47 protein-coding genes and 1 pseudogene (2 of these 48 running past the window's edge) are annotated in these 57,671 nt (G+C 68.3%); 28 read left to right on the top strand and 20 right to left on the bottom strand.

Annotated features, from left to right (window positions below; translation table 11 throughout):
* Positions 1 to 442: the final stretch of a right-handed parallel beta-helix repeat-containing protein gene (locus ACWPN5_RS26090; RefSeq protein ID WP_492298258.1), read on the top strand. The gene continues 1,262 nt to the left of window position 1, outside the view; the window shows 442 of its 1,704 coding nt (coding positions 1,263-1,704); its start codon lies beyond the left edge, outside the window; it ends in the stop codon at positions 440 to 442.
* Positions 443 to 528: 86 nt separating this feature from the next.
* Here the strand turns inward: ACWPN5_RS26090 and ACWPN5_RS26085 are convergent, their stop codons facing one another.
* The 13 genes from ACWPN5_RS26085 to ACWPN5_RS26025 all read right to left on the bottom strand — a co-directional run bounded on the left by ACWPN5_RS26085 (position 529) and on the right by ACWPN5_RS26025 (position 17,769).
* Positions 529 to 999 (bottom strand): hypothetical protein, encoded by a 471-nt coding sequence (locus tag ACWPN5_RS26085; protein ID WP_200477325.1) that lies wholly within the window; start codon positions 997 to 999, stop codon positions 529 to 531.
* A gap of 263 nt (positions 1,000 to 1,262) precedes the next feature.
* On the bottom strand, positions 1,263 to 2,033 hold the full coding sequence (locus ACWPN5_RS26080) for a hypothetical protein (protein WP_200477326.1): 771 nt from the start codon (positions 2,031 to 2,033) through the stop codon (positions 1,263 to 1,265).
* Between the two features lie 181 nt (positions 2,034 to 2,214).
* Positions 2,215 to 3,402, bottom strand: coding sequence for a polysaccharide pyruvyl transferase family protein (locus ACWPN5_RS26075; RefSeq protein ID WP_114860886.1), 1,188 nt, complete (start codon positions 3,400 to 3,402; stop codon positions 2,215 to 2,217).
* 63 nt (positions 3,403 to 3,465) lie between these two features.
* A complete protein-coding gene (locus ACWPN5_RS26070; protein ID WP_492298255.1) occupies positions 3,466 to 4,623 on the bottom strand; it encodes a hypothetical protein in 1,158 nt (385 codons plus the stop codon).
* A 137-nt stretch (positions 4,624 to 4,760) separates the two neighbouring features.
* Positions 4,761 to 6,074 (bottom strand): glycosyltransferase family 4 protein, encoded by a 1,314-nt coding sequence (locus tag ACWPN5_RS26065; RefSeq protein WP_145687528.1) that lies wholly within the window; start codon positions 6,072 to 6,074, stop codon positions 4,761 to 4,763.
* Between the two features lie 29 nt (positions 6,075 to 6,103).
* On the bottom strand, positions 6,104 to 8,266 hold the full coding sequence (locus tag ACWPN5_RS26060) for a hypothetical protein (protein ID WP_492298253.1): 2,163 nt from the start codon (positions 8,264 to 8,266) through the stop codon (positions 6,104 to 6,106).
* Complete coding sequence (locus ACWPN5_RS26055; protein ID WP_492298251.1) at positions 8,263 to 9,576, bottom strand: glycosyltransferase family 4 protein; 1,314 nt, start codon at positions 9,574 to 9,576, stop codon at positions 8,263 to 8,265. Before ACWPN5_RS26055 ends, ACWPN5_RS26060 begins: the two co-directional genes overlap by 4 nt.
* Positions 9,573 to 10,400: a class I SAM-dependent methyltransferase gene (locus ACWPN5_RS26050; RefSeq protein WP_492298249.1), complete on the bottom strand. Its 828-nt coding sequence runs from the start codon at positions 10,398 to 10,400 to the stop codon at positions 9,573 to 9,575. Before ACWPN5_RS26050 ends, ACWPN5_RS26055 begins: the two co-directional genes overlap by 4 nt.
* A 4-nt stretch (positions 10,401 to 10,404) precedes the next feature.
* Positions 10,405 to 12,756 (bottom strand): glycosyltransferase family 2 protein, encoded by a 2,352-nt coding sequence (locus tag ACWPN5_RS26045; protein WP_492298248.1) that lies wholly within the window; start codon positions 12,754 to 12,756, stop codon positions 10,405 to 10,407.
* Between the two features lie 74 nt (positions 12,757 to 12,830).
* On the bottom strand, positions 12,831 to 13,652 hold the full coding sequence (locus ACWPN5_RS26040) for a calcium-binding protein (RefSeq protein WP_145687538.1): 822 nt from the start codon (positions 13,650 to 13,652) through the stop codon (positions 12,831 to 12,833).
* A 735-nt stretch (positions 13,653 to 14,387) separates the two neighbouring features.
* Positions 14,388 to 14,603 (bottom strand): hypothetical protein, encoded by a 216-nt coding sequence (locus tag ACWPN5_RS26035; RefSeq protein WP_145687546.1) that lies wholly within the window; start codon positions 14,601 to 14,603, stop codon positions 14,388 to 14,390.
* A 74-nt stretch (positions 14,604 to 14,677) separates the two neighbouring features.
* The gene (locus tag ACWPN5_RS26030) at positions 14,678 to 16,051 is read right to left on the bottom strand and encodes an HlyD family type I secretion periplasmic adaptor subunit (protein ID WP_145687554.1); all 1,374 of its coding nucleotides are present in this window, start codon (positions 16,049 to 16,051) and stop codon (positions 14,678 to 14,680) included.
* The gene (locus ACWPN5_RS26025) at positions 16,048 to 17,769 is read right to left on the bottom strand and encodes a type I secretion system permease/ATPase (RefSeq protein ID WP_145687562.1); all 1,722 of its coding nucleotides are present in this window, start codon (positions 17,767 to 17,769) and stop codon (positions 16,048 to 16,050) included. The genes ACWPN5_RS26030 and ACWPN5_RS26025 overlap by 4 nt, the downstream gene beginning before the upstream one ends.
* Positions 17,770 to 18,269: 500 nt before the next feature.
* On the opposite strand from ACWPN5_RS26025, the gene galE reads away from it, so the two are divergent.
* Genes galE through ACWPN5_RS26010 form a run of 3 tightly spaced genes read left to right on the top strand, consistent with a single transcriptional unit; the run spans position 18,270 to position 21,069 of the window.
* Positions 18,270 to 19,289 carry a UDP-glucose 4-epimerase GalE gene (gene galE / locus ACWPN5_RS26020; RefSeq protein WP_492298246.1) on the top strand — a complete coding sequence of 340 codons (1,020 nt, stop codon included), beginning with the start codon at positions 18,270 to 18,272 and terminating at the stop codon, positions 19,287 to 19,289.
* Between the two features lie 14 nt (positions 19,290 to 19,303).
* Positions 19,304 to 19,840, top strand: a complete 537-nt coding sequence (locus ACWPN5_RS26015; RefSeq protein ID WP_145687586.1) for a MarR family winged helix-turn-helix transcriptional regulator — start codon at positions 19,304 to 19,306, stop codon at positions 19,838 to 19,840.
* Between the two features lie 50 nt (positions 19,841 to 19,890).
* Positions 19,891 to 21,069 (top strand): DUF2336 domain-containing protein, encoded by a 1,179-nt coding sequence (locus ACWPN5_RS26010; protein WP_492298245.1) that lies wholly within the window; start codon positions 19,891 to 19,893, stop codon positions 21,067 to 21,069.
* Between the two features lie 137 nt (positions 21,070 to 21,206).
* On the opposite strand, the gene ACWPN5_RS26005 is transcribed toward ACWPN5_RS26010, so the two are convergent.
* From ACWPN5_RS26005 to ACWPN5_RS25995, 3 genes are all read right to left on the bottom strand, one after another.
* Positions 21,207 to 21,770: a TetR/AcrR family transcriptional regulator gene (locus tag ACWPN5_RS26005; protein WP_492298244.1), complete on the bottom strand. Its 564-nt coding sequence runs from the start codon at positions 21,768 to 21,770 to the stop codon at positions 21,207 to 21,209.
* Positions 21,771 to 21,894: 124 nt separating this feature from the next.
* Positions 21,895 to 23,451 (bottom strand): malonate--CoA ligase, encoded by a 1,557-nt coding sequence (locus ACWPN5_RS26000; protein ID WP_492298243.1) that lies wholly within the window; start codon positions 23,449 to 23,451, stop codon positions 21,895 to 21,897.
* A gap of 91 nt (positions 23,452 to 23,542) precedes the next feature.
* Positions 23,543 to 24,238: a GntR family transcriptional regulator gene (locus ACWPN5_RS25995; RefSeq protein WP_145687609.1), complete on the bottom strand. Its 696-nt coding sequence runs from the start codon at positions 24,236 to 24,238 to the stop codon at positions 23,543 to 23,545.
* 161 nt (positions 24,239 to 24,399) lie between these two features.
* Here ACWPN5_RS25995 and ACWPN5_RS25990 point away from each other — a divergent pair, with 161 nt between their 5' ends.
* Together ACWPN5_RS25990 and mmsB are read left to right on the top strand one after the other, a co-directional pair.
* Entirely contained in the window at positions 24,400 to 25,539 is a 1,140-nt protein-coding gene (locus tag ACWPN5_RS25990) for an isobutyryl-CoA dehydrogenase (RefSeq protein ID WP_492298242.1), read from the top strand.
* Positions 25,540 to 25,566: 27 nt separating this feature from the next.
* Positions 25,567 to 26,475, top strand: a pseudogene (gene mmsB / locus ACWPN5_RS25985) (3-hydroxyisobutyrate dehydrogenase); the annotation flags it as partial.
* 137 nt (positions 26,476 to 26,612) lie between these two features.
* Here mmsB and ACWPN5_RS25980 read toward each other — a convergent pair.
* Positions 26,613 to 28,271 (bottom strand): acetate--CoA ligase, encoded by a 1,659-nt coding sequence (locus ACWPN5_RS25980; protein ID WP_492298241.1) that lies wholly within the window; start codon positions 28,269 to 28,271, stop codon positions 26,613 to 26,615.
* Positions 28,272 to 28,472: 201 nt separating this feature from the next.
* Between ACWPN5_RS25980 and ACWPN5_RS25975 the strand changes: the two genes are divergently transcribed.
* The 18 genes from ACWPN5_RS25975 to ACWPN5_RS25890 all read left to right on the top strand — a co-directional run bounded on the left by ACWPN5_RS25975 (position 28,473) and on the right by ACWPN5_RS25890 (position 51,237).
* Positions 28,473 to 29,360: an ABC transporter ATP-binding protein gene (locus ACWPN5_RS25975; RefSeq protein ID WP_014241713.1), complete on the top strand. Its 888-nt coding sequence runs from the start codon at positions 28,473 to 28,475 to the stop codon at positions 29,358 to 29,360.
* Positions 29,360 to 31,291 carry a long-chain fatty acid--CoA ligase gene (locus ACWPN5_RS25970; protein WP_492298239.1) on the top strand — a complete coding sequence of 644 codons (1,932 nt, stop codon included), beginning with the start codon at positions 29,360 to 29,362 and terminating at the stop codon, positions 31,289 to 31,291. The genes ACWPN5_RS25975 and ACWPN5_RS25970 overlap by 1 nt, the downstream gene beginning before the upstream one ends.
* A 189-nt stretch (positions 31,292 to 31,480) precedes the next feature.
* Positions 31,481 to 32,368: a branched-chain amino acid ABC transporter permease gene (locus tag ACWPN5_RS25965; RefSeq protein WP_376999089.1), complete on the top strand. Its 888-nt coding sequence runs from the start codon at positions 31,481 to 31,483 to the stop codon at positions 32,366 to 32,368.
* A gap of 15 nt (positions 32,369 to 32,383) precedes the next feature.
* The gene (locus tag ACWPN5_RS25960; protein WP_114861637.1) at positions 32,384 to 33,457 is read left to right on the top strand and encodes a branched-chain amino acid ABC transporter permease; all 1,074 of its coding nucleotides are present in this window, start codon (positions 32,384 to 32,386) and stop codon (positions 33,455 to 33,457) included.
* Between the two features lie 55 nt (positions 33,458 to 33,512).
* Positions 33,513 to 34,796, top strand: coding sequence for an ABC transporter substrate-binding protein (locus tag ACWPN5_RS25955; protein WP_114861636.1), 1,284 nt, complete (start codon positions 33,513 to 33,515; stop codon positions 34,794 to 34,796).
* Between the two features lie 79 nt (positions 34,797 to 34,875).
* Entirely contained in the window at positions 34,876 to 35,736 is an 861-nt protein-coding gene (locus ACWPN5_RS25950) for an ABC transporter ATP-binding protein (RefSeq protein WP_145673376.1), read from the top strand.
* A gap of 151 nt (positions 35,737 to 35,887) precedes the next feature.
* Positions 35,888 to 37,117: a phenylacetate--CoA ligase family protein gene (locus ACWPN5_RS25945; protein ID WP_145687645.1), complete on the top strand. Its 1,230-nt coding sequence runs from the start codon at positions 35,888 to 35,890 to the stop codon at positions 37,115 to 37,117.
* 60 nt (positions 37,118 to 37,177) lie between these two features.
* Positions 37,178 to 38,671: an aldehyde dehydrogenase family protein gene (locus ACWPN5_RS25940; protein ID WP_492298237.1), complete on the top strand. Its 1,494-nt coding sequence runs from the start codon at positions 37,178 to 37,180 to the stop codon at positions 38,669 to 38,671.
* Between the two features lie 140 nt (positions 38,672 to 38,811).
* Positions 38,812 to 39,984: an isovaleryl-CoA dehydrogenase gene (locus ACWPN5_RS25935; RefSeq protein WP_035679329.1), complete on the top strand. Its 1,173-nt coding sequence runs from the start codon at positions 38,812 to 38,814 to the stop codon at positions 39,982 to 39,984.
* Between the two features lie 36 nt (positions 39,985 to 40,020).
* Complete coding sequence (locus tag ACWPN5_RS25930) at positions 40,021 to 41,202, top strand: acetyl-CoA C-acyltransferase (RefSeq protein ID WP_035679327.1); 1,182 nt, start codon at positions 40,021 to 40,023, stop codon at positions 41,200 to 41,202.
* Positions 41,203 to 41,346: 144 nt separating this feature from the next.
* On the top strand, positions 41,347 to 42,480 hold the full coding sequence (locus ACWPN5_RS25925) for an acyl-CoA dehydrogenase (protein ID WP_492298235.1): 1,134 nt from the start codon (positions 41,347 to 41,349) through the stop codon (positions 42,478 to 42,480).
* Between the two features lie 28 nt (positions 42,481 to 42,508).
* The gene (locus ACWPN5_RS25920) at positions 42,509 to 44,116 is read left to right on the top strand and encodes a carboxyl transferase domain-containing protein (protein WP_492298234.1); all 1,608 of its coding nucleotides are present in this window, start codon (positions 42,509 to 42,511) and stop codon (positions 44,114 to 44,116) included.
* A gap of 17 nt (positions 44,117 to 44,133) precedes the next feature.
* A complete protein-coding gene (locus ACWPN5_RS25915) occupies positions 44,134 to 44,916 on the top strand; it encodes an enoyl-CoA hydratase/isomerase family protein (protein ID WP_492298232.1) in 783 nt (260 codons plus the stop codon).
* 20 nt (positions 44,917 to 44,936) lie between these two features.
* Entirely contained in the window at positions 44,937 to 46,940 is a 2,004-nt protein-coding gene (locus ACWPN5_RS25910) for an acetyl/propionyl/methylcrotonyl-CoA carboxylase subunit alpha (protein ID WP_492298230.1), read from the top strand.
* A gap of 2 nt (positions 46,941 to 46,942) precedes the next feature.
* Positions 46,943 to 47,842, top strand: a complete 900-nt coding sequence (locus ACWPN5_RS25905; protein ID WP_492298228.1) for a hydroxymethylglutaryl-CoA lyase — start codon at positions 46,943 to 46,945, stop codon at positions 47,840 to 47,842.
* A gap of 31 nt (positions 47,843 to 47,873) precedes the next feature.
* On the top strand, positions 47,874 to 48,701 hold the full coding sequence (locus ACWPN5_RS25900; RefSeq protein WP_200477222.1) for a universal stress protein: 828 nt from the start codon (positions 47,874 to 47,876) through the stop codon (positions 48,699 to 48,701).
* Positions 48,702 to 48,750: 49 nt separating this feature from the next.
* Entirely contained in the window at positions 48,751 to 50,412 is a 1,662-nt protein-coding gene (locus tag ACWPN5_RS25895; RefSeq protein ID WP_145688471.1) for an electron transfer flavoprotein-ubiquinone oxidoreductase, read from the top strand.
* A gap of 63 nt (positions 50,413 to 50,475) precedes the next feature.
* Positions 50,476 to 51,237 (top strand): SDR family NAD(P)-dependent oxidoreductase, encoded by a 762-nt coding sequence (locus ACWPN5_RS25890; RefSeq protein WP_014242576.1) that lies wholly within the window; start codon positions 50,476 to 50,478, stop codon positions 51,235 to 51,237.
* Positions 51,238 to 51,328: 91 nt separating this feature from the next.
* On the opposite strand, the gene ACWPN5_RS25885 is transcribed toward ACWPN5_RS25890, so the two are convergent.
* Entirely contained in the window at positions 51,329 to 51,724 is a 396-nt protein-coding gene (locus tag ACWPN5_RS25885; RefSeq protein ID WP_492298225.1) for a PRC-barrel domain-containing protein, read from the bottom strand.
* A 122-nt stretch (positions 51,725 to 51,846) separates the two neighbouring features.
* Here ACWPN5_RS25885 and ACWPN5_RS25880 point away from each other — a divergent pair, with 122 nt between their 5' ends.
* The 3 genes from ACWPN5_RS25880 (at position 51,847) to ACWPN5_RS25870 (ending at position 55,004) form a co-directional block, all read left to right on the top strand.
* Entirely contained in the window at positions 51,847 to 52,749 is a 903-nt protein-coding gene (locus ACWPN5_RS25880) for an alpha/beta hydrolase (protein WP_247888394.1), read from the top strand.
* Positions 52,750 to 52,870: 121 nt separating this feature from the next.
* Entirely contained in the window at positions 52,871 to 53,527 is a 657-nt protein-coding gene (locus ACWPN5_RS25875; protein ID WP_492298716.1) for a class I SAM-dependent methyltransferase, read from the top strand.
* Positions 53,528 to 53,894: 367 nt separating this feature from the next.
* Entirely contained in the window at positions 53,895 to 55,004 is a 1,110-nt protein-coding gene (locus ACWPN5_RS25870) for a polysaccharide deacetylase family protein (RefSeq protein ID WP_247889048.1), read from the top strand.
* A gap of 85 nt (positions 55,005 to 55,089) precedes the next feature.
* On the opposite strand, the gene ACWPN5_RS25865 is transcribed toward ACWPN5_RS25870, so the two are convergent.
* The gene (locus ACWPN5_RS25865; RefSeq protein ID WP_145673347.1) at positions 55,090 to 55,557 is read right to left on the bottom strand and encodes a Ros/MucR family transcriptional regulator; all 468 of its coding nucleotides are present in this window, start codon (positions 55,555 to 55,557) and stop codon (positions 55,090 to 55,092) included.
* Between the two features lie 178 nt (positions 55,558 to 55,735).
* Entirely contained in the window at positions 55,736 to 57,061 is a 1,326-nt protein-coding gene (locus ACWPN5_RS25860) for a GH1 family beta-glucosidase (RefSeq protein ID WP_492298224.1), read from the bottom strand.
* A gap of 134 nt (positions 57,062 to 57,195) precedes the next feature.
* Here ACWPN5_RS25860 and ACWPN5_RS25855 point away from each other — a divergent pair, with 134 nt between their 5' ends.
* Positions 57,196 to 57,671 carry the start of a GH1 family beta-glucosidase gene (locus tag ACWPN5_RS25855; protein WP_492298222.1) on the top strand. The gene runs 910 nt beyond the window's last position, so only the first 476 of its 1,386 coding nucleotides appear in the window; it begins with the start codon at positions 57,196 to 57,198; its stop codon lies off the right edge, out of view.

Here is a 57,671-nt window from a genome sequence, read left to right as displayed (position 1 = left end):
CGGCAACACGATCTTCAACAACGGCGCCGGCGGCGGCGACGGCCGGTCGCACGGCCTGTACCACGACCACAGCCAGGCCAACAGCACGCTGAAGATCCACGACAACACGATCTACGACAACCCGCGCGGCGCCGGCATCCTCGCCAAGTCGAGCACCGAGATCTACGACAACACGATCTACGGCAACGCCAACGTCGGCATCTCGGTCGGCCAGAACCAGGGCACCAGCGTGACCTACAAGATCTACGGCAACGAGATCTTCAACAACAACGGCGGCATCATGGAGCACCTGAAGGGCGCCGGGTCGATCTCGCTCGACGTGCACGACAACATCTTCAACAACAACAACGGCCGCTCGGCGGTGTCCATCGCCGACAGCATCAGCCAGAACGTCGCAAACAACACCATCTCCTCGGCCTCCAAGGCCAGCCCGACCGCGTAAGGACGGGTTCTCTCTCCATCGTTTCGGCGACGACCGCGCCCGGCCATTCCTTGGCCGGGCGTCGGTGCGTCCGGACGTTGCTGGTCTCACCAATGCAGGAAGACGCCGACGTCGCCCGGCATGCCGCCGGGATAGCTCAGAATCTGGGCGCGCAGCTTGTAGCCGGCGGGACGCAGATAGCGGTCGTAGTTGTCGTAGACCTCCCGCGCGAAGCCGGTGAGGCTGTCCGGCCAGTCGGGTTCGAAATTGTTGATCGCCCGGCCGCCATCGCTGCAGTAGCTGCTGGGAAAGCGCACGATCTCGATTTCGGTCTCCCCGCGTTCCGCCGCCGTGCGCACGGCGCGGGTGAAGCGCTCCTTGGCGTCGGGGCGGATGTGCTGGTGCATGAAGGCGTCGTGGATCGCGGTCTGCTCCTCCTGCCTTTTCTTCTCAAGCTCTTGCGCCTCCTTCCGCCGCGCCATCTCCTGCGCTTCGGTGATCGCGTGGAGATCCTTGGGCGTGATGAGGGCGCCGCCAAGCGGGGAGGTCTGAGGGGTGGACGGATCGTCTGCGGGCATGTCGCATGTCTCCCGGTAAAGGCCGTCGGCCTTGTCGGTTCGGAGTGCGGTTCGTTCAGGGACGTCCCGGACGCCGCACCGCGGCCCGCAAGATCCCGGCGGGACGCGTGTCATGCAGGGTGGCACGCGGACCGGCGCCCCGTCCATCACCGGCACACCCACCACCCGCGCACGGCAAAGCCGCCGCCGGGCTCGGCGGCGGCTGAAGCGCCTGGGAATGATGAAACGGAGTCTTGGTGCAGGAGCCAGGCGGCGGACTGCCGTTATCCGAAAATCGCCAGCCCGATCACCGTCGCGGCGAAGGCGCCCACGGCCGAAGCCAGGGCGGCAATGATGGTGGGGGCGTGCGACTTGGCCGACTTGACCTTCAGCGCGTCGTCGAAGCCGCGCAGCGTCGTGTCCATGCGGACGAGGAAGACCTCCAGCCCGGCCACCCGCTCCTGCAGGCTGTGCAGCGCGTCCGACAGGGCAGCCTGCTGCGCCGCGGCGGCTCCGGCTCCGGCCTGGCCGGCGCCGATGCGCTCCTGCGTCTCGCGCAGCAGCCGGGCGATGCCCTGCTGGCCGGCGGCGATCTGCTGGTGGTCGCGGCGGGCGGCGTCCAGCCCGGCGCCGATGCGCACCAGATGCGGGGCGAGCGTGCGCTCCAGCAGCTTTTCCTCGGCGCTCGGCTGGGCGAAGGTGGCGATGGTGCCGGTGCTGGGCGCAGCGGCCACGGCGACGACGCGCGTTGGGTCGAGCCCGGCCGGAATCTCAAGATCGGCTTCGAAGGCGTGATGCCCGTCGCCGAAGTTGCCGCCCACCAGATCCTCGCGCGGGCGGTCGGCCAGCGCGCGCCCCAGGACGACGCTGCGGCCGTCCGGCATCTCGGCGCGGAACTCCACCGTCAGGCGGTCGGCGGGGTAGGAGCGGTCCCAGGCCCAGCCGTAGATCCGTCCGGCCTGGACGGCGTCCACCCGGCCTTCGATGACGGACGCCGCAGGTTCCGCCGCGACGGGGGTGGAGGACAGGGTATCGGGCGTGGCGACGTCGGGCATGGCGGGCACTCGCGGAATGGTTGAATTCCCTCTCCCCTCTGGGGAGAGGGTTAGGGTGAGGGGGGTGCGCCTGTGCCGGACGTGCCGCCAAGCACAACCCCCTCACCGGCCCTCCGGGCCACCCTCTCCCCAGAGGGGAGAGAGTTATGAAAGTGCTTTTCTGGAAGAGCGGCAACCGCCGTCAGGCCGCCTTGCGCTGCGGGGTCTTGCGCGCGGTCGGGCTGGGCATGCGGTGCGGGATGTAGTTCTCGTCCAGGAACTCCCGCATGTCGCGGTAGCGCTGGTAGAAAGTGCGGTTGAACTTCTCGAACAGGCTCTGGTCCCAGTATTCCTCCAGGACGAAGGGCTTGTCGGAATAGACGTCGTAGCACGGGATCGCGAAAGTCTCCGCGAACTCCGCCGTGCGGCTGTCGTAGCTGAAATAGACCGACGGCGTGCCGTTCGAAAGCGCCATCAGGTTGCCGTGCAGGCGGTAGCCCAGCACGAGGTCCTTCGAGCGCACGATGCTCTCATAGTCGGCGACGACGTCCGAGTACCACAGGCGCGAGCGGTACAGCTCGTCCAGCTCCTCGTCGAAGTACCAGTTCTTCAGCCAGTTGTTGTTGTGCAACTCGTCCCAGGCCTCGGCCTTCTGCTCGTCGGTGCCCCAGAGCAGCTTCTTCTCCTCGACCTCGCCCTGCATCATCAGGACGGTGTCGAAGCGGCGGCTCATGTCCTTGACGAAGTCGCGGTGGCGGGTGAGGTAGGTCTTCACGTCCGGCGAATAGTGGCTGGACACCTCGCGGCGCATGGTGATGCCGACGTTGCGCACGCTGTCCAGCGACGGCAGGTCGATGCGCAGCTCCGGATCGCGGTTGCGGAAGGCGGTCGGGCAGCCGACGATGCGCACGTTCTTGATGCCGAGGTCCCACAGCACTTCGGCGGTGTAGGTGCCGCGCACGCCCAGCGTCGTCGACTTGTCGGCGAACATCTGCCAGATGCGCTTGCTCTCATCCGACAGCGTCAGCTTGCCGGTGGCCGGGGCCTGGGCGCCGACGCCGAAGGCGATGACCGGGATGCGCAGCTTGGACAGCACCTGCTCGGTGCCCTCCGGCCAGGTCATGTGGTCGTGGATGTAGTTCGACCCGCGCAGGAACACGTAATCGTATTCGGCGTTGGCCCGGTCCACCACCTCCTGCTTGAACTCGCGGATCTCCACGACGTCGAGACGGTCGAAGGTCAGCAGCTTCAGCGAGGAATCGTAGACGAAGGCGTCGCCGATGTTGTGGTAATGATTGATGCTACGCTGAATGTTCTGGTAGCTGTACCACCGCACGCAGTCATGGTCGTAGACTTCGCCGGAGGGAATCATGACTAGGATGTTAGCCAATTTAATTCTCCTGGGGTCGGGGTGGTGGAGGGTTGCGAGGTTCGGGCTTTGTCTTGATGAATTTTAGCCGCTTTGGGACGGCTCAACCCGGATCATTATTCGGACCAGATCGCGATCCCTGGTCGGCTTGCAGTTCTTCTGGGCAAGCCGGGTCAGGTAGAGCCAGGCGTTTCCATCCGTGTCCTCGAAATTCCGGCTTCTGGCGTCCGGATCGAGAATGGCCGGGTAGTAGAAGGTCTCGTCCACGGCACAATTTTTGTCGGTGAGCAGCGGTGCCGCCCAGGCGAGGCGCGGGGCGGACCAGCCGATCAGGTCGGCGGAGGTCGACACCCAGACGCCGGACAACGGCTCCGCGCCTTTGCGTTCCGCTCGCCGTCCGGCCATCACCGCGACGTAGAGGCCACTCGGCGTGTGGCGGACGAGGCTGGTGACGGTGAAAGGCAGGCGGTCGGGCGGCAGCGGCGCGCAGACCGACGCCTCGGGGTCGGCCTCGCCCTGGGTGTAGGGGTCGCGGAAGCGGACGGTGAAGTCCCGCCCGTCCCAGGCCCGCCAGGAGGCCGGATCGCCGAGGTCGCGGGTGCGCATCAGGCAGACGCCGCGCTTCTGCGCGCCGATGCCCTCGGCAAAGGCCATGGCGTAGTACCAGCCATCGCGCTCGACGATGTTGCTCGGCGCGAACAGCCCGGCGCGCTTCCCCAGATCGCCGCGGAAACGGTAGGGCACCCCGGCGACGTAGCGCGCCGGCCCGAAGCTCTGCCCGCCGTCGTGCGAGACGGTGAGGGTCAGCGCGTTCCACCAGCAGGCCATGTAGTCGCCGGTGGGGCAGAGGTCGCGGCGCTTGTGGCCGTGATACTCGTTGTGGACCAGCCCGTAGACGGTCGTGCCGTCCAGCGTGTAGGGCGAGGTCAGCCAGCCCATGTCGTCGAACCGCGCCGGGTCGTCGCGCTTGGCCGACTGGAAGACGACGCGGCAGCCGTGGTGCAACTCGTTCAGCGACGGGCCGCTGAGGATGCGGGCGCGGGTGTGCGCGGCGAGCAGCCGGACGCTGCCGTCCGCCGCCTTCCAGGCGCGCGCCGGGGCGTCCGGCACGTCCCAGTCCTCGCAGGCCTGGGTGCGGTGGTCGTAGACGGTCTCCAGCGCCGCGCCCACGGGGACGCCGACGCGGAGGTCGGCGGCGGTGGCGGGGGTTGAGAGGAGGAGGGTGCAGGCGATCAGGGCCATGGTGCATTGCCCCCTCCCTAACCCTCCCCCGCCTTTGGCGGTGGAGGGAACTGCCGCCGCTCCGCTCCCGCCCCCTCTCCCGCGCAGCGGGGGAGGGTTGGGGAGGGGGCCACGGTTGTCCTGCACGAACATCCCCATCACGGCTTCTGCGCCACCGCCCGCTCGGGCATCGACACGGCACCGCCGCCCGCGTTCGCGATCAGCGCGTCGAACACGTCGGCGTGGCGGCGGGCGCTTTCCGCGCGGTCGATGGGGCGGCGGATGCGCATGCGCAGGCGGTCCCACAGCTCCGGCGTGGTCAGAGCCTCGGTCAGACGGTCCACCAGATCCTCGACGCTGGCGTTGCGGAAATGCAGGCCGTCCACGCCGTGGGTGACCTTCTCGCCCATGCCGCCGATGTTGCTGGAGATGATCGGGCGGCCGTGCAGGAAGGCTTCCTGGATCACCACCGGCGAGTTCTCCCACCAGATGGACGGCATCACCACCCAGTCCACGTCCTTCATCAGGCCGGGCAGTTCGGCGGAGCGGTAGCTGCCGTAGAAGCGCACGCGGTCGCCGGCGCGCTCCACCGCCTCGTTGAATTTCTTCTGGTAGGCCTCGGGCTGGCGCTCCAGGTTGCCGCCGAAGATCATCAGCGCGCCGTCCTCGCCCCAGGCCTTCTCGGAGACCCGGCCGATCGCCTCGACCAGCACATGGGCGCCCTTGAACTCAGTCAACTGGCCGAAGAAGGCGAAGCGGTTGCGCTTGCCGCCGCGGGCCAGCGGGCGGGGCGGGGCGATGCCCTCGACGGTCAGGCCGTTCTCGATCATGCGGAACTTCTCGCGGGGCAGGCCCCAGTCGACGTAGCGGTCGATCAGGAAGTTCGACGGGCTGACGTAAAAGTCCGCCTGCTCCAGGAAGGTCTTCAGGAACAGCTCGCGCTTGAAGAACTGCGCCTCGCCGATGTGCGGGAAGCAGCCGGCGCAGTCGGCCGGGCTGGCGCGGTAGCACAGCGTGTTGCGGCTGGTCTTCACCATCTGGCCGTGGTGGTGGCAGATGGACAGATACTCGTGGAAGGTCACCACGATCGGCACGCGCGGCAGGGCCTGCCGGATCGCCTGGATCGTCTCGATGCCCAGACCCAGGAAATGGTGGAAGTTCACCACGTCCGGCTGGAGGTCGCGGACGTAGCGGACGAAGTCCTTCTCCAGCCCCGGCAGGTTGCGGTTCGACAGCCGGAAATGGTCGTAGTCGTTGGCGTAATAAAGGACCTCCCGCTCCTTCTGGCGCAGCGCCATCAGGGCGGAGCTGCCGTGCGGCGTGACCGGCGGGGAGGTGCGGGCCAGGTAATGGCTCTCCCAGCCCGGCAGGTCGTGCAGCCCCTGGTGCAGGTTGTAGGAGGCGACCTCCGCGCCGCCCAGCGAGAAGGCGGGATGGCCGTGGCTGATGATCAGGACGCGCTTGTTGCTCATGGTCGGGCCGATCTCGAATAGGGCTGGGTTCAGGCGGCGGCGCGGGCGGACCAGATGTCCTCGAAGCTCCAGCGGTCCACCATGGCGCCGGCGCGGCGCCAGCGGTCGGCGTGCGCGTCGCGCGGCTGCTCGTCCAGCGCCACCAGGGTGACGCGGGGCAGCCAGACGCAGGCCCCGCCCAACGCGCGCAGGCGCAGGCAGAGGTCCAGCCCCTTGTGGTCGGCCCCCATGTAGGAGCCCATCGTCGCCAGCGCCCGGACCAGCGCGTCCTTGGGCAGCAGCGCGCATTCCGGGGCGGCGGCGTCCACCGCCGCGGCGTCCTGCTCCTTCAGCCAGTCGCGCGGGTAGCCGGCGAAGCGGCGCTCGAAGGTCTTGGCTCCGTCCGAATCCTCCACCGCCATGATGCCGGCGAAGCGGATCGAATGGTCCTCGTAGAGCAGCGTCGGGCTGACCATCACCGGCCCGCCGGACTTGCGCGACACCCGTTCCAGCGCCGACAGCCAGCCCTTCTCGGTCGGCAGCACGGAGGGGGAGAGCGTCAGCACCCGCTCGCCGCGGGCGTGGGGCAGGGCGGCGGCCATCGCCTCGAACGCGTCGGTGGCGTCGGGCGCGGCGACGAAGGTGACGGCCATGCGGTAGAAGGTGGCGGCCTGACGGACGGCTCCACCCAGCCGCTCGTGCGTGCCGGCGGCGGCGACCACCAGCAGCTCGGTCTCGGCGAAGTCCGGGTCGATGGCGAGGCGGGCGATGTTGAGGTCCACATCCTCCCGCGCGTCGGTCACCGGCAGGATCACCGAGACGCGCGGCGCCTTCACCGGACGGCCCATCGGGTGAACGCCGGTCGACGGCAAGGCACCGGAGCGGGCGCGGGCGGTGCGCAGCATCGGCCCGACATGGCGGGCGATCAGCGTGTCGATGGACGGGCTGTCCAGATTGACCAGCGACAGCATGCGGCGCAGCGCCTCCGGGGCCGGCGGCAGGCAGCTCAGCGGCAGGAAGGCGAAGCGGTCGTCGGCCAGTTCCAGCTCCAGATGGAACTCGGCGCCCGGGGGTAGGCCCGACGGCTCGGCGGCGAAGGCGGTGAAGCCATGCTGGTCCTGGCCGGGGATCATGCGCCCGGCGAACAGACCGTCATGCTGGAAGGCTTCCGTCACGTCGCGGCGGGCCAGACGCGACCAGCCCTCGTCGAGCCGGACGGCGACGCCCGGCCCCTTCAGCGTGACGGCGCGGACCTGCCGCGTCGGGTCGAGCAGCCAGCCGGCGACGAACAGCCCGGCCCCCGGCACGCGCAGCGCCATGTCCAGCCCGGTCCGCACCGGGATGTCGAGGCGTGACACCGTTTCCGCACCGTCGTAGCGCGACGCGGCGATGCGCGTCATCCGCTGGCGCGTCTCGGCGTCCCGGATGTTGCCCAGCATGTCGCGCACATGGGCGGAGGCCACGCCATCGGGCAAGATGGTGCGGTGCTCGAAAATCTCCAGATGGCGCCAGCCCTCGGTGGCGCGGTAATGGATGCGGCGGATGGCGGTGGGAAGCGGGGTCTGGTCGGTCAGCACCGCCATCACGCCCGACGCCTCCGGCGGCAGGTCCGGGCGGGCGAAGGCCCCGGCGGTGGCGCGGTAGGCGGCGGTCTCCTCCGCCTCGATCAGGATCTTCTGGGCGCCGTTGCGGAAGCTGCGCGCCCAGCCCTGAAGCATCAGGCTGCCATCACGGAAACGCCCGAACACCTCGGCGAAACCGTCCGGCTGCGACACCTCCTGGGCGAGGCCCGAGAGCAGGCGCCCGATGCGGTCGGACTCGCCGTCCGAAGACGCGGCGAGCTGGATCGCGAAATCCAGCGCCACGGCCAGCGCGCCGGGCTGGAAGCCCTTCAGCGCCGAGACGAGGTGAGACGGGTTGGTGCGGACGTTGGACAGCCGCGGCAGGACGAGGCGTTCCCCCGTCTCGTCCGCCAACTCGACGCGCGACGGGCGCATCTGCGCCAACCCCGGCACGCGGATGCCGCCGAGGAACCAGCGCTCGCCCTCCGCGTCGGCCCAGGAGCGTCCGGCGTAGCGGCCCTCCACCGACCCGTCGAGATGCACGGCGCCCTGCGCGGGCAGCGCCCGGTCGATGGCGCCGAACAGGACGAGCGTGTCGTCGTCAAGAAGAATGGCCGCCGTGATGTCGGCCTTGGTGATCGGTTCCTTCATCCCGCGATGCTCCCCGCAATCGAGCCCTGCCCATGTGTTTGCCCATGCGATCCCCCCGGACCATTCATTATGTCGTCATAGAGAATGACGTGTTTTTCGGCGGACTCTTCGGTCGTCGGGACCGCCGGCATGTTGGAGACGAGCCGGTCCCAAAGCCCCGGCTCGGTCATCGCGCGCGTCATCACGCGCGCCAGATCCGCGGCGTCCCCCGCCCGGAAATGCAGCCCGTCCACCCCATCGGTCACCGATTCCGCCATGCCGCCGATGCCGCTGCAGATGACCGGGCGGCGGTGCTGGAAGGCTTCGCGGATGACCAGCGGGGCGTTCTCCCACCAGATCGACGGCATCACCACCCAATCGGCGGCGGCCATCAGCTCGGGCATCTCCTCGCGCCGGTAGGGACCGTGGCGGACGGCGGTGCCGCGGGCGCCCTTGAAGCCCTGCTCGACCTTGTCCTTGAAGGCATCGGTCTGGAAGGGCGCGCCGCCATGGACGGCCAGCGTCAGGTCCTGCCCCTGCTTCTCCAGCCGGGCGGCGGCGTCCAGCGCGACGGTGATCCCCTTGAAGGGGTTCAGGTTGCCGAAATAGGCGAAGGCGTTGCGCGGCGCGCCCGCGGGCAGCGGCCGGTGCGGCGCCGGACGGACCGCCGGGCGCCCGTTCTCCATGACGGAGATGCTGTCCGGGTCGAGGCCCCAGGCGATGTAGCGGTCGCGCAGGAAGGCGCTGGGCGCCAGGAAATGATCGACCAGCCCGAACATCGCCTTGATGTGCTTGTCGCGCAGCACGAACTGGTCGGCCGGCCGGTCGGGGAAGCAGCGGTGGCAGGCGTCGGGCGAGGCCATGCGGCACAGCGCGTGGCCGTTCGTCGTCACCATCTGCCCGTCGTTGGCGCAGATCGGGTAGTAGTCGTGCAGCGTGTAGACGATCCGCGCCCGCGGGCAGACGCGGCGGATCAGGAACAGCATCTCCACGCCCAGCAGCAAGGTGTGGTGGATGTGCACGATGTCCGGCTGGAAGGCGCGCAGCAGGTTCGACAGGTCCGGCACGATGCCGTGCAGGTCAATCTGGCTCTGGAAGAAATGATCGAAATGCCCGGCCCACAGCACCACCTCGTCGGCGCTGCGGCAGAGCGTCTGAAGGTTGGTGCCGGGCTTGCGGTCGCGGTGGACGCCGTTGGTGCAGGCGAGGAACAGGGCCTCCGCCCCCTTGGCCTTCAGGCTGCCGAACAGCTCGTGCGCGAAGATCTCCGTGCCGCCGGGGTGCAGGCTGGGGTGGTTGTGGGCGACGACGAGGACGCGGGGCAGGCTCATCGCGCGCCCTCCTTTTCCAGAACCAGGAGATCCTGGAAGTTCTCGGCGTTGCGCTGCCCGCTCCAATGGCCGCGCAGAACCGGGCGCGCCGGGCGCAGCCCCTGTTCCGCGAAGGTGCCGAGCAGGAAGGATTCGCCGTAGGCGACGGCGGCGTTCGGGTTGGCCTCGTCGGCGATGAACTCCGGCCCGGCGGCGTCGAGGAAGGCTGGGCGGGCGGTCTTCTTCGCGATGCCGTCCCGCGCGCGGGCGTCCACCAGGAACAGGCTGAGGAAGCAGCGCCCGCCCGGCTTCAGCACGCGGGCGATCTCCGCCGCGTAGCGCACCGTCTCCGCCGTCCGCAGATGGGTGATGACCGAGGTCAGGATCACGAAGTCGTGGCCGCCGTCCGCGAAGGGCAGGCGGGTCCGCGCCGCGTCCTCCGCCCCGCCGGGGTTGTACAGCGCGTTCGCCACGTCGAGCGTCTGGAAGCGGAACTCCGGGTAGGCCGGGGTGATCGTCTCCGCGCACCAGCGGATGCCATCCTCGACGATGTCCACGCCGTCGTAGCTGGAATCGAGGTACTGGGTCAGCGGCACGGCCATGCGCCCGATGCCGCAGCCGATCTCCAGCACGCGGTGCTTCGGCTTCAGCCCGCCGACGCGCACGAAGTGGCGCAGGAACTCCGCCCCGATGGCCCGGAAATCGCCGTCGCCGATGAACACGCGGTCCGGCGGCGGCACGGGCAGGAAGCGGTTGCGGGCGATCTGCGCGCACAGCCATTCCAGCCGCGGGTCGGTGTTGCGGCGCAGGACGGCGAGGCGGCGCCCGGTGAGGATCTCGTTCATCAGGTCAGCTCCGGTTCCGGTTCGCGCGCCCGAACAGGCGGGATTTGCCCGGAACGGCAACGGGAAGGGCGGTGTCCGTGGGGGCGCCCGCCGACAGGGGGCGCATCAGGCTCTCCTCCAGAGCCGGCGGCGGCGTCCGCTGGTCCCAGTCGCGGGCGGCCAACTCCTCCATCATCGCGGCCCAGCGGCGGGCGTGGAGCCAGCCGTTGTATTCAGAGGCGACGCCGCGGGTGTAGCCCTGGTGCCGGCTGATCGAGCGGCGCTCCAGATGGTACAGCTCGACCGAGGGGACGTAGCGGATGTCCAGCCCGGCCTTGCGGATGCGAAGGCAGAGGTCGGAGTCCTCGTAGTCGCCGATGACGTAGTCCTCGCAGAAGCCGCCCACCGCGTCGAAGGTCTCGCGGGTCATCATCAGGCAGGCGCCGGTCACGCCGGGCACGCTGCGCTCCCGCCGGGCGGGCAGGAAGTCGCGCGGCAGCCCCTTGAAGAAGTGATGGTTGTACCAGCGTCCGCGGACGTCGCGGTCGAAGTAGAGGCCGGCGTGCTGCAGGCTGTCGTCGTCGAACAGCAGTTTCGGCCCGACCGCCCCGGTGCCCGGCGTGCGCTCCAGCGCGCCGAGCAGGACGGGCAGCCAGCCGGGCTGGTCAGGGATCACGTCGGAATTCAGGAACAGCAGCGTCCGCCCGCTGGAGGCCGCGACACCCGTGTTGTTGGCCGCCGAGTAGCCGTGGTTGGCCGGCTGCACCAGCACCCGCATCGGCAGGCCGTAGAGCGCGTGGAAGCCGTGCAGCATGTGCACCAGCTCGTCGCGCTGCTCCGGGCTGTCGAGCACGAAAATCAGCTCCGCCCCGGCCATGCCGGGATCGGTGGCGAAGCTGGAGAGCTGGAAGCGCAGGAACTCCAGCGCCTTGTAGAGCGGGATGATGACCGAGACGGCGGGCGTTTCCGGGCCACGCCCGAAGCTGACGATCTCCGGCTCCCCGCGGCTCGCCATATGGGCGGCGTGGAGCGGCGCGACGGCCGGGGCGATCACGGTTTCCAGAACCAGCGGCGTCGCGTGCTGCGGCGGCAGGCTGCCCAGAACCGCGGCGCGGGCGTCGGCGGGCGACAGCGGGCGCAGCGGCGGCACCAGCCGAATCGACCCGCCGGAGCCGAGGCGAAGCTCCGCATGGACCTGAAGCGCCGCGGCGGGCTCGGGCGCGCCGGGCAGGTAGGCGACGAAGCCGCTGCGGTCGGTGGACGGCGCGGTGCCGAACAGCTTCGCCACGTCCTCGCGCGGGAAACGGTGCTCCAGAACCTCCAGCCGGCGCTCGCCGCCGAAGGGCGTGTGCACGGTGAGGCCGCCCGACAGGCCGTGCGGGTCGTGCACCCAGCCGGCCAGGAACAATCCGCCGTCACCGGTCGGCACGGCGAGGTCGAGGGCGGCGCCGATGGAGCGCTTGGCATCGGCGACCTGCCGCTTGGGCATCGGGGCGAGCACCTGAAGCTCGCGCACCGCCGCCGCCGCCGTGGCGTCCGACCGCCCGCGTTGGGCGAGCGCGTTCAGGATGTACTGGCGCAGTTCCAGCGGCGTGTCGCGGCGCGTGGACAGCCGCTCGGTCAGGCTCGGCAAGTTGGGCGCCACGGCCGAGAAGGCGCGGCAGGCCAGCCCGTTGCGGCCCAGCACCACCAGCAGGTTGCCCGGCGCGCACAGCGCCTTGTCGACCAGCAGCGACATGGCCGCGCGACCCCGCCGATCCAGGGCGGAGCCGACGCAGACGTCGAAGGGGGAGGGGCCGACGGCGCCCGCCGTGATGATGACCGCCCCCGTCACCTCGCCGAAGCCCGACGACAGCGAGCCGCCGCAGAGCAGAAGCTCGTCGGTGGCCAGGGCGCGGGCGACCAGGGGGGAGGGGGTGGGCGACAGCTCCAGCACCGTGCGGCGGCAGACCGCGGCGAAGCCGGCGTCGCTGCGCAGCGCGGGGGTGGAGCGCGCGAAATCGAAGAGGAAACGCACCACGCGCAGCCGCGACGGCGCGTCGAGGCTGCCGAGCAGGAAGGCGGGGTCGGGGTCGGGAACCTGCGGTTCGGCCAGGACCTCCGCGACGACGCGGCTCTGGGCCACGAAACGGACGGGCGCACCGGAGGTCCGGGGCGCCCGCAGGATCGACAGCACCCGCTGCCCACCCCAGCTCGTCCGCACGGACAAGGTGGTGTAGGGCGGCCGGACCTCCTCGCCGTCGAGGGTGGGAACGACGCGGCCGGAAGGCTCCGGTCCGTCGCTCTCCCACGAGGCGAGCACGAAGTCGTCGCCGAGCGCGTGGAGCTGGGCGGACGCGATGGAGGCGGAGGCCGGCAGGACGGCGAGCACGGTCATGCGTTCCTTAGCCGGACCCATCGGCGGCGTGAATGCAGCACGCCGCCGGTCCGGTTCCTGGGTGGATTACGTCTTTAGTGAATGACGAAGAAGTCGTTCGGGTTGTTGTGAACTTCGTCGGCCGAAACGCCCTTCAGCATGATGCTGTCGCCGTTGCCGAGATCGATGACGGCGTTGCCGCCCATGTCGGTGACGCGGGCCGCCAGGTCGGAGGCGTCGTTGATCTCCAGGCCGTTGATGTTGCGCTCGATCTGGAGGATGTCCTCGCCGGCGCGGAAGTCGAGAACGACGTCCTGGCCGCCGCCGCCCGAGAAGACGAAGATGTCGTTCCCGGCGCCGCCGACGAGGATGTCGTTGCCCGCACCGCCTTCCAGGATGTCGTTGCCCGCACCGCCATCCAGGTAGTCGTCGCCCTCGCCACCCTTGAGGATGTCGTCGCCGGTGCCGCCCATCAGGATGTCGTTGCCCGCACCGCCATCCAGGTAGTCGTTGTGGCCGCCGCCCATCAGGACGTCGTCGCCGTTGCCGCCGCGAAGAATGTCGGCGCCGTCGCCGCCGCTCAGGACATCGTCGCCGTTCCCGCCGTCGAGGATGTCGTTGCCGCGGCCGCCGATCAGCACGTCGTCGCCGTTGCCGCCGGACAGGTAATCGTCACCGTCCCCGCCATCCAGCGTGTCGTTGCCGTTGCCGCCGTCCAGGACGTCGGCCCCGCTGCCGCCGCTCAGCAGATCGTCGCCGTTGCCGCCGAACAGGGCGTCGCGGCCGTCGCCGCCCAGGATGGTGTCGTGGCCGTTGCCACCCATCAGGATGTCATCGCCCTTACCGCCGTCGATGAAGTCGTTGCCGTTGGTGCCGGTGATGACGTCGTCATAGTTGCCGCCAGGAAGGGTGGCCATGAATCATACTCCTTAACGATGGGATTCGGTGGGGTGGGGGATTTCCTACCCCGAAATGGCGAGGTACCACTAAGCCTTTACCCAAATACCGTTCGGCATGGCTGTGACAAACATAAGGTCAAACCCAGGCAAATCTTGAGTTCATAGAGTCAAAACACAATAATCATCAACGTTCATTACGTCATTGCTGTCACCTTGGCTTCAAAGCCCTTCGAAAATCTAAACATCTAATTTTGGACGTGGCACTTGATGAGGGTTTTTAGGGCCCCAATTCAAGGCGACGACTCATGGTTAATGGAAGATTTTGAATTGTTCGCCCATAATACTTTCAAAGTTGCCGGGAAGAGGTTTTGTCGAATTTCGACGAAATGCCGTGAAATGACCCGCAAGTCCTATGCGTTTGGCTTAGGATTATGCCGTTGATCATTGCCCAATGGTGGCGCTGCCCGATGCTGCGGCGCATTCAAAACCACGACCTTTTTAAAAATTCGCGGGCGAAGGGGGAGGATTTTAAAAGACGGAATTTGAAAGCGGCGGCTGCGCCGTGTGGCCCGGTCGCGGCGACGGGCGTCCGGAAAACACGCCTGGGGACCGCCCGGCCGGGCGCTCCGACGGGTCCGGAGCGCTCCGGCGGCCCGCCGCGGTCGGGCCGAAGGCTGCCGGATGGCCGTCACCGATGCCCTTGGGAGGGGCCAAAATTTTTGTCTTGCGTTGCTGTCCGGCGTCCGGGCCGGTTCAGACTTTGCCCGTTTCCGCGGCGTCCAGGGCGACCCGCGCCAACTGCATCAGCTTGTCGTCGACCGCCGCCCGGTCATAGCCGGGGCTGTCGGCCAGCGAATCGCGCAGGCGCATGGCGATGAACTCGCCGGTGTGGTGCTTGTCGTAGAGATGGACGTCGCCGATGGCGTCGGCGACGCGCTTCAGGGTGTTCCGGTCCCACTGTGTGGTCATGCTCGCACGCTCCTTTTCTTGCCTGCTTGGCAACGGGGGAGCGTGCGAAATGATCCGGTGCGGGGCCGCCGCGGTCAGTTCTCGCGGAAGGCGCGGTTCATGCCGTCGGTCAGTGGCGTCAGGAAATACTCGATGGCCTTGCGGGTGTGCCCGTGGATCATCACCTCGGTCGGCATGCCGGGATGCAGGTCCACGTTCGGCAGGGCCTTCAGCGCCGCGGCGTCGAGGCTGATCCGGGCGAGGAAATAGGCCTGCCCGGTGCGCTCGTCCTCAAGCTGGTCGGCGGAGAGGGTCAGCACCTTCCCCTGGACCGGCGGCACCAGCCGCTGGCGGTAGCCGACCAGCCGCACCATCGAACTGCCGCCCACGTCGATGTTCTGCACGTCGGCGGGGGAGACGCGGGCCTCGACGATCAGCCCGTCGTCCTGCGGGACGATGTCGAGGATGCCCTGGCCCGCCGGGATGACGCCGCCCGGCGTGTAGAAGCGCAGGTTGGTGACCCGGCCCGCCTGGGGGGAGACGAGTTCCTGGCGCTTCAGCACGTCGCCGGCGCTGCGCAGCCGTTCCGACAGGTCGGAGACGGTGGCCTGGATGGTCTGAAGCTCGTTCCCGACCTCCGACCGGCGGGTGTTGCCGAGGTTGATGATCTCCAGCTCCGCGGCGGCGATGCCCTGCTCGGCCTTCGACTTGTCGGCCTGGATCTCGCCCAGCCGGCCCTTGGTGTCGGCGACGTTGCGCTGAAGCTCCAGCATGCGCGGCTTGCGCTCGTAGCCCTTGGCGAGCAGCGTCTCGACGATCCGCAGCTCGTCCTGGGTGTAGCGCAGCCGGTCGTTGGCGGCGACGCGCTGCGAATCGAGCGCCACCAGCTCGTCGCGGAGCTGGCCGATGCGCTTGCGCTGGATGGAGATCTGCCCCTCATAGGCGTCGCGCCGCGACTCGAACAGACGCTGTTCGGCGGCCAACGCCTCGGCGGCGACCGAGCTGGTCTTGGCGGCGGCCACCAGTTCGTCGGCGTAGACCGGGGCCTTGGCGTCGGTCTGCTCGGCCCGCAGCCGGGCGAGGCGGGCCAGCGAGGTCCAGTATTGCCCGTGAAGCTGGGCGACCACCGCGCCGCTCTGCGTGGTGTCGAGCCGCAGCAGAACCTGCCCGGCCGTCACCATGTCGCCGTCCTTGACCAGCAGTTCGCTGAGGATGCCGCCCTCCAGGTGGGAGAGGGTCTTGCGGTGGCTTTCCACCATGATGGTGCCGGGCGCGATGGCCGCGCTGTCCAGGCTGGCGGTGAAGGCCCAGCCGAAGAAGCCGCCGAAGCCGATGGCGACGGCCAGAGCCCCGGCCAGCGCGGTGCCGCGCAGCGTCGGTTCGTGCGGCGTCACGTCGATGACCGGTGACCAGGCGGCGGTGAGAGAGGATGGTGCGTTCGCGGGCTGGGAAAGCGTCGTGTCGGTCATGCGGATTCTCCCGTCCGGACCAGCCGGGCCACCTTCACGGCGCCGCCGGGCTGGACCATCTTCAGCACGTCGGTGCGTTCGCCGAAATGCTCGACCATGCCGTCCTTGAGGACGAGCAGCTTGTCGGCGACCGACACGATGGAGGGGCGATGCGCGACCATCACGATGGTGGCGCCGTCGCGTCGCGCGTGGTTGATCGCGGTCAGCAGCGCCTGCTCGCCCTCATGGTCGAGGTTGGAGTTCGGCTCGTCCAGCACGATCAGGCGGGGCTTGCCGAACAGTGCGCGGGCCAGCGCGATGCGCTGCCGCTGGCCGCCGGACAGGGCGAAGGCGTTCTCGCCGACCGGCGTGTCGTAGCCGAAGGGCAGGCGCCCGATCATGTCGTGGACCCCGGCCAGCCGGGCGGCGCGCACGATCTCGGCCGGGTCGGCCTGGGCCATGCGGGCGATGTTCTCGCCGATGGTGCCGTCGAGCAGGGCGACCGACTGCGGCACATAGCCGACATACTGGCCGAAGCTCTCGCGCTCCCAGAGGAAGGTGCTGGTGCCGTCCAGGTAGATGCCGCCGGCGGTGGGCTCCCAGATGCCGACGAGCAGGCGGGCGAGGGTCGATTTGCCGGCGCCCGACGGGCCGATGATGCCCAGCACTTCCCCCGGCTCCAGCGCGAAGGAGACGCCGCGCAGAACCGGGCGCTGCAGGCCCTTCGGCACGTGGCTGACGCGGTCGACGGCCAGCCGCCCGTCGGGGCGGGGCAGCGGCATGGTGCTGCGCCGCGCGCCCTCGCCGTTCAGAAGCTCGCGGATTCGCTTGTGGGCGGTCTGGGCGACGACCCACTGCCGCCAGTTCTCCACCAGATGCTCGAAGGGCTGGAGCAGGCGGGCCATGATGATGCCGGTGGCAATCATGCTGCCCGGCGACGCCTCGTTCCGGATGACCAGGGCGGCGCCCGCGGAGATGGTGGCGATCTGCAGGATCAGGCGCAGCGAGCGGGAGGCCGAGGCCATGCCGCGCGACAGCACCACGCCGCGGTCGATCAGCGAGGCGGAGCCGATCTGCGCCATCTGCCAGCGCCGGGCCAGCGGCGGCAGCATGCCCATGGCCTCGATGGCCTCGGCGTGGCGGACGGTGCTGGCGACGTCGGCGAAAACCTTGGCCGAGGCCTCGTTCGCCTCGGCGATGGGGCGGCGGGTCAGCGCGTCGGTCAGCGCGTTCATGGTCAGCAGCAGCAGCGCCGACCCCACCGCGATCCAGCCGTAGATCGGGTGCAGGATGAACAGGATGACCAGGAAGATCGGCGTCCACAGCAGGTCCAGCGGCACCACCACGGCGTTGCTGGTCATGAAATTGCGCAGGTCGTTCAGGTCGCGCATCGTCTGGCCGGCGTTGCGCGTCCCGCCGCCCAGCGCGTCCACGATGGCCGCCTGCAGCGCCGGCACGTTGAAGCGGTGCGCGATGACCGCCCCGCAGACCAGGAAGGCGCGCGCTCGGATGAAGTCCAGCACGCCGTACAGCACCAGCCCGCCCACGGAGATCACCGCGAGCATCGTCAGCGTCTCCAGGCTGCGGCTGCTCATCACGCGGTCGTAGACCTGCATCGTGTAGAGCGGCACCACCAGCATCAGGATGTTGACGAAGAAGGTGAGCGCGCCGGCCAGCAGCAGGCCGCGCCCAATCTTCCGGTAGGCTTGGGTCAGCAGGGTCCGATCCATACCGCTCATGCCAGTTCCTTTTCTTGCGTCCCGCGTTCCGGCCGCGTTCCGGAGTCCCGCGTTCTCAGGTTTTGGGACGGGCCATGAAGCCGGTCATGCAAAGGGCTTCATGGTTAATGAAGTGTTGAAGCGCGGCCATGCCGCATGAACTCCTTTTGAGACGAAGTCTGGACAAAGGCCGCCCATTGCGGGGAGTCTGCCGCGCGCCATTTCCGCTTACGTCCGGCGCTGCGCTGCGGCGTGTGACAAGTTTGAGCCCTTACCCCGTCCGGCGCCGATCGAAAGAGGTATTTGCAGCGCTGTAAAATGTTGTTCCAAAACATTTTTCTGATGACGCTCTGCGCCTTCCCCGGTGCTCGTGTCTCTTTTTCGTCAACTGGCCTTCCGCCTGAATTGACGGCATGGTGCATCGCGGAACTCTTGCACTTGCCACCGGGGGATGTACGATCCTTTGATGCCGGCGGGTGCCTGGACTGACGAATATTTCTCAAATCCAAGGAATATTTACGATGAACACGCCCCAGACCGTACTCGTGACCGGCGGTGCCGGCTATGTCGGCAGTCACTGCGTGGCCGAACTGCTCGACCGCGGCTTCCGGGTCGTCGTGCTCGACAACCTGCGCCAGGGCCACCGCGCCGCCGTGCCGTCCGACGCCGCCTTCGTGGAGGCCGACCTCGCCGACACCGACGCGCTGACCCGCGTCTTCGCCGAATGGCGCTTCGACGCGGTGTTCCATTTCGCCGCTCTGTCGCTGGTCGGTGAATCGATGCGCGACCCGCACCTCTATCTGCACGGCAACACCGTCACCTCGCTGAACCTGATCCGCGCGGCGACCACGGCCGGCGTGCGCAAGATGGTCTTCTCCTCGACCGCCAACCTGTTCGGCACGCCGGAGCGCCTGCCGATCGACGAGGACACCACCATCGACCCCGGCAGCCCCTACGGCGAATCCAAGTTCTTCATCGAGCGTGCGCTGCACTGGGCGGACCGCTGCCATGGCCTGCGCTCCGCCTGCCTGCGCTACTTCAACGCCGCCGGCGCACACCCGAACGGCACGCTGGGCGAGGATCATGCCCCGGAAACCCATCTGATCCCGCTGGTGCTGGACGCGGCCAGCGGCCGGCGTTCGCACATCGAGATCTTCGGCGACGACTACCCGACGCCGGACGGCACCTGCGTGCGCGACTACATCCATGTCTGCGATCTCGCCGACGCGCATCTGCGGGTGCTGCCGACGCTGGAGACGCGCAGCGTCCGCTTCAACCTGGGCAACGGCACGGGTTACAGCGTCCGCGAGGTGATCCAGGCGACGGAGCGCGTCACCGGCCTGACGGTCCCGGTCAAGGTCGGGCCGCGCCGCGCCGGCGATCCGGCGGTGCTGATCGCCTCGTCGGAGCGCATCCGGGGCGAGCTGGGCTGGTCCCCGCGCTTCCCCGATCTGGACAGCATCATCGGCAGCGCGTGGGAATGGCGCCGCCGCCATCCGGGCGGCTACCGCGGCCCGGCCGTGGCGCAGGCCGCCGAGTGACGGAGAGACGAGGAATGAGCACGCAGCGCCGGGCGGGCGCCGACGCCAAGCCGGCCGAAGCCAGGTCGGACGCCGTCGATGCGGCGGAACTGGCCGAGTATCACGGGCTCGCCCGGTTGATCGAACGGATGCACCGCCGGTTCCTCGACGTCGTGCGGGCCGGTCTGCTCCGGCAGGGGATCGACGACATCGGGCCGGTCCAGGCGCTGATGGTCATGCTGATCGGCGACGACGAGCCGTCGGTCCGCGACCTGATGGAGCGTGGCTATTACCTGGGGTCCAACGCCTCCTACAGCCTGAAGATCCTGGTTGAGGCCGGCTACATCGACCGCGGCGCCAGTCAGCGCGATCGCCGCACGGCCCGGCTGCGCCTGACCGACAAGGGCCGGACGCTGCGCGACGATCTGTTCAAGCTGGAGCAGGTGCAGGCCACGGCGCTGGTCCGCAACGAGGCGGAGGCGGCCGACCTGAAGGCCGCCTACCGCACGTTGCGCCGGCTCGACCGCATCTGGGGCGACATGGTCCGCTACGCCGGCCAGGGACTCGATTGAGTGGCTCGATTGATCCGCCTTATGCATCTCCCACCCGCAGGCATCCGCACATGAGCGATTCATCCCTGTCCATCCGCGACGTCGAGCGTCTGCTTGACTCCTCGTCGGCGGAGGCCCGCATCGACACGATGCAGAAGCTGGCCGGCGATCTGGAGAAAGGCGGCTTGACCGACGCCGAACGGTCGCTGGCGCTGGAGGTCATGCACTGTTTCGCCGCCGACGCCCAGGTCGCGGTGCGCGAGGCGGTGGCTTGGCAGATCCGCAACAACGCCATGCTGACCTCGGAGTTGGCCGAGCGGTTGGTGAGGGACGTGGCCCGCGTGGCCTTCCCGATCCTGCGCGACGCCGGAAGCCTCAGCGACGAGTTGCTGCTCGACGTGCTGGCCGACCCCGACGCCGGCAAGCACATGGCCGTCGCCAACCGCCACACCGTGTCGGCGCGGGTGGCCGGAGCCGTCGTCGAGACCGGCAACGTCGCGGTGGTGACCGCCCTGCTGCGCAACCCCGGCGCGGAACTGGCCGAGCCGGCGCTGCACCGGGCCTTGGACCGCTTCGGCCGGGTGCGCATGGTCAGCGAGGCCGCGGCGACCCGCCCCGGCCTGCCGCTGGCCGTGGTGGAGCGGCTGATCGCCTTCGTGTCCGACGCGATGCGCGCCACGCTGGCCCACAGCCATGGCCTGTCCAAGGATCTGGTGGACCGGCTGGCCAACCGCGGGCGCGAGTCGGCGACGCTGCGGCTGCTGCGCCCGGCGCTGCGCGGCGACGAGGATGTGGAGGCGGTGGCCCGCTGGCTGCACGCCAACGGGCGCTTCACCGCGGCGCTGCTGTTCCGCGTGCTGTGCGCGGGCGATGTGGCGCTGTTCGCGGCGGGGCTCGGGGCGAAGGCGGGCATCCCGGCGGAGAACGCCCGCAGGCTGGCCTGGGACGACGGGGCGCTGGGGTTGCGGGCGGTGCTGAAGAAGGCGTCGGTCGCGCCGGTGCTGGTGCCGCCCTTCCAGGTGGCGATCGCCACCGCCAAGCGCATGGGCTACGAGGGCAGCGACAACCGCCGCGACGATTTCCAGGCGGAGGTCATGGCCGACCTGTTCGCCGCCCTGACCCCGACGAACGAGTGGGTGGTGGACGAGCTGCTGCTGCAGTTGTTCGACGGCGCGTCGGACGAGGTGATCGACCGCGCGCTGGATCAGGCGGGCTTGCCCTTCGCGCCGGTGCGCGGGACGGGGACGTAACTTGCGGGTGGGGCGACGCTTGCCCCCTCCCTAACCCTCCCCCGCTTCGCAGGGGAGGGGATTGGTCTCCCTCTCCTGCGAAGCGGGGGAGGGAAGGGGCCCGCGGCGAAGCCGTGGGAGGGGTGGGGGCAACGCGCCTACACTCCCTCCGGCACCAGCACCTTCCCGCAAATGTCCCGCGCCTTCTCGAACCGGTCCGGCGCGGCGGAGCGGGCCAGCAGCCCCTCCCCGAAAATGAACGAGTAGAACAGATAGGCCCGCGCGAAGGCGTCGTCGGAGTCCAGCCCCAGGCCGGCGAACAGGTCCGACACGCAGCGCAGGCGTTCGCGGTCGACCTCGGCCACGATCTCGGACGCGCGGGGATCGCGGCGCGCCCAGTCGCGCATCGCCAGTTCGATGGCGATGCCGCGCGGGTTGTTGCTGCCGCCGTACAGCGACAGCACGTAGCGCAGCCCCTCGGCGGGCGTGCGGCCGTCCAGGCGGGTCTGCGCCTTGATCGCCTCGATGCGGCCGGTCTTCCAGCCCTCCAGCATCGCCTCCACCAGCTCCATCCGGTCGCGGAAGTGCCAGTAGAAGCTGCCCTTGGTCACCTTCAGCCGCTTGGCCAGAAGCTCGACCCGCACCTGCTCGACGCCGCCCTCCGCCAGGGCGGAGAAGGCGGCGGACAGCCAGGATTCGCGGTTCAGCGTCTTCGCTTCCATCGGCAACACTCCGGAGACCATACGGCAGCGTATCGATTCGCCGATGGCCTGTCCACAACCCGCCGGGCGGAACGAGCGCCGAACCTTATACGGATTTGACCGGAGAGGAAAAGCCGGGCGCGCCTCAGCGCGCCTTTGCCGCGGTGAACAGGTCCTTGTGGGCGTCGCGCAGCAGGTTCTTCTGCACCTTGCCCATGGCGTTGCGCGGCAGCTCGTCCATGAAGAAGACGCGCTTGGGTACCTTGAAGTTGGCGAGCTGCTCCTTGCAGACGGCGATCACCGCCGCCTCGTCCGGGGTGGCGCTGCCGGGCTTGCGCAGGACGACGGCGGTCACCGCCTCGCCGAAGTCGGGGTGCGGCACGCCGACCACCGCCGATTCGACGACGCCATCGATGCCGTCGATCACCGTCTCGACCTCCTTCGGGTAGACGTTGAAGCCGCCGGAGATGATGAGGTCCTTGGCACGCCCGACGATGTGGACGTAGCCGCGCCCGTCCACCTTGCCAACGTCGCCGGTGATGAAGAAGCCGTCCGGCTTGATTTCCTGCTTCGTCTTCTCGGGCATCCGCCAATAGCCGGAAAAGACGTTCGGCCCGGCCACCTCGATGATGCCGATCTCGTCGGTGCCGAGGCTGGCGCCGGTCTCCGGGTCGACCACGCGCACGGAGACCTCCGGCAGCGGGAAGCCGACCGTGCCGGGGATGCGGTCGCCGTCCAGCGGGTTGGAGGTCAGCATGCCGGTCTCCGTCATGCCGTAGCGCTCCAGGATGGCGTGGCCGGTGCGGGTGGAGAACTCCTTGTGCGTGTCGGCGAGCAGCGGCGCCGAGCCGGAGACGAACAGCCGCATGTGCGCCGTCGCCTCGCGCGTCAGGCCGGGATGGGCGAGCAGGCGGGTGTAGAAGGTCGGCACGCCCATCATCACCGTGGCGCGCGGCAGCAGCCCCATCACCTGCTCGGCGTCGAACTTCGGCAGGAACAGCATGGAGGAGCCGTTCAGCAGCACGCAGTTGGTCGCCACGAACAGGCCGTGCGTGTGGAAGATCGGCAGGGCGTGCAGCAGCACATCGTCCGGCTGGAAGCCCCAGTATGTGTGCAGCGTCAGCGCGTTGGAGCCGAGGTTGCGGTGGCTCATCATCGCGCCCTTCGACCGCCCGGTGGTGCCGGAGGTGTAGAGGATCGCGGCGAGGTCGTCGGGCTCGGCCGGGACGGTCGCGAAGTCCGTACCCTTGCCGGCGGCCTGCTCCGGCAGCGTGCCCTCGCCATGGGTGCCGAGCGTCAGCAGATGGGCGACCTTGGCCTTGTCGGCGACATCGCGCAGCGCGTCGGCGGATTCGGGGCGGGCGACGAAGACGTGCGGCTCGGCATCGGTCAGGAAATACTCGACCTCCGCCTTCGTGTAGGCCGGGTTCAGCGGCAGGAAGACGCCGCCCGCCCGCACGGTGGCGAGGTAGAGGATGATGTTCTCGACCGACTTCTCCACCTGCACGGCGACCCGGTCGCCCTTCTTCAGGCCGAGGTCGGCGAGCAGGTTGGCGTAGCGGCCGGTCAGCGCTTCAAGGTCGCCATAGGTGACGGTGCGCGCCTTGTCGGTGCCGGGCTCGGTCTCGGCGAAGGGGCGGCTGCGGTCCGCCGGAAAGCGGGAACGGAACAGCTCGAACAGGTTGCCACCCACGTCGGACATTGTGATTCCCTCCATGCACCCGGTGATCCGGTGCCCAGGATTTAGCACAGGCACCTGCTGTCGGCCACATCTTTGTATACGGAAGACCGGGTTATTGTATTTCGTTTCCGCCCATGATGGACACGAACTCGGTGAAGATGTCGATCTGGATGGTCACATGCCGCCGCATGGCGGCGTAGGCGGCCTCCGGCTCGCCGGCCAGGATCGCCTCCACCACGTCGTCATGCTCCGTGAAGCTGTCCTTGACGCGGTTGGGATGGTTGAGCTGGTAGCGGCGGTAGGGGGCCAGCCGGGCGAACAGGCCGCGCGCGATTTCCTGCAGCGGCTCGTTGTGGCTGCCGGCCTGGACCGCCTCGTGGAAGGAGCGGTTGACCGCGTAGTAGGCGTCCAGCTCCCGCGCCTCCATATGCGCCTTCGATGTGTCGTGCAGGCGTTTCAGGGCCTGCTTCTCCTCCTCCGACATGCGGCGGGCGGCGAAGCGGGCGCACAGCCCCTCGATTTCCGACATCACTTCGAACATCTGCACCATGCGGTGCAGCTTCAGCGGCGCCACCACCGCCCCCTGGCGCGGCTGCTTCTCCACCAGCCCGGCGTGGACGAGTTGCAGGATCGCCTCGCGGATCGGGGTGCGGGAGATGTTGAAACGCTGGGCGAGGCTTTCCTCGTCCAGCCGCGTTCCGGGGCGCAGGCGGCCCAGGAAGATGTCCTCCTCGATGGCGAGCCGCACCTCGTCGGCGCGGGTGGCACCCTTGTCTGCGGCCTTATTGGCGGCAATCCGGTCGCTCATCCCGAGCGTGTCCCCTTCCTCGTCCGCGGCCTTCCGCCGCCCCTGTCTCTGTATACAAGAGATGGACAGCGGGTATCCAGCATGATAGTCCTTCCATCCAACAATGAGAACCGGAGATCCGCCTTGGACTCCGGGCCACTGCGGTTCTGGGGAGGATGCGCATGGATTTTGCGCTTTCGGAGGAGCAGCAGGCGTTCCGCGACACGGCGCGCGATTTCGCGCAGCAGGAAATGGCGCCGAACGCCGCGCACTGGGATGAGAACAGCGTCTTTCCCATCGACACCCTGAGGCAGGCCGCGGCGCTCGGCTTCGCCGGCATCTATGTGGGGGAGGAGTTCGGCGGCTCCGGACTCGGGCGGCTGGACGCGGCGCTGATCTTCGAGGAGCTGTCGGCGGCCTGCCCGTCCACGGCGGCCTACATTTCCATCCACAACATGGCCTCCTGGATGATCGACCGCTTCGGCAACGCGGAGCAGCGCGCCCGCTTCCTGCCGAAGCTGACGGCCATGGAGCATTTCGCCAGCTATTGCCTGACCGAGCCGGGGGCGGGGTCCGACGCGGCCTCGCTGCGCACGCGGGCGGAGTGGGACGGCGACCATTACGTGCTGAACGGCTCGAAGGCCTTCATCTCGGGCGGCGGCACGTCGGACGTCTATGTCTGCATGGTCCGCACCGGCGAGCCCGGTCCCAAGGGAATCTCCTGCATCGTCGTGGAGAAGGGCACGCCCGGCCTGTCCTTCGGCAAGCAGGAGCACAAGCTCGGCTGGAAAAGCCAGCCGACGTCGGCGGTCATCTTCGAGAACTGCCGCGTCCCCGTCGCCAACCGCATCGGCGAAGAGGGGGAGGGCTTCCGCATCGCCATGAAGGGGCTGGACGGTGGGCGCCTGAACATCGCCGCCTGCTCGGTCGGCGGGGCGCGCTTCTGCCTGGAACAGGCCGTCGCCTACACCACGGAACGCAAGCAGTTCGGCAAGCCGCTGAACGCCTTCCAGGCCCTGCAGTTCAAGCTGGCCGACATGGCGACGGAACTGGACGCCGCCCGGCTGATGCTGCACCGCGCCGCCGCCAGCCTCGACGCCGGATCGCCGGAGGCGACGGCCCATTGCGCCATGGCCAAGCGCTTCGCCACCGACGCGGGGTTCCAGGTGGTGAACGAGGCGCTGCAGCTTCACGGTGGGTATGGCTACATCAAGGAGTACCCGATCGAGCGGATTTTCCGCGACCTGCGGGTTCACCAGATTCTCGAAGGCACCAACGAAATCATGCGCGTCATCATCGCCCGCCATCTGACCGGCGGCTGACGGCGGCACAACAAACAACGTCACAGTAAGACGAGGGGAAACGCTATGGCGACGATCGCCTTTATCGGGCTGGGCAACATGGGTGCGCCGATGATGCGCAACCTGCTGAAGGCCGGCCACACCGTCCTGGCCTTCGACCTGTCGGAAGCCGCCTGCACCGCCGCGCGCGACGCCGGCGCCACCATCGCCACCGGCCCCGGCGCGGCGGCGGGGGAGGCCGAGGTGGTCGTGACCATGCTGCCCGCCGGCAAGCATGTGCGTGAGGTCTACACGGCGCCGGACGGCATCATCGCCAAGGCCAAGCCGGGCAGCCTGTTCATCGACAGCTCCACGGTCGATGTTGAGAGCGCCCGCGCCGTCGCCGCGGCGGCGGAAGCGGCGGGCCACGCCATGGTCGACGCGCCGGTGTCCGGCGGCGTCGGCGGGGCCGAGGCGGCGACGCTGACCTTCATGGTCGGCGGCAGCGACACCGCCTTCCGCCGCGCCGAGCCGATCCTGTCGGCCATGGGCAAGGCCATCGTGCACACCGGCGGGCCGGGCAACGGCCAAGCCGCGAAGATCTGCAACAACATGATCCTCGGCATCTCGATGCTCGGCGTGTCGGAAGCCTTCGCGCTCGCCGAGAAGCTGGGGCTGGAGTTGCAGAAGCTGTTCGACGTGGCGTCCAAGTCGTCAGGCCAGTGCTGGTCGCTGACCAGCTACTGCCCGGTGCCGGGTCCGGTCCCGACCTCGCCGGCCAACCGCGACTACCAGCCGGGCTTCGCCGCGGCGCTGATGCTGAAGGACCTGAAGCTGGCGGTCGAGGCCGGGCAGAGCACCGGCAGCCCGCTGCCGCTCGGCGGCGAGGCCGCGCAGATGTACGCGCTGTTCTGCAACGCCGGCTTCGGCGGCAAGGACTTCTCGGGCATCGTCAATCTCCTGCGCGGGAAGCCGTAAGGACGGTCACGGGGCCCCCTCCCTAACCCTCCCCCGCCATTGGCGAGGGAGGGAACTGCCGCCGCTTTGCCAAATCTCCCTCCCCCGCCCAGCGGGGGAGGGCCGGGGTGGGGGCAAGGTTCGCATGTGGATGAGTCTCAATCCGCCTGCTGCATGACGATGGCGTCGGACGCCCGGCCGCGGAAGTGGATGTTGCCGTCGCCGTCCAGGAACGCCCAGTCGCCGGTCAGGTAGTAGCGGCGGCCATGGCGGAAGCGGGCGGCGGTGCGTCCCGGATCGTTGGCGTAGGCGTCGAACCAGAAGAGCGGCGAGGACTCCACGTCGATGGCGATCTCTCCCGCGCCGCCGACCGGCGCTTCGCGGCCCTGCGGGTCGAGGATGACCACGCGGAAGCCCGGCAGGGGCCGCCCCAGCGAGGAATTGGCGGTGCGGTCGGCGTGGCCGGGATCGTAGCGGTTCATCATGAAGATGCCGGTCTCGCGCTGCCCGTACTGGTCGAGCAGGGGAACGCTGACCACCCGGTTGGCCCAGCCGATCAGCTCCGGCGGCAGCGGCTCGCCGACCACCGACAGGATGCGCAGCGCCAGCTTGTGCGGGCCGCCCTCCGGGTCGGCGCTGTGCCAGGCGCGGATCTGTGAGGGCGCGCAGGTCAGGTTGGTGACGCCGAACTTCGTCAGCATGCGGTAGCCCTGCCGCACGTCGTAGGGACCGTCGCAGAAGATCGTCGTGCGCCCGAGCAGCAGCGGCCCGACCAGCCCGTAATAGGCGCCGTAGGCCCAGCCGGGGTCGGCCATGTTCCAATAGATGTCGTCGTCGCGCAGGTCGAGGCCGATTCGCATGTACTGCTCGATCCCGGCCAGCGCCATCACGGGCAGCGAGACGCCGAGCGGCTTCGGCTCCGCCTCGGAGGTGTAGATCAGCGCGAAGGCGTCGCGGTCGGCGTAGCGGGCGATGTCGGGCAAGGGGACCGATTCATGAAGGGCCGACCAGAAGGGCACCGCGTCGGCGCCGGGACCGAAGGCCTCGTCGCCCTCCACCATCACCACGGGGCGGCTGTTGTCGCGCGGGATCTTGCGGCGCAGGAATCCGGTGGTGACGATCGCCCGCGCCTCGCTGTCGGCCAGCCGGTAGGCCACCGCGGCGGCGGAATAGGTGGTGAAGAGCGGCATGTAGACCCCGCCGAGCCGCCAGATCGCCAGCGCGGCGATCAGCAGCTCCGCCCCCTTGGGCAGAAGCACCGCCACGCGGTCGCCGCGCCCGACGCCGAGGCCGCGCAGCACCGTGGCGAAGCGTGCCGAATCGCGGGCCAGCCGGGCGAAGCTCAGCTCCGTCGTCTGGCCGGCTACGCTCTCGTGCAGCAGAGCGGCGCGGGCGCCGTCGGCGCGGGCGTGGCGGTCGCACAGCAGGTCGGCGAGCGGAATCGCGTCACCTTGATAGTCCGGCCGCAGGAAGGCGGTTGGCTGGACGGTGGCCGGGTCGGGCGCCGAAACGTCGTTTGCACCTTCGGGGCGGTGGCGGGCGGCGGCGATGCGGCCCAGCGAATCCAGCTCCGGCCCCAGATGATAGCGGCGGCTGCGCGGGTCCTGGTCGATGAAACGCTCCCGCGCCAGCGCGGTCAGCAGCCGGTGCGCGGTCGCCTTGGACAGGGCGGTGTCGCCCATCAGGTCGGCCAGACGCGCGCCGTCGGCCCCATGGGAGGCGACGGCGCGCAGCAGGGCCAGCGCGCGCTCCAGGCTTTGCGTGCCGCCGGACGCACCAGCGGGGGCGGCTTCGGTGTCGGAATCAGGCCGGGTCATGGTGGGGTCCATATTATGGACCTTCGGGCCCGATGTCGCTCCAAAAAACATGCATACACGGAATGTCCGTGTTGAAAACGGTGCGCATCACAGGCTATAGTTCAGACGTTGCACAAAGGACGGTCCACAATATGGACCAGTTCGCTAGGCCAACGATCCAGCGAACGATAAAAAGGCAGTTCCACAGCAACGGAGGAGGAAATGTCAGGCGCGCCCGTCGCATCGCCACGCGGTTACGCCCATCCGGCCGACGCCACCCGCGCGGCCTCCCCATCGGACACCATCTTCGAAGCCCGGGGCGTGTCCTTGCGCTTTGGCGGCGTGCAGGCGCTGACCGACGTCGGTTTCAGCATCCGCAAGGGGGAGCTGTTCTCCATCATCGGCCCGAACGGTGCGGGCAAGACCTCCATGGTCAACTGCATCTCCGGCCGCTACCGGCCCACCGACGGAAAGGTCTATTTCAAGGGCCAGGACATCACGGGCATGACGCCCAACCACCGCGCCTCGCTCGGCATCGGGCGCACCTTCCAGAATCTGGCGCTGTTCGGCCACATGACGGTGCTCGACAACATCATGGTCGGGCGCCATCACCTGCTGAAGAACAACTTCTTCACCGGCTCGCTCTACTGGCTGACCGGCGCCCGCAAGGAGGAGCTGGCCCACCGCCGCGAGGTCGAGGAGATCATCGACTTCCTGGAAATCCAGCATGTCCGCAAGGCCACCGCCGGCACGCTGTCCTACGGCCTGCGCAAGCGGGTGGAGCTGGCCCGCGCCATCGCGCTGAAGCCCGACCTGATCCTCCTGGACGAGCCCATGGCGGGCATGAACCTGGAGGAGAAGGAGGACATGGCCCGCTACATCGTCGACCTGAACGAGGAGTTCGGCATGACGGTGGTGATGATCGAGCACGACATGGGCGTCGTGATGGACATCTCCCACCGCGTGATCGTCCTGGAGTTCGGCAAGAAGATCGCCGAGGGCACGCCGGAGGAGGTCCTGGCCGACCCGCGCGTCAAGCGCGCCTATCTCGGCGAGGACGACGAGGAGGACGAGGCCGTGGCCCCGCCGCCCAAGCAGGAGGTCGCGTGATGTCCCTTCCTGATATCAAGACCCACGACACGCTGCCGAAGCTGCTGACCCTGCACGCCCGCGAGCATGGCGGCGACGTCGCCATGCGCGAGAAGGATTTCGGCATCTGGCGCGAGTTCACCTGGGCGGACATGCACGCCCGCGTGCGCGCCTTCACGCTCGGCCTCATCAAGTTGGGCGTGGAGCGCGGCCATGTGGTGGCCCTGCTCGGCGACAACCGGCCCGACTGGGTGATGGGCGAGATCGCCGCCCACGCCATGGGCGCCATGAGCCTGGGCATCTACCGCGACGCCATGGATGAGGAGGTCGCCTACCTCATCACCTACGCCGACGTCCACGTCATCTTCGCGGAGGACGAGGAGCAGGTCGACAAGCTGCTGAATCTCGGCGAGCGCCTGCCGACGCTGAAGCACATCATCTATTCCGACCCCCGCGGCATGCGCAAATACAGCGACCCGCGCCTGATGGAGGCGGCGGAGCTGGTGAAGCTGGGCAACGCGCTGCACGCCGAGAAGCCGAACCTCTACGAGGAGCTGGTCGGCGCGACGCGCGGCGACGACGTGGCGGTGCTCTGCACCACCTCGGGCACCACCTCGAACCCGAAGCTGGCGATGCTGCCGGCGGGGCGGCTGATCCGCCACGTCGCCAGCTACCTGTCGGTGGACCCCAAGGGGCCGACCGACGAGTATGTGTCGGTGCTGCCGCTGTCCTGGATCATGGAGCAGATCTACGCCGTCGGCATGGGCATGGTGTCGCGGATGCGCGTGAACTTCGTCGAGGAAGCCGAGACGATGATGAACGACTTCCGCGAGATCGGGCCGAGCTTCGTGCTGTTCGCCCCCCGCCTGTGGGAGCAGATCGCCGCTGACGTGCGCGCCCGCATGATGGACGCCTCCCCCTTCAAGCAGAAGATGTACGATTACGGCATGAAGCTGGGGCTGGAGGCGCTTGCCAACGGCACGCGCTCCGCCGTCGCCGACCGCATTCTCTTCGCAGCGCTGCGAGACCGCCTGGGCTTCACCAACCTGAAGTCGGCGGCGACCGGCGGTGCCGCGCTCGGCCCCGACACCTTCAAGTTCTTCCAGGCGCTGGGCGTGCCGCTGCGCCAGATCTACGGCCAGACGGAGACGATGGGCGCCTACACGGTGCACCGCTCGGACGACGTGGACTTCGACACGGTGGGCGTGCCCTTCGACGACGGCGTCAAGGTCAAGGTGATCGAGCCCGACCAGAACGGCATCGGCGAGATCGTGGTCAGCCATCCCAACATGTTCGCCGGCTACTACCGCAACGAGGCCTCGACCACGGCGGACCTGCGCGACGGCTGGATGCACACGGGTGACGCCGGCTTCTTCGACAAGAAGGGCCATCTGGTCATCATCGACCGCATCAAGGACATCGCCACCACCAGCAACAACGACCGCTTCAGCCCGCAGTACATCGAGAACAAGCTGAAGTTCAGCCCCTACGTGGCCGAGGCGGTGATCCTGGGCAACAAGCGGCCCTACCTGTCGGCGATCATCTGCATCCGCTTCCCCATCGTGTCGAAGTGGGCCGAGAAGAACCGCATCGCCTTCACCACCTACTCCGATCTGGCGTCCAAGCCGGAGGTCTACGAGCTGCTGCGCCAGGAGGTGGAGCGGGTGAACGCGACGCTGCCGGAGTTCCAGCGCATCACCAAGTTCCTTCTGCTCTACAAGGAACTGGACGCCGACGACGGCGAGCTGACCCGCACCCGCAAGGTGCGGCGCGGCGTGATCGCCGAAAAATACGGCGAGATCATCGACTCCATCTACGCGGGCCAGCCGGCCATCGACGTGGACACCACCATCACCTTCCAGGACGGCACCAAGCAGCGCATCCGCACCGTGCTGAAGGTGGTCGACCTGCTGCCCACGCCGGCCAAGAAGCCGGCGCAGGCCGCGGCGTGAGGGGGCGGTGATGCGCCACGCCAGAAAATCCCTCTCCCGTCCCGGGAGAGGGAAGGGGCCCGCGCACAGCGCGGGAAGGGTGAGGGTGTCGGCAATGGGCCGGCGCTCGATCCTCGAATGCACCCTCACCCGGCCCTGCGGGCCACCCTCTCCCGGGACGGGAGAGGGGATTGAGAACGAGGCCACGCCATGACCTTGCTCTTCCAGCTTCTCGTCAACGGACTGATCGTCGGCGCGCTGTACGGCGTCGTGGCGATGTCCTTCGTGCTGATCTACAAGGCCAGCCGCATCGTGAACTTCGCCCAGGGCGAGTTCCTGCTGATCGGCGCCTGGACCTGCTGGTGGCTGCTGACCTCCTGGCAGTTGCCCTTCTGGATCGGCTTCCCGATCACGCTGGCCTTCATGCTGGTCTTCGGCATCGTGCTTCAGGTCGTCGTGCTGCGGCCGATGATCGGGGAGCCGATCATCTCCGTCATCATGGTCACCATCGGCCTGTCGATCTTCTTCCAGGCCATGATGAAGTGGATGTTCGGCGTCTTCGCCAAGCCGTTCCCGACCATCTTCGCCAGCCCGACCGTGAACATCCTCGGGCTCGACGTGCAGACCGTCTATGTGATGAGCCTGGTCATCTCGCTGCTGATCATGGCGGGCTTCGGCTGGTTCTTCAAATACTCGCGCATGGGGCTGGCGATGCGGGCGACCGCCTTCGACCAGCAGGTGGCGCAGTCGCTGGGCATCTCCGTCCGCCACATGTTCGCGATGAGCTGGGCGATCTCCGCCATGGTGTCGGCGGTGGCCGGCGTCACGGTCGGCGTCGTCAACGGCGTGTCCTCCGCGCTCTCCTTCTTCGGCATCAAGGTCTTCCCGGCGGTCATCCTCGGCGGGCTGGACAGCGTGGCCGGGGCGGTGCTGGGCGGCCTGATCGTCGGCGTGCTGGAGAATCTCGCGCACTACCTGGACAGCCAGTGGCTGAACTGGGGCAACATGTACGAGATCGCCCCCTTCTACGTCCTGATCGTCATCCTGATGATCAAGCCCTACGGCCTCTTCGGCACCAAGGACATCGAGCGCGTGTAAGGAGCGGCCGCAACCATGGCGAACATCAGTCTCATCCCCTGCGGCGACTTCAAGACCCGGTACGCCGCCGACACGACCATCTTCCCGACCAAGACCAGCCGCAACTTCGCGATCCTGGGCGTGGCGCTGCTGCTGCTCTGCCCGGCCTTCATGGACCGCTACTGGCTGAACCTGTGCATCCAGATCGGCTATCTCGGCATCGCGGCGCTGGGGCTGAACATCCTGGTCGGCTTCACTGGCCAGATCTCCATCGGGCACGCCGCCTTCTTCGGCTTCGGCGCCTTCTCGTCGGCGTGGCTGTCGAACAGCTTCGGCATCCCGGTGGCGCTCGCCATCCCGCTGGCCGGCGTGATGACCACCGGCGTCGGCATGCTGTTCGGCATCCCGGCGGCGCGGCTGAAGGGCCTGTACCTCGCCATCGCCACTCTGGCGGCGCAGTACATCCTTCAGGACTTCTTCTCGCGGGCGGACTGGTTCACGGGGGGAACCGCCGGCACCATCGCGGAGCCGTTCACCCTGTTCGGCTACGCCTTCGACACCGACGAGAGCTTCTTCTACGTCGTGCTGGTCTATGTGGTCGTCATGTACATCCTGGCGACCAACCTGATGCGGTCGCGCGACGGGCGGGCGCTGGTGGCGGTGCGTGACCATTATCTCTCCGCCGAGATCATGGGCATCAACCTGACCAAGTACCGCACGATGTCCTTCGGCATCTCGTCCTTCTACGCCGGCATCGGCGGCGCGCTCTACGCCCACTACCTTCAGTTCGTGTCGGTGGAGGGGTTCACGATCCTCTTCTCGATCCAGTTCCTCGGCATGATCATCATCGGGGGTCTGGGTTCGATCATGGGGTCGCTGATGGGCACCGCCTTCATGGTGCTGCTGCCGGAGGTGATGCAGGCCATCACCACGGCGCTGTCCGGCACCGCCATCGACGCCGCGCTGAACCTGAGGGAGGCCATCGCCTTCCTGCGCGAAATGGCCATCGGCCTGGTCATCATCCTGTTCCTGGTCTTCGAGCCGGACGGGCTGGCCCACCGCTGGAAGCAGATCAAGGCCTACTGGAAGCTCTACCCGTTCTCGCACTAAGGCCCTTTTCGCACATCGGCTTCTGAAAAACATAACGACTGGGAGAAAACGCACCATGACCATGAAGACCGTCCTGCTGGCGTCCGCCGCCGTCGTCCTGCTCGGCACCGGGGCCGCCAACGCCCAGAAGATCCCGGTCGGCCATCTCGCCGACCAGTCCGGCGCCACGTCGGACGTGGGCGTGCCCTTCGGCCAGGGCGTCGCCGACGCGCTCGCCTACATCAACAAGAACGGCGGCGTCGGCGGCACGACGATGGACGTCGAGACGGTGGACTACGGCTATCAGGCGCCGCGCGCCATCAGCCAGTACAAAAAGTGGTCGTCGGGCAGCGGCAAGGTCGCGGCCATCCAGGGCTGGGGCACCGCCGACACCGAGGCGCTGACCGGCTTCGTCGGCAAGGACGAAATCCCCTATTACTCCGGCTCCTACTCGGGCCACCTGACCGACCCGACCGGCAACGGCCCGCACGGCTCCAAGCCGGCCCCCTACAACTTCTTCTACGGCCCGTCCTACTCCGACGGCCTGCGCGCCATGCTGATGTGGGCGGCCGAGGACTGGAAGACGAAGGGCGGTTCGGGCAAGCCGAAGTACGTCCACATGGGCGCCAACCACCCCTACCCGAACGCCCCGAAGGAGGCCGGTGAGCAACTCGCCAAGGAGCTGGGCTTCGACGTGCTGCCGGCGGTGCAGTTCGCGCTGACGCCGGGCGACTACACCGCCCAGTGCCTGACGCTGAAGCAGGCCGGCGCCAACTACGCCTATCTCGGCAACACGGCGGGTTCCAACATCTCCGTGCTGAAGGCCTGCCAGACGGTCGGCGCCCAGGTGCAGTTCATGGGCAACGTCTGGGGCATGGACGAGAACGCCGCCAAGGCCGCCGGTTCGGCCGCCAACGGCGTGATCTTCCCGGTGCGCACCGCGGCGATCTGGGGCGGCGACGCGCCCGGCATGAAGATCGTCAAGGAAATCTCCAAGGTCTCCGACGCCGCCGGAACCGCCTACCGTCCGGTGCACTACGTCTCCGGCATCTGCTCCGCCTTCTACATGAAGGAAGCGATGGACTGGGCGAAGCAGAACGGCGGCGTGACCGGCCCGAACATCCGCAAGGGCATGTACCAGAAGAAGGATTGGGTGCCGGCGGGCCTGGAGGGCGTCTGCGTGCCGTCGACCTGGACCGAGACCGATCACCGCGGCATGGACAAGGTCAACCTGTACCGCGCCAACGTGTCCGGCGACACCGGCGGTTCGGTGGACGAGCTGGTGAAGGCCGGCACGATCAAGCTGGAGAAGATCGCCACCGTCGACGTCCCGCGCAAGCCGGAGTGGCTGGGCTGGTAAGCCGGACCGCCCCCGCCGCCGCCGTGAAAGGGCGGCGGCGGGGGCACCCGTCCCGTCTCACTGCATCAGGTGCCGCATCATGAACGCCGCCACCGCGACCGCCGCGGTCACTCCCGCCAGCGCTCCGGCGCCGGTTCCCGGCACGGCCAAGGCGCCGCTGCTGTCCGTCAACAACATCGAGGTCGTCTACAACGACGTCATCCTGGTGCTCCGCGGCCTCAGCCTGGAGGTGCCGGAGGGGGAGATCGTCGCCCTGCTGGGCGCCAACGGCGCCGGCAAATCGACGACGCTGAAGGCCATCTCCGGGCTGCTGAAGACCGAGGACGGCGAGGTCACGCGCGGCGACATCTCCTTTGGTGGCGAGCGCATCAACGGCATCGACCCCGACAAGATCGTCCGGCGCGGCATCTTTCAGGTGATGGAGGGCCGCCGCATCATCGGCGACATGACCTGCCAGGAGAATTTGCGCCTCGGCGCCTTCACCCGCCGCGACGGCGGCGTGAAGGACGACATCGAGATGGTCTATCACTATTTCCCCCGCCTGAAGGAACGCACCGGTCTCGCCGGCTACCTGTCGGGCGGTGAGCAGCAGATGCTGGCCATCGGGCGCGCGATGATGGCGCGGCCGAAGCTGATCCTGATGGATGAGCCGTCGATGGGCCTGTCGCCGCTGATGGTGAAGGAGGTCTTCAGCATCATCCGGCAGATCAACAAGGACCTGGGCGTCACCATCCTGCTGGTCGAGCAGAACGCCCGCATGGCGCTCCAGGCCGCGACGCGCGGCTACATCATGGAGAACGGCAAGGTCGTTCTGGACGGCACCGCCGAAGAGCTGCGCAACAACGAGGACGTGAAGGAATTCTACCTCGGCGGCGGCAACGAAGAACGCAAGAGCTTCAAGAACCTCAAGAGCTTCAAGCGCCGGAAGCGCTGGATTTGAACGTTTCCCTCTCCCCTCTGGGGAGAGGGTGGCCCGAAGGGTCGGGTGAGGGGGTTGCGCTTTTGCCGGACGTGCCACCAAGCGCAACCCCCTCACCCTGACCCTCTCCCCAGAGGGGAGAGGGGACAAGAAAAACAGCCGGGAGGCATCGGTGTCCGACACTTACGATCAACTCGAAACCCGCTCCCCCGACCGGCGCGAGGCGGAGCTGTTCGCGGCGCTGCCGGCGCAGATCGCCCACGCCAAGGCGAACGCGCCCTATTTCACCCGCCTGCTTGCCGATGTGGACCCCGCCGCCATTCGTGACCGCGCGGCGCTCGCCGCGCTGCCGGTGACGCGCAAGTCGGACCTGATCGCGCTGCAGAAGGAGGCGCCGCCCTTCGGCGGGATGACCACCGTCGCCATCGGGCGGCTGGCCCGCGTCTTCGCCTCGCCCGGCCCGATCCACGATCCGGAGGCGCACGGCACGGACCCCTGGCGCACCGCGCGGGCGCTCTACGCCTCGGGCATCCGCGGCGGCGACCTCGTGCAGAACTGCTTCGCCTACCACCTGACCCCCGCCGGCTCGATGTTCGAGACCGGCGCGCACGCGCTGGGCTGCGCCGTCATCCCCGCCGGCGTCGGCAACACGGAGATGCAGGCCCAAGTGGCCGCCCATCTGAAGCCGCGGGCCTACATCGGCACGCCCGACTTCCTGAAGATCATCCTGGAGAAGGGCGACGAGCTGGGTCTGGACCTGTCCTCCATCGCGATCGGCCATCTGACCGGCGGCCCCTTCCTGCCGGACGCCCGCGCCTATTACGAGGGGCGCGGCATCGCCGCCTACCAGAGCTACGGCACCGCCGACCTCGGCCTCGTCGCCTACGAGACGACGGCCCGCGCCGGGCTGGTGGTGGAGGAGGGCGTGATCGTGGAGATCGTCCGCCCCGGCACCGGCGACCCCGTTCCGGAGGGCGAGGTGGGGGAGGTCGTCGTCACCACCTTCAACCAGGCCTACCCGCTGCTCCGCTTCGCCACCGGCGATCTGTCGGCCGTGCTGCCCGGCGAAAGCCCCTGCGGGCGCACCAACATGCGGCTGAAGGGCTGGATGGGCCGCGCCGACCAGACCACCAAGGTCAAGGGCATGTTCGTCCACCCGCAGCAGATCGCCGAAGTGCTGCGCCGCCACCCGCAGATCGGCAAGGCCCGCCTCGTCGTCGGGCGGGAGGACGCCAACGACACCATGACCCTGCGCTGCGAGTCGCCCGAGTCCGGCGAGGCCTTGGCGGCGTCTGTGCGTGAAACTCTGGCCGCCGTCACCAAATTGAAGGGTGTCGTGGAGTTCGCGGCCCCCGGCAGCCTGCCCAACGACGGCAAGGTCATCGAGGACGCCCGCGCCTGAGACCCGTTGATACCCGAAAACAACGATAACCGACCCGATACACACGAGGACCTTTTCGACATGAGCGTCAGCACCGACCTCCAGCTCGACCCCTTCGCGCTCGCCAGGGAGCTGTCGGGCAAGCATTTCTTCGGCGGGGAGTTCCGCCCGGCCTCCTCCGGCAAGGGCTTCCCCGTCGTGAACCCGGCGACCGGCGAGACGGTGGCCGAGGCCGCCTTCGGCGAGGCGGCGGACGTCGACGCCGCGGTGGCCGCCGCGGTGGCCGCGCAGAAGGAATGGGCCAAGCGCCCGGTGCGCGAGCGCGGCAAGCTGGTCGCCGAATGCGGGCGCGTGCTCGACGCCCACAAGGAGGAAATTGCTAAGCTGATCGCGCTGGAGACCGGCAAGGCGCTGCGCACCGAATCGCGCGTCGAGGCCGGCGTTCTGTCCGACGCCTTCGTCTTCTTCGGCGGTCTGGCGCCGGAGCTGAAGGGCGAGACGGTGCCCTTCAACCCGTCCATGCTGACCATGACGGTGCGCGAACCGGTGGGCGTGGTCGGCGCGATCATCCCGTGGAACGTGCCGCTGCTGCTGATGGCGCTGAAAATCGCCCCGGCGATGGTGGCGGGCAACGCCGTCGTGGTGAAGTCGGCGGAGGAGGCGCCGCTCGCCGTCCTGCGCGTCGTGCAACTCATCAACACGGTGATTCCGGCAGGTGTGGTGAACATCCTGTCGGGCTACGGCCCGGAATGCGGCGCCCCGCTGGTGGCGCACAAGGACGTCAAGAAGGTGACCTTCACCGGCTCGGTCGAGACCGGCAAGATCGTCTACAAGACCGCCGCCGAGAAGCTGATCCCGGTGACGCTGGAACTGGGCGGCAAGAGCCCGATGATCGTCTGCGGCGACGCCGACCTCGACCAGGCCATCGCGGGCGCCATCGCCGGCATGCGCTTCACCCGCCAGGGCCAGAGCTGCACCGCCTCCTCGCGCATCTTCGTCCATGACAGCATCCACGACGCCTTCGTGGAAAAGCTGAAGGAGAAGGTGAACGCCATGAAGATGGGCGACCCGCTCGACGAGTTGACCGACATCGGCACCATCGTCTCGCCGCAGCAGCTCGACCGGGTGCAGAGCTACATCGCCATCGGCAAGGAAGGCGGGGCGACTCCGCACGTCTGCTCGGCCATGCCGTCCGACCCGAAACTGACCAAGGGCCTGTACGTGCAGCCGCACATCTTCACCGGTGTGAAGAACAGCGACCGCATCGCGCAGGAGGAGATTTTCGGCCCGGTCTGCTGCGTCATCCGCTGGACCGACTACGAGGAGGTCATCGCCCAGGCCAACGACACCGAATACGGCCTCGCCGCGACCATCTGGACGCGCGACCTGAGGGTGGCGATGGACGCGGTGCATAGGCTGGAGGCCGGGTTCGTGCAGGTGAACCAGAACTTGGTCGTGCAGCCGAACCTGTCCTACGGCGGCGTGAAGTCCTCCGGCCTCGGGAAGGAGGCCTCGCTGGAGGCGATGCTTGAGCACTTCACCCACAAGAAGACGATCATCATCAACATGAAGTGAGCGGACCCTCTTGGCCCTCCTCCGAAAGGGGGACGGGCCAAGAGGCCTTGCCACGCCCATTTCCATACGCTACCGTACGGCTCCATACGTCGCCGTATGGCGGGAACGAAGAACAGACCTCCGGGGGGAGCGCCAACACCATGCTGTCGAACCAGTATCCGACCCTGAACTTCGACCTCGGCGAATCCGCGGACATGCTGCGCGACACCGTGCGCAGCTTCGCCGCCGACGAGATCGCGCCCCGCGCCGCCGAGATCGACCGCACCAACGAGTTCCCGAACGAGCTGTGGCGCAAGTTCGGCGACCTCGGCGTGCTCGGCATCACGGCGGAGGAGGAATACGGCGGCGCCGGCATGGGCTATCTGGAGCATGTCGTGGCGATGGAGGAAATCTCCCGCGCCTCGGCCTCGGTCGGCCTCAGCTACGGCGCGCACTCCAACCTCTGCGTCAACCAGATCCGCAAGAACGGCACGGCGGAGCAGAAGAGCCGCTACCTCCCGAAGCTGATCTCCGGCGAGCACATCGGCGCCCTCGCCATGTCGGAGCCGAACGCCGGGTCCGACGTGGTGTCGATGAAGCTGCGCGCCGAGAAGCAGGGCGACCGCTACGTGCTGAACGGCACGAAGATGTGGATCACCAACGGGCCCGACGCCGACACGCTGGTGGTCTACGCCAAGACCGACGTCAACGCCGGCCCGCGCGGGATCACCGCCTTCCTGATCGAGAAGTCCTTCAAGGGCTTCTCCGTCGCGCAGAAGCTCGACAAGCTGGGCATGCGCGGCTCCAACACCGGCGAACTGGTGTTCGAGGACTGCGAGGTGCCGGAGGAGAACATCCTGGGCGGCGTCGGCCGTGGCGTGAACGTGCTGATGTCCGGCCTCGACTACGAGCGTGCGGTGCTGGCCGGCGGGCCGCTCGGCATCATGCAGGCCTGCATGGACGTGGTTGTTCCCTACCTGCACGACCGCAAGCAGTTCGGCCAGCCGATCGGCGAATTCCAGCTCATGCAGGGCAAGCTTGCCGACATGTACACGATCATGAACGCCGCCAAGGCCTACGTGTACGCCGTCGCCAAGGCCTGCGACCGCGGTGAGACGGCCCGCAAGGACGCCGCCGGGGCGATTCTCTTTGCCGCCGAAAAGGCGACCTGGATGGCGCTGGAGGCCATTCAGACTCTGGGCGGCAATGGCTACATCAACGAGTACCCGACGGGCCGCCTGCTGCGCGACGCCAAGCTCTACGAGATCGGCGCCGGCACCAGCGAGATCCGCCGCATGCTGATCGGGCGCGAGCTGTTCAAGGAAACGGCCTAAGGAAAACGGCGCAAGGCCGGAGGGAAGGGAAAGAGCATGACCGATACCGTTGTGATCGCGGGCGCCGCCCGCACCCCGATGGGCGGCTTCCAGGGCGACTTGCAGGGCCTGACCGCGCCGCAGCTCGGCTCCGCCGCCATCAAGGCCGCGCTGGAGCGCGCCGGGGTCAAGCCGGACGCCGTGGACGAGGTGTTCATGGGCAACGTCCTGCCCGCCGGCCTTGGGCAGGCGCCGGCCCGTCAGGCGTCGCTCGGCGCCGGAATTCCGGAGGCTGCCGGTTGCACGACCATCTCCAAGGTCTGCGGGTCGGGCATGAAGGCGGTGATGCTCGCCACCGACCTCATCAAGGCCGGTTCGGCGGAGATCATGGTGGCCGGCGGCATGGAGAGCATGTCCAACGCCCCCTATCTGCTGGACCGCGCGCGCGGCGGCTACCGCATGGGCCATGGCCGCGTGCTCGACCACATGTTCCTCGACGGGCTGGAGGACGCCTATGACCGCGGGCGCCTGATGGGCACCTTCGCCGAGGAATGCGCCACCCACTACCAGTTCACGCGCGAGGCGCAGGACAACTACGCCATCGAGAGCCTGAACCGCGCCCGCCGCGCCACCGAGGACGGCAGCTTCGTCAAGGAGATCACCGCAGTCACGGTGAAGGGCCGCAAGGGCGACACGGTGGTGGAGAAGGACGAGCAGCCGCTGAAGGCCGACCCGGCCAAGATCCCGACGCTGAAGCCCGCCTTCGCCAAGGACGGCACGGTGACGGCGGCCAACGCCTCCTCCATTTCGGATGGCGCGGCGGCGCTGGTGCTGACCACCCGCTCCAACGCCGAGAAACTCGGCCTGCCGATCCTGGCGGAGATCAAGGCCCACGCCAACCACGCCCAGGCCCCGGCCTGGTTCACCACGGCCCCCGTGGGCGCGATCAACAAGGTGCTGGAGCGCGCCGGCTGGTCGGCCAAGGACGTGGACCTCTACGAGCTGAACGAGGCCTTCGCCGTGGTCGCCATGGCGGCGATGCGCGAACTCGACATCCCGCACGACAAGATCAACGTGCATGGCGGTGCCTGCGCGCTCGGCCATCCGATCGGCGCATCGGGGGCGCGCATCCTCGTCACGCTGCTGGCGGCGCTGGAGAAGAACGGGCTGAAGCGCGGCGTCGCCTCGCTGTGCATCGGCGGCGGCGAGGCCACGGCTGTGGCGGTGGAGTTGGTGTAAGGGCAGGGGAATCATAATCCCCTCTCCCCTCTGGGGAGAGGGTTAGGGTGAGGGGGGTGCGCATGTCGGAGCGTCCGGCAAAAGCGCACCCCCCTCACCCCGGCCCTCTCCCCAGAGGGGAGAGGGAGAACGGGAGGGAAAGCAATGCGGCTGACGGAAGAGCAGCGGATGGTGCGCGACATGGCGCGGGACTTCGCGGCGGAACGGCTGGCGCCCACCGCCGCCGAGCGCGACCGCACCGGCGCCTTCCCCAAGGAGGAGCTGGCCGAGATGGGCCGGCTCGGCCTGATGGGCATGCTGGTGCCGGAGGAGTTCGACGGCGCCGGCACCGACCACATCGCCTACGCGCTCGCCATCGAGGAGATCGCGGCGGGCGACGGCGCCATTTCCACCATCATGAGCGTGCACAACTCCGTCGGCTGCATGCCGATCCTGAAGTTCGGCAGCGCCGAGCAGAAGGAGCGCTTCCTGAAGCCGATGGCCCGCGGCGAACAGCTCGGCTGCTTCTGCCTGACGGAGCCGCAGGCGGGGTCCGACGCCGCCGCCATCAAGACCCGCGCCCGCCGCGACGGCAACCACTGGGTCCTCAACGGCACCAAGCAGTTCATCACGTCGGGCAAGAACGCCGACGTTGCCATCGTCTTCGCGGTCAGCAACCCCGACGCCGGCAAGAAGGGCATCACCGCCTTCATCGTGCCGACCGACACCCCCGGCTTCCAGGTCGCGCGGGTCGAGGAGAAGCTTGGGCAGAGCTGTTCCGACACCTGCCAGATCGTGCTGGAGGACTGCCGCATCCCCGCCGACCTGATGCTGGGCGCGGAGGGCGGCGGCTACCGGGTGGCGCTTGCCAACCTGGAGGGCGGGCGCATCGGCATCGCCTCGCAGTCGGTGGGCATGGCCCGTTCCGCGCTCGACCACGCCACCCGCTACGCCCAGGAGCGGCAGAGCATGGGCGTGCCGATCATCCAGCATCAGGCGGTGGCCTTCCGGCTGGCCGACATGGCGACGAAGGTGGAGGCCGCGCGCCAGCTCGTCCTGCACGCCGCGAGCCTGCGCGACGCCGGCGAGCCCTGCCTGAAGGAGGCGGCGATGGCGAAGCTGTTCGCCTCGGAGATCGCCGAGCGCGTCTGCTCCGACGCCATCCAGATCCACGGCGGCTACGGCTACCTGAACGATTTCCCGGTGGAGCGCATTTATAGAGACGTGCGCGTCTGCCAGATTTACGAGGGCACGAGCGACATCCAGCGGCTGGTCATCAGCCGCGCCCTGATGCAGTAGAACAAGAAGAGACGGGAGGACGACGGCCATGACCGTCCTGAAGAGCGCCCTGAACCCGCGCTCCGCCGAGTTCCAGACGAACGCCGACGCCATGTCCGCCCTGGTCGCCGACCTGCGCGAGAAGGTGGGCGCGATCAAACAGGGTGGCGGTGCCAAGGCCCGCGACAAGCACCTGTCCCGCGGCAAGCTGCTGCCGCGCGAGCGCATCCGCCAGCTCCTGGACGTGGGATCGCCCTTCCTGGAGCTGTCGCAGATGGCCGCCCACAAGGTCTATGACGACGACATCCCGGCGGCGGGCATCATCACCGGCATCGGCAGCGTGGCCGGGCAGGAATGCATGGTGGTCGTCAACGACGCCACGGTGAAGGGCGGTACCTACTTCCCCCTGACGGTCAAAAAGCACCTGCGCGCCCAGGAAGTCGCCCAGCAGAACAATCTGCCCTGCATCTATCTGGTGGATTCGGGCGGCGCCAACCTGCCGAACCAGGACGAGGTGTTCCCCGACCGCGACCATTTCGGCCGCATCTTCTTCAACCAGGCCAACATGTCGGCCCAGGGCATCCCGCAGATCGCGGTGGTGATGGGAAGCTGTACGGCCGGCGGCGCCTACGTCCCGGCGATGTCGGACGAGGCGATCATCGTGCGCAACCAGGGCACCATCTTCCTCGGTGGCCCGCCGCTGGTGAAGGCGGCGACCGGCGAGGTGGTGTCGGCGGAAGACCTCGGCGGGGCGGATGTGCATTCCCGCACCTCCGGCGTGACCGACCATTACGCGATGAACGACGCCCACGCGCTCGCCATGGCGCGCAAGGTCGTGTCGAACCTGAACCGCAGCAAGCGCATCGACATGGATCTGCGCGAGCCGCAGGAGCCGGCCTACGACCCGCGCGAGCTCTACGGCGTCATCCCCAGCGACCCGCGCAAGCCCTTCGACGTGCGCGAGGTCATCGCCCGCGTCGTCGACGGCTCCGTTCTGGACGAGTTCAAGCCGCTCTACGGCACGACTTTGGTCTGCGGCTTCGCCCATATCTTCGGTTACCCGGTCGGCATCATCGCCAACAACGGCATCCTGTTCAGCGAATCCGCCCTGAAGGGCGCGCATTTCGTCGAGCTGTGCTGCCAGCGCGGCATTCCACTGGTCTTCCTGCAGAACATCACCGGCTTCATGGTCGGGCGGAAGTACGAGGCCGGCGGCATCGCCAAGGACGGCGCAAAGCTGGTCACCGCCGTCGCCTGCGCCAAGGTGCCGAAATTCACCGTCATCATCGGCGGCAGCTACGGTGCGGGCAACTACGGGATGTGCGGGCGCGCTTATTCTCCGCGCTTCCTGTGGATGTGGCCGAACTCGCGCATCTCGGTGATGGGCGGGGAGCAGGCGGCGGGTGTGCTCGCCCAGGTGCGGCGCGACGCCATGGAATCCCAGGGCAAGAGCTGGGCGCCGGAGGATGAGGAGGCGTTCAAGGCCCCGATCCGCCAGCAGTACGAAGACCAGGGCCATCCCTACTACGCCTCCGCCCGGCTGTGGGACGACGGCATCATCGACCCGGCGGACACCCGCATGGTGCTCGGCCTCGGCCTGTCGGCGTCGCTGAACGCTCCGGTCGAGAAGACCACCTTCGGCGTGTTCCGGATGTGAGCGGGGGGACGACGAGCATGAGCGACATTATGATCGACATCGCCTCCAACGGGGTGGCGACCGTCACGATGAACCGGGCGGAGGTGCACAACGCCTTCAACGAGCAGGTCATCGCCGATCTGACCGACGCCTTCCTCAGCCTGGGGTCGAACCCGGACGTCCGCGTCATCCTGCTGCGCGGCGCGGGCAAGAGCTTCTCCGCCGGGGCCGATCTCGGCTGGATGAAGAAGATGGCGGGCTACAGCCACGACGAGAACGTCCAGGACGCCATGGGCCTCGCCACCATGCTGCGCACGCTGGATGAATGCCCGAAGCCGACCATCGCCGTGGTGCAGGGGCCGGCCTTCGGCGGCGGGGTGGGGCTGGTCGCCGCCTGCGACATCGCCATATCCGCCGAGACGGCCAGCTTCGCCCTGACCGAGGTGCGGCTGGGCCTGATCCCCGCGGTCATCAGCCCCTATGTGGTGGCCGCGATGGGCGAGCGCGCCTGCCGCCGCTACTTCCTGACGGCGGAACGCTTCTCCGCCGCCGAGGCGATGCGGCTCGGCCTGCTGCACCAGACCGTTCCGGCGGCGGAGCTGGACGCCGCGGTCGAGGCGATGGTCCGCAACCTGCTGCAATGCGGCCCGGCCTCCCAGACCGCGGCGAAGGAGCTGATCCGCGCGGTGGCGCGCCGCCCGCTGGACGACGCGCTGGTCCGCGGCACGGCGGAGCGCATCGCCCGCCAGCGCGCGAGCGACGAGGGGAGGGAGGGCGTCGGCGCCTTCCTGGAGAAACGCGAACCGGCGTGGCGGAGCTGAGTCCCATGGTTGAGACAGGCATGTTCGACAAGATTCTGATCGCGAACCGTGGCGAGATCGCCTGCCGCGTCATCCGCACCGCCCGCCGCATGGGCATCCGCACCGTCGCCGTGTACTCGGAAGCCGACGCCCGCGCCATGCATGTGGAGATGGCCGACGAGGCTGTCTGCATCGGCCCGGCGCCGGTCGGCGAGAGCTACCTGCGCGGCGACGCGATCCTCGAGGTCGCCAAGCGCACCGGCGCCCAGGCCATCCATCCCGGCTATGGCTTCCTGTCGGAGAACGCCGGCTTCGCGGCGGCCTGCGCCGAGGCCGGCGTGGTCTTCATCGGCCCGCCGATTGAGGCCATCCGCGTCATGGGCTCCAAGGCGGAATCCAAGCGCGTGATGTCCCAGGCCGACGTGCCGCTGGTCCCCGGCTTCCACGGCGAGGCCCAGGACCTGGAGACGCTGGCCGCGGAGGCCGAGCGCATCGGCTATCCGGTGCTGGTCAAGGCGTCGGCGGGCGGCGGCGGCAAGGGCATGCGCGTGGTCCGCGCCGTCGGCGAGTTCGCCGACGCGGTGGCCGGCGCCAAGCGCGAGGCCAAGGCCGCCTTTGGCGACGACAGCGTGCTTCTGGAGAAGTATCTGGGCCGCCCGCGCCATGTCGAGATTCAGGTCTTCTGCGACGCCCACGGCAACGGCGTTTATCTGTTCGAGCGCGACTGCTCGATCCAGCGCCGCCACCAGAAGGTGATCGAGGAGGCCCCGGCCCCCGCGCTGCCCGACGACCTGCGCCGCCGCATGGGCGAGGCCGCGGTGGCCGCCGCCAAGGCGGTGAACTACGTCGGCGCCGGCACGGTGGAGTTCCTCTACGAGGACGGCGGCTTCTATTTCATCGAGATGAACACCCGCCTCCAGGTGGAGCATCCGGTGACCGAAAAGATCACCGGCCAGGATCTCGTCGAGTGGCAGCTGCGCGTCGCCGCCGGGGGCACGCTGCCGCTGATGCAGGACCAGCTCACCCGCCGCGGCCACGCCTTCGAGGCGCGCCTCTACGCGGAGGACCCGCAGCGCGAGTTCCTTCCGGCCATCGGCAAGCTGGTCCGCCTGCGCCCGCCCGCCGAGAACGAGCATGTCCGGGTGGACACCGGCGTCCGCGAGGGCGACGAGGTCACCATGTTCTACGACCCGATGATCGCCAAGCTGATCGTCTGGGACGAGGATCGCGACGCCGCACTCCGCCGTCTGCGCGTGGCGCTCGCCGCCTACGAGGTGGTCGGAGTGACCACCAACGTGGCCTTCCTCGGCGCCATCGCCGGGCATCCGGCCTTCCGCGCGGTGGAGATCGACACCGGCTTCATCGAGCGGCACCGCGCCGATCTGCTGCCCCCGCCGGCCCCGGTGCCGGACCGCGGGCTGGCCATCGCCGCGCTCAGCGTGCTTCTCCGCCGCAACGCGGAGGCCCGCAAGGCCCGCCGCGCCGCGTCGGACCCCTGGTCGCCCTGGCTGTCGGCCAGCGGCTGGCGCCTCAACGACGACAACCACCACGACCTGCGCCTGCTCGATGGCGACACGCCGCGCGCCCTGACCCTGCATTTCCGCCCCGACGGCTACGAGATCGAAGTGGAGGGCCGTCCGGCCATCCGGGCGGAGCGGGTGACGCTCGACGGCGAGACGCTGACCGCCACCATCGACGCCGTGCGCACCCGCGCCACGGTGGTCTGCCAAGGGCTGGACCTGACCATCCTGTCGGACGGGGCGGTGTGGCGGCTGCATCTGGACGACCCGACCGCCCGTGCCGCGGAGCAGGAGGGCGGCTCCGGCCGCCTCACCGCGCCGATGCCGGGCACCGTCGTCCGCGTGCTGGTCGAGCCCGGCCAGACGGTGGAGGCGGGCGCGCCGCTGATGCTTCTGGAAGCGATGAAGATGGAGCACACCATAAAGGCCCCCGCCGCCGGCACGGTCAGCGCCGTCAACTTCGCGGCGGGCGATCAGGTGTCCGAAGGCGTGGACCTGCTGGTCCTCGACGTGACGGAGGGATGAGCATGCGCCTGCCGAAAAGCGTCCGCATGGTGGAGGTCGGCCCGCGCGACGGCCTCCAGAACGAGAAGCAGATCGTCCCGACGGCGGTGAAGATCGGTCTGGTCGACCGGCTGGCCGACGCCGGGCTGACCGCCATCGAGGCCGGCAGCTTCGTGTCGCCCAAATGGGTCCCGCAGATGGCCGACACGCCGGACGTCTTCGCCGGCATCCGGCGCAAGGAGGGGGTGCGCTACGTCGCCCTCACCCCGAACGCCAAGGGGCTGGAGGGCGCGCTCGCCGCCCGCGCCGACGAGGTGGCGGTCTTCGCCGCCGCGTCGGAGAGCTTCAGCCAGAAGAACATCAACTGTTCCATCGCCGAAAGCCTGGACCGCTTCGTCCCGGTGCTGGAGCAAGCGAAGGCCCAGGGCGTGCCGGTGCGCGGCTATGTCTCCTGCGTGCTCGGCTGCCCCTACGAGGGGGAGATCGCTCCGGCGGCGGTGGCCGAGGTGGCGGGGCGGCTGCTCGACATGGGCTGCTACGAGGTCTCGCTCGGCGACACCATCGGGACCGGCACGCCGGCCAAGGCCCAGGCGATGATCGCGGCGGTGGCGGAGCGCGTGCCGATGGAGCGCTTGGCGGTGCATTTCCACGACACCTACGGGCAGGCGCTCGCCAACATCCTGGCGACGCTGGAGATGGGCGTGGCGGTGGTGGACAGCTCGGTCGCCGGGCTCGGTGGCTGCCCCTACGCCAAGGGGGCGTCGGGCAACGTGGCGAGCGAGGACGTGCTCTACATGCTGAACGGGCTGGGCGTCGAAACGGGGGTGGATCTGGACCGGCTGGTGGCGGCTGGCGCTTATATCAGCGATGCCATCGGCCGCCCAACCGCCTCGAAGGTCGCCCGCGCGCGGGGATGTGCGTAAAACACGGGGAAAGAGGGAAGGGAAGGGCGCCATGAGCTTCACGAACCTGCTGGTGCATGTGGACGACAGCGACCGCTGCGGGGAGCGGCTGACCGTCGCCCTGACCCTGGCGCAGAAGCATGGTGCCACGCTGACCGGCCTGTTCGCGCAAAGCGACAGCTCCGGCGCCGGCATCGTCACGCGCAAGGCCGGCCCGGCGCTGACCCAGGCGGCGCAGCGGGCGCGGGAGCTGTTCGAGGAAAAGGCCCGCGAGGCCGGGGTGACGACGCGCTGGTGGCAGCTCAGCCACGGCGAGTACGGCCATGTGATCGCCGAGACGGTGATCTGCTCGCGCTACGTCGACCTCGCCGTCTTCGGCCAGCACGATCCGGAGGACAGCCGCGTCCCGGCGGACCTGCTCGAAGAGGTGGTGCTGAACGCCGGGCGCCCGATCCTGGTCGTGCCGCACAGCGGCAGCTACCCGCAGCTCGCCGACCGCCCGGTGATCGCCTGGAACGGCAGCCGCGAGGCTGCCCGCGCCGTCAACGACGCGCTGCCGCTGCTGAAGCAGGCCAGTTCCGTGCTCCTGCTCGCCTTCCACACCCAGCCGCGGGCGGAGGGGGGCGGCAACGTCCCGCAGGTCGATATCCTTGAGCATCTGGCGAGCCATGGCGTGACGGCCACGCAGGAGCGCATGACCATCGCCAGCATGACCCCCATGGACGCCGTGCTGTCGCGCGCCTCGGACCATGGCGCCGATCTTCTGGTGATGGGTGGTTTCGGCGGCTATGGCGGCTCGCTGTTCCCGCTGTTCGGGCGGGGCAGCAACACCCGCCAGATCCTGCGCCAGATGACCCTTCCCGTTCTGTTGTCGCACTGACCGACGTTGTTCGCACGAAACAAGGAAAGAAGAAGAAATGGCTGACGAGATGGCTCGCGACCCGCGCGAGGTGATGGAGTACGACGTCCTTGTCGTCGGAGCCGGCCCGTCGGGCCTGAGCGCGGCCATCCGCCTGAAACAGCTCGCCAACGAGGCGGGGCAGGAGCTGTCGGTCTGCGTCGTCGAGAAGGGCTCGGAGGTCGGCGCCCACCTGCTCTCCGGCGCGGTGTTCGAGCCGCACGCGCTCGACGAGCTGATCCCCGACTGGAAGGACAAGGGCGCGCCCCTGACCACCCCGGCGCGCGAGGACCGCTTCCTCTTCCTCACCGAGACCAAGGCGCTGAAGTCGCCCTTCGCCCCGCCGCAGATGCACAATCACGGCAACTACATCATCTCCCTCGGCAACCTCGCCCGCTGGATGGCCGGGCAGGCCGAGGAGCTGGGTGTCGAGATCTACCCCGGCTTCGCCGCGGCGGAGGTGCTCTACGACGACAGCGGCGCGGTCAAGGGTGTGGCCACCGGCGACATGGGCATCGGCAAGGACGGCGAGAAGACCGCCAATTACACGCCGGGCATGGAGCTGCACGCCCGGCAGACCATCTTCGCCGAGGGCTGCCGCGGCTCGCTGACCAAGACGCTGTTCGAGCGCTTCGACCTGCGCCGCGACGCCGACCCGCAGACCTACGGCATCGGCATCAAGGAGCTGTGGGAGGTCGAACCCGCCAAGTCGCAGCCCGGCCTGATCGTCCACACCATCGGCTGGCCGATGGACCCCAAGACCTACGGCGGCTCCTGGCTCTACCACATGGAGGGCAACCTGGTGTCGGTCGGCTTCGTGGTCGGGCTCGACTACGAAAACCCGCACCTGTCGCCCTTCGAGGAGTTCCAGCGCTACAAGACCCACCCGGCGATCCGTCCGACCTTCGAGGGCGGGCGGCGCATCGCCTATGGCGCGCGGGCGCTCAGCGAGGGCGGCTTCCAGTCGATCCCCAAGCTGACCTTTCCCGGCGGTCTGATCGTCGGCGACGCGGCGGGCTTCCTCAACGTGCCCAAGATCAAGGGCAACCACACCGCGATGAAGTCGGGCATGCTGGCGGCTGAGGCGGTGCACGAGCTTCTGTCGGCCCAGACCAATAGCGAGGCGCCGGCGCGCGAGGCGGTGGCCTATCCGGAGAAGCTGAAGGCGTCCTGGGTGTGGTCGGAGCTTCACGCGGTGCGCAACATCCGTCCGGGCTTCCAGAAGGGGCTGTGGGCGGGTCTGGCCAACGCGGCCTACGAGACGGCGACCAAGGGCAAGTCGCCGTGGACGCTGCACCACCGGCACGGCGATCACGAGACGCTGAAGAAGGCGTCGGAGATGCCGAAGATCGCCTATCCCAAGCCGGACGGGGTGGTGTCGTTCGACCGGCTGTCCTCGGTGTATCTGTCGAACACCAACCACGAGGAGGACCAGCCGGCGCACCTGACGCTGAAGGACGCGTCGGTGCCGATCGCGGTCAATCTGGCGCTCTACGACGCTCCGGAGACGCGCTACTGCCCGGCGGGGGTGTACGAGATCGTGCGGGCGGAGGACGGCCGCGATCCGCGGCTGCAGATCAACGCGCAGAACTGCGTGCACTGCAAGACCTGCGACATCAAGGACCCCACCCAGAACATCAACTGGGTCGTCCCGGAGGGCGGTGGGGGACCGAACTATCCGGGCGGGATGTGACGCTTCAACCCTCTCCCCTCCGGGGAGAGGGGACTTCGATAACGACAGCAGGGGGGAAACACGATGCAGATCAACGGTCAGGCCGCCATCGTCACCGGTGGCGCCTCCGGCATGGGGGCGGAAACCGCGCGCCATCTGGCGAAGCTGGGCGCAAAGGTCACTGTCCTCGACATGAACGAGGCGGCGGTCAAGCAGGTCGCCGAGGAGATCGGCGGCCTGGGCCTGCTCTGCGACGTGTCGAGCGCGGAGTCGGCGGAGAAGGCCGTGGCCGAGGCCCGGGCTGCCCATGGCCCGGCTCGCATCGCGGTCAACTGCGCGGGCGTCGCCCCGGCCAAGCGCATCGTCGGGCGCGACGGCCCGATGGCGCTGGACGATTTCCGCAAGGTGATCGAGGTCAACCTGATCGGCACCTTCAACATGTTGCGCCTCGCCGCCGCGGACATGGGCACGCTCGACCCGCTGGAATCGGGGGAGCGCGGGGTGATCGTCAACACCGCCTCCGTCGCCGCCTATGAGGGCCAGATCGGGCAGGCCGCCTACGCCTCGTCGAAGGGCGGCATCGTCGCCCTGACCATCTGCGCCGCCCGCGATCTGGCGCGCAGCGGCGTGCGTGTCATGACCATCGCGCCGGGTCTGATCGGCACGCCGATGCTGCTGAACATGCCGCAGGAGGTGCAGGACAGCCTCGCCGCCACGGTGCCCTTCCCGAAGCGCTTCGGCCAGCCGTCCGAATACGCCCGCCTCGTGCAGCACATTCTGGAGAACGAGATGTTGAACGGCGAGGTGATCCGGCTGGACGGCGCCATCCGCATGGCGCCGCAGTAACGGGATTCGGCGGATCGGTGTCATGGTTCTTCTCCGCGCTGCGAAACAGCGCGGAGAAGGGGAGGGCGTCGAACGACGATCGTCCTCCGCCTCAATCGTCCCAGATCGGCAGGCTACCGAGTTGCGCGTTGGTCAGTGCGGTCGTCAGGGCCCGCCCGTCGTCGCGCAACTGGTCCAGCCCGACAATCACCTCCTTGTCGCCGATCCCCACGCCGTGCTCCACGTCCACCACCACGGCGACCGGCTGACCGGAGGCGTCCATCAGCACCTCCTCCACCTCGCCGATCTTCGTGCCGTCCGGCCCCATGACGTCCATGTCGTCCAGTTGCCCGACCGTCCGCTTGAGCGACGGCACCATGACGTTGTCGTCCTTGACCTCCCGATAGGCGTTGGCCGGGTTGGTGATGGCGGCGCTCTGCTGGGCGAGCGAAGGACCGGCGGCCATCATGACAAGGGTGACCGCCGTTGCGGAAAGGAGCTTTCTCATCGCATTGCTCTCCTGCTGCTGACCGTGCAACAACATGGAGCCGCCGGCACGGTTCCATCCGATGCGCCGGTGCGCACCGTCCGATTGTGCGGGAACCGCTCATGCTCCGATTTGCCACGACCGTGCTGCTGGCGACCTTGTCCGGCTTCGGCATTCAGACCGCGCAGGCGGAATCCGTGACAGCCGAGGCCATGAAGGAAGCCCGCAGGATGGAACAGTTCGATGTGCGCGCCGACCGGACGGGACTGGATTACCGGATCTTTCTCGTCCGCCCCGCGCAACCGCCGCCACCCGGCGGATATCCGGTCATCTACCTGCTGGACGGCAACGCGACCGTGCCGATGATGGAGACGGTCATCGGTCCGAGCCCGCCGGATCCCTACAGTTCCGCGGTGATCGTTGGAATCGGCTATCCGACCGATGGGCCGTTTGACATCCTGCGCCGCTACCGCGATCTGACCCCGCCAACCCCGCCGGAGTTCATTCCTCCGTCGCGGGATGGCGCCTCCGTCATCGAAACCGGCGGGCGCGACGATTTTCTTGCCTTCATCGAGACGCAGGTGATCCCGGCCGTTGAGGCACGCCTGCCCGCCGACCGGCAGCGCCGGACCTTGTTCGGCCACTCGCTGGGCGGGCTGTTCTCCCTCTACGTCTTCTACACCAGAGGAGATCTGTTCCAGACCTACATCGCCGCCGATCCGGCGGTCTGGTGGAGCGGGCAAGCCATCCTGGGCGAGCAGGCGGCGTTTCTGGAGCGTTCGAAGACGACGGGCGTGCCGCCCGGCACGGCTCTTCTGATCGAAACGTCCGGCAAGCTGGTGGAGCGCCCCTTGCCCCAGGCGGACGCCGAGCGGTTGAAGCGATTGCGCTCCGGACAGACGGGGAGGGAGGTCGTCGCCACCCTGGCGACGGTTCCGGGTTTGCGCCTCGCCTTCCATGATTTCGTCGAGGAAAGCCACGGTTCCATGCTGCCGCTCGCCGTGGCCGATGCCCTGCGCTTCTCCTTCGGTCGAAACCCGGATTGATTCAGGCATCAACGCGGGCTCGCGGACAGCGGGGGACCTTTCGGATCGCCCGGCGCTCCCCACATGTGAAGCGACGTCCGCACAAGGTGGACGGCCAGATGAGGGAGCGGATTCCTTGACCGTGCAGTCGATCTTCATGCCCGAGGCCATTTATCGGTACATGCTCGACGCTTCCCTGCGCGAAACGCCCATCCAGGCGTCGCTGCGCGCCGAGACGGCCACAATGACCGAGGCCCATTACCAGATCGCGCCCGAGGAAGGCCAACTCCTGGCTTTCCTGGTCGAGATGATCGGCGCGCGCCGCACCCTGGACATCGGAACCTTCACCGGCTACAGCGCGCTGACGGTGGCGCTGACGCTGCCGGAGGATGGCCGGGTGGTCAGCCTCGACATCAACGAGCAATGGACCGCCCAGGCTCGCGCGGCGTGGAGCAGGGCCGAGGTCGCGGGCAAGATCGACCTGCGCATCGGGCCGGCGCTCGACAGCCTCGACAAGCTCGTCGCGGACGGTGCGGGCGATTCGTTCGATTTCGCCTTCATCGACGCCGACAAGGAGAATTACGACGCATATTACGAACGGTGCCTGCGTCTGGTGAGGCGCGGTGGCCTGATCGTGGTGGACAACACCCTGTGGCGCGGACGAGTCGCCGATCCCAGTGACCGCAAGCACAAGACCGAAGCTATCCGTGCCTTCAATACGGCCCGTCTGGAGGACGAGAGGGTGGCCCTGTGCATGTTGCCCGTGGGCGATGGCGTGACCCTGCTGCGGCGGCGCTGACCGTCGAGACCGCCCCCTTCGGGCTGGAAAGCAGACGCACCGAGCCGTGCGCCAGCCTGTTTCGCTGCGGTTTGGCGCCACTTGCAGTCAAAAGTTCCATAAGGAACATTATGGAAAATAAGCTGAGGAAATCCGTGACAACGTACCTTTGACGACGATCCTTATGGAGACGTGATAAATTTTGCTCTATCTCATTAGAGGTATCGCCCACACCTGATCTCACCGCGGCGATGTTGATGGTCGATCGCACATGATGTCAGGTTCGGGCCTTTCCACCCTTCACATTTTCGCCTCCGCAACGAAGCGGCGGCGACAGCCCCTCGGGTTTCTCTCCGCAGCCCTGCTGACGGCGATCGCCCACGTCCCGTTGACTGGCCCGGTCCACGCCGCGGACCAGCCGCACCTTGCCACCGTCACCACACTGCGCAAGGATGCGGACAGCCAGCCGGCCAAGATGCTCCAGTTCGGCGTCTACCGGACGGAAGCTGACGCCTGGGTCGCCTGGAAGGCCGTCGTCCGGCGCCAGCCCGACATGGTCGCCGACCTGGTCCCCCGAGTCGCCCCGCAACGGCCCGACGTTCCCGACTCCGGCTTCGTTCTGCGGGCCGCCCCCCTGCCCGACCTCGACCCCAACTTCGTCTGCCGCCGGATCGTCGGCGGCGGCGGCAGTTGCCTCGTGGTTGACGCCGCCGAGCGGCCGGCCGCAGCCCCAACCGCCGCACCGGAGGACAACGACCACAACGGCGTCGTCACCTACAGCCCGGATCAGAGCCGGGAAATGCAGGAGATCGAGCGGCAGGCGTCGCGCCTGTCGCGGATCGCCGCCATCGTGCCCGGCAACGAGGCACGGGTTGACATCGGGGCGTTGAAGGCCAGCCGCTGGAACCTCTGCTCCCTGACCTTCGACGACGGGCCACATCCGTCGGTGACTCCGCGGATCCTCGACATCCTGCGCAGCGAGGGCGTGCGGGCGACCTTCTTCCCGATCGGCAACGTCGCGGTCCGCCACCCGCGGATCATCCAACGCATCGTTCAGGAGGGGCATGAGGTCGGCAACCACAGCCTGACCCACCCCAACATGCGCACCCTGAACACCGAGGCGCAACGCGCGCAGATCGCGGAAACGAATCGCATCCTGTCCCAGTCCGGCGCCGACCCGGTGCTGTTCCGCCCGCCCGCCGGACGCTGGAACAACGACACGTTGAACGCCGTCGAACAGGAAAAGATGAGCCCGGCGCTGTGGAACGTCGACACGCGCGACTGGTTCACCCGCGATGCCGGCAAGATCATGGCTCAGCTCGAAGCGACCGGCACCATCGGCAGCGTTGTCCTGATGCACACCACCTACAACGCGACGGCGGAAGCCCTTCCCCGGGCCATCGGCCTGCTGCGCACGCGCGGTTGCCGCTTCGTCACCCTGTCGGAATGGATCACCAGCCTGAACAGCCTCGCCACGCCGCGCATCGCGCAGCGCTGAGGAGGGAAAGCAGAATCGGTGCCGGACGGCCCCGCCGCCTCTTTCCCGGCTGTCGGGAAAGAGGCGGTTCGGAACGGACGCGTGGTCAGGCGACGTTCTTGGCGCGGCCGCGGCGGGCCGGCTTCGCCGGAGCGGCGGCCTTCTTGCCGAGACCGATCGACTTGGCGAAGGCGGACCGCTGCTCCGCGTAATTCGGGGCGGTCATCGGATAGTCCGCGGGCAGGCCCCATTTGCGGCGGTATTCGTCCGGAGTCATTCCATAAGCCGTGCGCAGATAGCGCTTCAGCATCTTCAGCTTCTTACCGTCCTCAAGGCAGACGATGTAGTCCGGCATCACCGACTTCTTCACCGGCACGGCAGGGCGCAGTTCCACCGCCTCCGGCTCCACCGGACGACCCGTGCCCGACAGACTTTGGTGGACGATCCGGATGAGGTTCGGAAGATCATTCACCGCGATCTGGTTCGAGCGGACATAAGACGCAACGATCTTACCCGTCATGGCGACCAGATCGCTGGCCGAATTCTCAGAACCGTCGGTGTCGCTGCTTTGCATGTCAGTTTCCTTCGAGAACGAATGATCCAGAACGGAGGATGGGCAAAGTGATGCGCAAAGCGCAAGCCTGTGCATCAGGTTTAACATGCAAATGTGTAATGTGTTTCACGCAGGACACGCGGCCGGACGGTCCAGTCGAATGGAAATAGTAGGCTCCGGCGGCGAAATCCCTGCCCGTTCAGGCGGCGGAACGCGCGCTCCTAATCAGGTCGGCGTACCAGCGGGCCGAGGCTTTCGGCGTGCGTTTCTGCGATTCGAAGTCGACGTGGACGATGCCGAAACGGTTGCCGTACCCGCTTCCCCACTCGAAATTATCCAGAAGCGACCAGACGAAGTAACCGCGCACATCCGCTCCGCCGCGAATCGCCTCGTGCATTGAGGCGTTATAGAGTCGCAGGTAGTTGATTCGGTGCTGGTCGTCGATGACACCCGATTCATCCGGCGAATCGCTGCCGCCGCAACCGTTTTCCGTAATGACGATGGGCATGCGGTAACGGCGGGTGATGTCCAGCAGCTCGTCGCGGAAGGCGTCGGGGAAAACCGCCCATCCGACACCATAGGTCGGCGAATTGGGGGGCGCGTCGCCCCAGCCGTAACCCCAGGTGGTGCCGGGGGTCGCGCGGGCGAAGATCGGGCCGTAGTGGTTCAGGCCGAACCAGTCCATGGGCCGGCAAATTCGCGCCATGTCGCCCGCCTTCACGTAAGGCTCGATGGCGCGGGCGACGCGCGGCGGGTAGTGGCCGAGGAGCTGCGGATCGCAGAAGGTCAGGTTCCAGTGCTCGTCCAGCAGGGCGGCGGCCTCCGCGTTCTCGGGCCGGCCGCCTTCCGGCAGCACGCGTTGGCGGTTGTGCACCGCCCCGATGGACGCGCCGGGGACCAAGTCACGGATCACGTCCACCCCGGCCCCATGGGCAAGGTTGACATGGTGGATGGCCCGCAGATGCTGGTCGCGGTCGGTGATGCCGGGGGCCGCCCAGGGAATGGCGTAGCCGAACAGGGTGAAGACGGAGAACTCGTTGAAGGTGATCCAACGCTTCACCCGGTCGCCGTAGCGCCGCGCCAACAGCGCCGTGTAATCGGCGTACCAGCCGGCGCTGTCCCGGCTCGCCCAGCCGCCGCGGTCCTGCAGGGCCTGCGGCAGGTCCCAGTGATAGACGCACAGCCAGGGCTCGATCCCCACCCCCAGCACCGCGTCGATCAGGCGGTCGTAGAAGTCCAGACCCGGTTGGTTGACCGCCCCCCGCCCGCGCGGCAGCACCCTGGGCCACGCCACGGAGAATCGGTAGGCATCCACCCCCAGCCCGCTCATCAGCGCGACGTCCTCGGCGTAGCGGTGATAATGGTCGCAGGCGACGTCGCCGGTGTCGCCGTTCACCACACCGCCCGCCGTGCGGCAGCGCGTGTCCCAGATGCTCGGACCGCGCCCGTCCGCCGCCGCGGCACCCTCGATCTGATAGGCGGAGGTGGAGACCCCCCAGACAAAATCCTTCGGCAGCTCCGCCATCGCCGTCTCCGTCCACAACCAGGGTCCATACCCATACTACCTTTGGCGGAATGGTCAAGAAACAGGCATAATGACGGGCGAATGGTTCGACGGAGCGATCTCCCTTGGAACATAAGGCTGTGGAACGGCGAGCGATGCCCCTCTTCCCCTCCCGTTTTCCCGATGGCTTCCTGTGGGGGACCTCCACATCGGCGTTCCAGGTCGAGGGGGCGGCGGCCGAGGATGGACGGGCGCCCAGCATCTGGGACCACTTTTGCCGCCTGAAAGGCCGGGTGGACAACGGCGACACCGGCGACGTCGCCTGCGACCACTACCACCGCTACGCCGAGGACGTCGCGCTGATGCGGGACATCGGGGTCGGCGCCTACCGATTCTCGATCTCCTGGCCGCGCGTGCTGCCGCGCGGGCGCGGGGCGGTGAACGAGGCCGGGCTGGACTTCTACGACCGCCTGATCGACCGCTTGCTGGAGGCTGGCATCGAGCCCTGGGCCTGCCTCTACCATTGGGACCTGCCACAGGCCCTGCAGGAGCGCGGCGGCTGGGCGAACCGGGACAGCGCCGGCTGGTACGCGGACTACGCCGTCCTCTGCGCCCGCCGCTTCGGCGACCG

This window comes from Azospirillum sp. UENF 211521 (assembly GCF_058780535.1).
This window is presented reverse-complemented; position numbering and strand designations above follow the sequence as displayed.

Coding starts and splice junctions, on each gene's coding strand:
- ACWPN5_RS26085 (WP_200477325.1), bottom strand. CDS start 999: ATGCCCGCAGACGATCCGTCCACCCCTCAGACCTCCCCGCTTGGCGGC.
- ACWPN5_RS26080 (WP_200477326.1), bottom strand. CDS start 2,033: ATGCCCGACGTCGCCACGCCCGATACCCTGTCCTCCACCCCCGTCGCG.
- ACWPN5_RS26070 (WP_492298255.1), bottom strand. CDS start 4,623: ATGGCCCTGATCGCCTGCACCCTCCTCCTCTCAACCCCCGCCACCGCC.
- ACWPN5_RS26065 (WP_145687528.1), bottom strand. CDS start 6,074: ATGAGCAACAAGCGCGTCCTGATCATCAGCCACGGCCATCCCGCCTTC.
- ACWPN5_RS26060 (WP_492298253.1), bottom strand. CDS start 8,266: ATGAAGGAACCGATCACCAAGGCCGACATCACGGCGGCCATTCTTCTT.
- ACWPN5_RS26055 (WP_492298251.1), bottom strand. CDS start 9,576: ATGAGCCTGCCCCGCGTCCTCGTCGTCGCCCACAACCACCCCAGCCTG.
- ACWPN5_RS26050 (WP_492298249.1), bottom strand. CDS start 10,400: ATGAACGAGATCCTCACCGGGCGCCGCCTCGCCGTCCTGCGCCGCAAC.
- ACWPN5_RS26045 (WP_492298248.1), bottom strand. CDS start 12,756: ATGACCGTGCTCGCCGTCCTGCCGGCCTCCGCCTCCATCGCGTCCGCC.
- ACWPN5_RS26040 (WP_145687538.1), bottom strand. CDS start 13,652: ATGGCCACCCTTCCTGGCGGCAACTATGACGACGTCATCACCGGCACC.
- ACWPN5_RS26035 (WP_145687546.1), bottom strand. CDS start 14,603: ATGACCACACAGTGGGACCGGAACACCCTGAAGCGCGTCGCCGACGCC.
- ACWPN5_RS26030 (WP_145687554.1), bottom strand. CDS start 16,051: ATGACCGACACGACGCTTTCCCAGCCCGCGAACGCACCATCCTCTCTC.
- ACWPN5_RS26025 (WP_145687562.1), bottom strand. CDS start 17,769: ATGAGCGGTATGGATCGGACCCTGCTGACCCAAGCCTACCGGAAGATT.
- galE (WP_492298246.1), top strand. CDS start 18,270: ATGAACACGCCCCAGACCGTACTCGTGACCGGCGGTGCCGGCTATGTC.
- ACWPN5_RS26015 (WP_145687586.1), top strand. CDS start 19,304: ATGAGCACGCAGCGCCGGGCGGGCGCCGACGCCAAGCCGGCCGAAGCC.
- ACWPN5_RS26010 (WP_492298245.1), top strand. CDS start 19,891: ATGAGCGATTCATCCCTGTCCATCCGCGACGTCGAGCGTCTGCTTGAC.
- ACWPN5_RS26005 (WP_492298244.1), bottom strand. CDS start 21,770: ATGGAAGCGAAGACGCTGAACCGCGAATCCTGGCTGTCCGCCGCCTTC.
- ACWPN5_RS26000 (WP_492298243.1), bottom strand. CDS start 23,451: ATGTCCGACGTGGGTGGCAACCTGTTCGAGCTGTTCCGTTCCCGCTTT.
- ACWPN5_RS25995 (WP_145687609.1), bottom strand. CDS start 24,238: ATGAGCGACCGGATTGCCGCCAATAAGGCCGCAGACAAGGGTGCCACC.
- ACWPN5_RS25990 (WP_492298242.1), top strand. CDS start 24,400: ATGGATTTTGCGCTTTCGGAGGAGCAGCAGGCGTTCCGCGACACGGCG.
- ACWPN5_RS25980 (WP_492298241.1), bottom strand. CDS start 28,271: ATGACCCGGCCTGATTCCGACACCGAAGCCGCCCCCGCTGGTGCGTCC.
- ACWPN5_RS25975 (WP_014241713.1), top strand. CDS start 28,473: ATGTCAGGCGCGCCCGTCGCATCGCCACGCGGTTACGCCCATCCGGCC.
- ACWPN5_RS25970 (WP_492298239.1), top strand. CDS start 29,360: ATGTCCCTTCCTGATATCAAGACCCACGACACGCTGCCGAAGCTGCTG.
- ACWPN5_RS25965 (WP_376999089.1), top strand. CDS start 31,481: ATGACCTTGCTCTTCCAGCTTCTCGTCAACGGACTGATCGTCGGCGCG.
- ACWPN5_RS25960 (WP_114861637.1), top strand. CDS start 32,384: ATGGCGAACATCAGTCTCATCCCCTGCGGCGACTTCAAGACCCGGTAC.
- ACWPN5_RS25955 (WP_114861636.1), top strand. CDS start 33,513: ATGACCATGAAGACCGTCCTGCTGGCGTCCGCCGCCGTCGTCCTGCTC.
- ACWPN5_RS25950 (WP_145673376.1), top strand. CDS start 34,876: ATGAACGCCGCCACCGCGACCGCCGCGGTCACTCCCGCCAGCGCTCCG.
- ACWPN5_RS25940 (WP_492298237.1), top strand. CDS start 37,178: ATGAGCGTCAGCACCGACCTCCAGCTCGACCCCTTCGCGCTCGCCAGG.
- ACWPN5_RS25935 (WP_035679329.1), top strand. CDS start 38,812: ATGCTGTCGAACCAGTATCCGACCCTGAACTTCGACCTCGGCGAATCC.
- ACWPN5_RS25930 (WP_035679327.1), top strand. CDS start 40,021: ATGACCGATACCGTTGTGATCGCGGGCGCCGCCCGCACCCCGATGGGC.
- ACWPN5_RS25925 (WP_492298235.1), top strand. CDS start 41,347: ATGCGGCTGACGGAAGAGCAGCGGATGGTGCGCGACATGGCGCGGGAC.
- ACWPN5_RS25920 (WP_492298234.1), top strand. CDS start 42,509: ATGACCGTCCTGAAGAGCGCCCTGAACCCGCGCTCCGCCGAGTTCCAG.
- ACWPN5_RS25915 (WP_492298232.1), top strand. CDS start 44,134: ATGAGCGACATTATGATCGACATCGCCTCCAACGGGGTGGCGACCGTC.
- ACWPN5_RS25910 (WP_492298230.1), top strand. CDS start 44,937: ATGTTCGACAAGATTCTGATCGCGAACCGTGGCGAGATCGCCTGCCGC.
- ACWPN5_RS25905 (WP_492298228.1), top strand. CDS start 46,943: ATGCGCCTGCCGAAAAGCGTCCGCATGGTGGAGGTCGGCCCGCGCGAC.
- ACWPN5_RS25900 (WP_200477222.1), top strand. CDS start 47,874: ATGAGCTTCACGAACCTGCTGGTGCATGTGGACGACAGCGACCGCTGC.
- ACWPN5_RS25895 (WP_145688471.1), top strand. CDS start 48,751: ATGGCTCGCGACCCGCGCGAGGTGATGGAGTACGACGTCCTTGTCGTC.
- ACWPN5_RS25890 (WP_014242576.1), top strand. CDS start 50,476: ATGCAGATCAACGGTCAGGCCGCCATCGTCACCGGTGGCGCCTCCGGC.
- ACWPN5_RS25885 (WP_492298225.1), bottom strand. CDS start 51,724: ATGAGAAAGCTCCTTTCCGCAACGGCGGTCACCCTTGTCATGATGGCC.
- ACWPN5_RS25865 (WP_145673347.1), bottom strand. CDS start 55,557: ATGCAAAGCAGCGACACCGACGGTTCTGAGAATTCGGCCAGCGATCTG.
- ACWPN5_RS25860 (WP_492298224.1), bottom strand. CDS start 57,061: ATGGCGGAGCTGCCGAAGGATTTTGTCTGGGGGGTCTCCACCTCCGCC.